Here is a 56,079-nt window from a genome sequence, read left to right on the forward strand (position 1 = left end):
GCCGACCGGGATGGTCAGCGAATAGCCCTTGATCGGATAGATCGGCAGGCTGATGCCGATCTTCCTTGCCAGCACCGGACTGTAGCTGCCGAGCGCAAGCACATAGGCGTCGCCCTTGAATGGCCCTTTGTCGGTGAGGACCTGGGCGATGCCGTCGCCTGATGTTTCAATGCCGGTTATCGTCGTTTCCGTGTGGATGGCACCGCCTCGGGCGACGATCTTTGCCGCCAGCGCCCTGGTGAACTTCGCCGGGTCGCCGGTTTCGTCAGTCGGGCAATAGATACCTCCGGCAATGCTGCCCCTGGCGGAGGCCAGCGACGGATCGAGCGCGACGATCCCTTCGCGGTCGAGCACCTCGATCTCTTGCCCGTCCGACTGCAGCAGCTTCATGTGCTCGACCCCCTTGTCGAGCGCCTGCTGGCTGCGGTGGAAATAGACGATGCCTCGGTCATTGCGGTCATAGTCGATCGCCTCGCTAGCGACGACCTCTCGGAGGACGGTTTGCGAGTAGGCGGCAAGACGATGCTTGAGCAGCGTGTTGCGCCGCGCCTTGGCGGCGGTGCATTGCATGAGAAACAACCAGGACCACGTGTAGAGCCTGGGATCGGCCGAGAGCTTGAAACGCAGCGCCTGATCCCTCAGCACCAGCGATTTCAAAAGGATCATCGGCGCGCTGGGCGACGACCAGACGAAGGAATGACCCGGCGCGATCATGCCGGCATTGCCCCAACTGGTTTCGGCGGCGACTTGCGCGTTGCGTTCGATGAGCGCGACTTCGTGGCCGTCCTGTTGCAGTTGATAGGCCGTCGTCACCCCGACGACGCCGCCACCCAGCACGATTATGCGCATGACGCCTCCGGAGATCGCAAAGTCCAGTACACTTTAGAATGTAATTTGAAATTGCAAAGTCCGTACTTGAAGCTTGGAGGTTCGAGTTCTCTTCTGGGCACCATTCGTCCCGATTGCCAACGGGATCAGCAAGCCGTCACCCGGCGCCTGCCGGCGATCTTTATTTCGCGGAAAGCCCTGCCGCAGCGAGGACATCGGAAGCCGGTGTCACATGTGCGTGCGGCTTGCAATAGCTGGGCATGATGGCCCGGTAGCCGAGCCAGCGGGCTAGCGGCGCCAGGATAGCCAGTGCCAGCCGCTGGATGGCGGGCGGCGGCTGGGTGAAGACGATGACGTCGGCAAACTCTCTCGCGATCACCGCCGCCTGAAGCGGGAAGGGTCTTCCCTTCCGGTCCACCTGGCCATCATTGGCGAGGCCGAACAGCATGCCGATCAGCAGCTCGAAGCGATCCGGATCGAAGTGCTCCGCGCCTTTTGCCCGCCCGACCTCGACCAGCACGTGCGCTTCGTCTGTATTGCTGCCGTTCCACCAGTCGTGCGCAACCCCCGCTTCGACAGTGGCGAATTGGCCGGGTCCGAGCGACAGGGTCCGGCCTGCGATGCGGGCATCGAGTCGCCCCCTGAGGACCGTGAACTTCTCGACGATGAAAGGGTGGAAGTGTTCGCCCACCACCGCGGCTCCCGGTCGGGCCATCAGATGGGCAATGCCGGGGCCCTGGCCGCGATCCTCGGTGCCGCGCAGGATCACCGCATATTCCCCGGTCACCTTGTTTTCGTAGACGTCCCCGCACCGCGACATGAGATCAGCTCGTAGTGTCAGAGGCAGAATACCTCTGCCGGCAGGGTTGTGACGGCGGTCACATTAACATGGAAGCCAGCCCGGCGTCGAAGGTCAGCCGCTCAGGTCGCCAGCGCCTGGTCGAGATCGGCGATCAGATCATCGCCGTCCTCGATGCCGGCCGACAGCCGCACCAGCGAATCGGAAATGCCGATGACGCCGCGCTTTTCGGCCGGAATCGAGCCATGCGTCATCAGCGCCGGATGCTCGATCAGGCTTTCGACGCCGCCCAGGCTCTCGGCCAGCGTGAACAGCTGCGTGCGCTCGAGGAAGCGTTTGGTGCCGGCGAGGTCACGGTCGAGCTCGACAGAGATCATGCCGCCGAAGGCATACATCTGCCTTCTGGCTATGACGTGCTGGGGATGGCTTTCAAGACCGGGATAGATGACGCGGCGCACGTCGGGGCGGCGTTCGAGCCACTCAGCGATCTTCATGCCGTTCGAGGAATGCCGCTCCATCCTCAGCGCCAGTGTCTTGATGCCGCGCAGCGCCAAAAAACTGTCAAACGGGCCGGAAATGGCGCCGATGGCATTCTGCAGGAACTTCAGCCGGTCAGCCAGATCCTTGTTGTCGCCGACCACCGCGACGCCGCCGACCATGTCCGAATGACCATTGAGGTATTTCGTCGTCGAGTGGACGACGATGTCGATGCCGAGTTCCAGCGGCCGCTGCAGATAGGGGCTGCAGAAGGTATTGTCGGCGACCGAGATCAGCCCTTTTCGCTTTGCCAGCGTTGCGACCGCTTCGAGATCGACGACCCGCAGCAGCGGGTTGGTCGGCGTCTCGACCCAGAGCAGCCTGGTTTCCGGGCGGATTGCTGCTTCGACGGCGGCAAGATCGGTGAAATCGGCAAAGCTGACCTGGAGGTTGGCGGAGCGCTTGCGCACCCGTTCCAGCAGCCGGAAAGTGCCGCCATAGATGTCGTCGGTGGCGACGATATGCGCACCCGAATCGAGCAGCTCGAACACGGTGGCGATCGCCGCCAGTCCCGAGGCGAACGCGAAGGCGGCCGAGCCGCTTTCGAGATCGGCGACCGCGCGCTCGAAGGCAAAGCGGGTCGGGTTCTGGCTGCGGGCGTATTCGAAGCCCTTGTGCACGCCCGGGCTCTGCTGGCCATAGGTCGAGGTGGCGTAGATCGGCACCATCACCGCGCCGGTCGTCGGGTCGTGACTCTGGCCGCCATGGATGGTGCGCGTCGAAAAGGCCAGCCGGTTCCTGCCCGACGGCGTTGTGTCTGCGGTCATCGTGCGCGCCTCAGATGATTGATCAGGTCGATCCTGGTTATCAGGCCGATGAACTCGTCGCCATCGAAGATGATGGCGACTTCGTTGCGATCGAAGACCGGCAGCAACGCGTCGAGCGTCTGGCTGGCCTGCAGCGTGTGCAGCTCGGATGTCATAGCCGTGCGGACCGGGGCGCTGAAGCGGTCCCAGCGGCCGTCATAGGGGCCGTCGACCTTGGCGAGGATATCGCTTTCGTCGATGATGCCGACCAACTTGCCGTCGTCCAGCACCGGCAGCTGCGAGACGTCGGAGCGGCGCATGCGGCCATAGGCGTTGAGCAGGCTCTCCTCCGAGCCGACATACACCGTGTCGCCGGTGCGATGCGAGCGCATCACCAGATCGCGCAAATCGCCATGCTGCTCCCGCTCGGCAAGGCCCTGCTCGGCCAGCCAGAAATCGTCGAACACTTTTGACAGATATTTGTTGCCGCTGTCGCAGACGAAGGTGACGACCCGTTTCGGCACGGTCTGATCGCGGCAATAGCGAAGTGCCGCCGACAGGAGCGTGCCGGACGACGAGCCGGCGAGGATGCCCTCTTTGGCAAGCAGGTCGCGGACGGCCAGCATGCTCTGCTTGTCGGGGATGGAATAGGCTTTCTTGACCAGCGACAGATCGGCATTCGGCGGGACGAAATCCTCGCCGATGCCTTCCACGGTCCAGCTTCCGGCCTCCTGCATCTTGCCGGTTTTGATCAACGGCGCCAGCACCGAGCCGACCGGATCGGCCAGCACCATCTCGGTCTTCGGCGATTTTTTCGAAAAGAAGCGGCCAAGCCCGGTCAGCGTGCCGCCCGAGCCGACGCCGACGACCACCGCATCAACATCACCTTCGAGCTGCGAATAGATCTCCGGGCCGGTGGTGGTTTCGTGGGCCAGCGGATTGGCCGGATTGGCGAACTGGTTGGCGTAGAAGGCGCCGGGCAGCTCGGCGGCGATCTTTTCGGCCATGTCCTGGTAATATTCGGGATGGCCCTTGCCGACGTCGGAACGCGTCATGCGCACTTCCGCGCCGAGCGCACGCAAATGCTGGATCTTCTCGCGCGACATCTTGTCCGGCACGACGAGGATGATGCGATAACCCTTGGGGATGCCGACCTGGGCGAGGCCGAGGCCCGTATTGCCGGCGGTCGCCTCGACGATGGTGCCGCCGGGCCTGAGCTTGCCCTCTCTTTCGGCGGCGGCGATCATTGATAGTGCAATGCGATCCTTGATCGAGCCGCCGGGATTCTGGCTTTCGAGCTTGACGAACAGCCGGCACTTGCCGGTGTCGAATTTGGTCAGCTCGACGACGGGCGTCTGCCCGATCAGGTCGAGAACCGACGAATAGGGCGGACGCAGGCGGGACGATGCACTGTCCTGTGCGGCGATCTTGTGCACGCTCATGCTGATGCTCCATGGTTAGAAGTGAGCAACCGCCTGTGGGTCGGCGGACAGCCCATCGTCTTTTCCAGCCGTTTGCAGTCTGAAAGAAGATAGATCGTGCCAATCAATCGGCCAGACGAGGAATGCAATTCCAGCCTTCCGCTGCCGGTGGTCTCAGCCCAACGACTTCTGCAGTGATCCTTCCCACCCGGCCAGGGGGGTGCTGTCCCGCCGGCATCAACAGGTTCTGCCTTCACCCCAGCAGTTGTTTGCTCAGCCGAGCGCACTGGACGCGGATGTCGGGGATGGCGTCGATCTCGAAGAAGGTGCCCCGCGTCAGCGGCCCGACCGCCAGGATCTTGGCTGACACGGTGCCGTCGCTGGCGATGACCTCGCAATTCGCGGTCACGTCGAGGCCGAGGCGCAGCGGATCCGGCCGCGCCAGCCCGCGGTCGACCAGCGACCTCACCACGCTGTTCGATGTGGTCGAGATATCCCTGGCGATGCCGGTGCAATCGTAGATGCGGGCGACGTCGAACGTCTCGAGTTGCTGGGTGTGGCGGGACTGGACCTGCACTGAAAATCCGCCACCCGGCGTGATGTCGACGACGCGCCCGGCGACAAGACGGATGCGTCCCGACTGGACCGCTTCGGTGACGCCGGCGTAGACCTCAGGCGCCATGCGGTGGCGGTGGATGTCCCACCATGCCTTGGTGTGTTCGACGAAGCGGCGCTTGGCCGAGGAGGGCCAGTTCTGCCAGATCTTCTGGTTGAACGGCCGCAACCCGTCGACCACATCGCGCCAGTCGATGCCGGCCTTCTGGTTTTCCCTGATCAGGTCGCGGAACCATCCGACAAAATAGGAAAGCTGGGTGCCGAGCGGAATGTCGGCGACGTCGAGCTTGATCGGGTTGCCCTTGCGGTGCGGCGAAGGCAGCAGGCCGCGCCGCGACACCGCGACGATCTCGCCGCGATGGCCGCGCTGCTCAAGTGACAGGAAAGCGTCGACCATGCTCAAGCCGGTGCCCAGCACCAGGACGCGGCTGTCCTCGGCAAGCGCAGTGTCGGCCTCCGAGCCCATCCTTATCGCGTGGCCCTGGCCGGCGCCCGGCTCCTCGTCGTGGCCGGTCGCGAGCGCGGCAAGATGGGCGACGACGCTGGTGCCGTTGGCCAGCGCCACCTCGACCCCGGATGCGGTCGGCGAGATTGACAGGCTCTCCTCGCGGATCAGGCGAAGGCGGCCCGTCTGCTGTTCACGCGCTTCGAGATCGTCCAGCAATTCCTTCAGGTAGCGGGCATAGAGGCTGCGCGGCGCATAGACCGGCGCCTGCTCCGGGGTCACCAGGCCGCGTTCAAGCAGCCAGCGCGAGAAGTTGCCGGGATCGTCGGCATAGGCGCTCATGCCGGCCGCGCTGACGTTCAGCACATGCGCCGACAACAGCGTGGAATAGGCGATGCCCTGTCCGAAATGCGGACGCTTTTCGATGAGCGTGACGCGAAGATCGGGATTGGGCGATTTCAAGAGATGCGCGGCCAGGACGACGCCGCTGGCGCCGCCGCCGACAATGATGATCGATGAAGTTGCGCGCCCAGTCACACGCGCACCTGTTGCCCGGGCGCCTGCCGGCTCGGGAGTCGTCGGTTCAGGAGTTGTTGGTTCAGGCCTGGATTTTCAGCGCGACCGAAAGATCGTCGTCGCCGGCGATATCGCGCATCTCGGCGAGGCTGCGCTGATCCAGCACCTCGGCGATCGCTTGCCGAACCTCCAGCATCACATGTCTGACTTGGCATGTCGCCTCGTTGCAATCTTCGCAGCGCTGATATTGGGTGCGGCTGGCGCAGGGAATCGGGGCAAGCGGCCCGTCGAGCACGCGTACGACGTGGCCGACCTTGATTTCATCTGCCGGGCGCGCCAGCCGGTAACCACCTTCCTTGCCCTTGCGGCTCTGGACGAAACCAGCGTTGCGCAATTCGCCGAGGATGGCATCGAGAAACTTCTTCGGAATGTTGTTTCCGGTAGCGATGTCGTTGACGAAGGCGAGCTGTCCAACCGGCAATTGCGCGAGATGTACGAGCGCCTTGAGGCCGTACTTGCCCTTTTTCGTGAGCATGAAACGAACGTTTCTCTGTTATGCGACGGCGCAGCGCCGTCAGTTGCGAAACGCTGGCGTGCCTCCCCGCCGCGTCCAAGCTTCCATGACACATAAATTCTAGTGACATGATATACAAGCCGAAACGTTGAATTTGCCCGAAACGTTGAATTTGCTTGGCTTTCAAGCTGTTCTGGCCAGGCTTTGTGCCCTTGAGGGCACAAAAATGCATCCTGACGGCGGCAGTACGGCGAATGAAACGGAGGCACTTCTCCCGAGGACACGGTCGGTGGTCATGGCTTGCGCCGACTTCGAAGGCCGATGCAGGCCGCGGGCGATCGCCGCGATATGCTCGCTCATCGTCTCCTCCTACTCCTCAATGTCGATAAGAATACTGTACTTAACCGCGAACACGTTGAACACGCTTTCAATTTCTCGGCTTTTTGCAGCATGATTTTGCCGAGCTGCCGCCAGAGCAGGAATTCTTGTTCGCTGCGGGCTTTGCATCGACGAGCCGTCCGAGAAGCTATGCGCCGCCGGGCAATGTAGCCGCAAGCAGCCGCCTATCCGCCTCGGCGGCATCTCATCGGTGGTTTTTTCTAACAAGCCCGCCTTGGTTGGAAGGATTTAACTCTACAAGAGCGATAGAATTAGATGACTATAGTGGGGCAATCGGTTTTCTTTTTTCATGGAGCCCTTCATGTCCACCATTACGCGACGCATCGTTCTCCTGTCGTCGGCAGCACTTGCAGGCGCCGCCTTCCTCGACCCCTCCCATGCCGACGGCCTCAAGATCACCATCGGCTACCAGACGGTGGTCGAGCCCTCGAAAGTGCCGCAGGCAGACGGCGTCTACGAGAGCGCAACCAAGGCGGCTATAGACTGGCGGAAATTCGAATCCGGCGCCGATGTGATCGCCGCGGTGGCTTCCGGTTCGGTCGACATCGGTTATGTCGGATCGAGCCCGCTGGCGGCGGCAGCCAGCCGCGAGCTTCCCATCCAGACCATCTTCGTTGTCGGCCTGATCGGCGAATCCGAAGCGCTTGTCGCCCGCAACGGCGCCGGCATCGAGAAAATAGCCGACCTCGCCGGCAAAAAGGTGGCCGTGCCCTTCGTCTCGACGACACACTACAGCCTGCTCGCCGCGCTGAAGCATGAAGGCGTCGATCCGAAGTCGGTCGGAATCCTCAATCTGCGGCCGCCGGAAATCGCAGCGGCTTTCGCGCGCGGCGACATCGACGCTGCCTATGTCTGGGATCCGGCGCTCGGCCAGATCAAGAATTCGGGCAAGGTCGTGCTAGACTCCTCGCAGGTCGCCGCATGGGGCGCGCCAACCTTCGACGCCTGGATCGTGCGGACCGATTTCGCCGAAAAGAACCCCGAGGCGGTGCGCGATTTCGTCAAGGTGACAGGCGCTGCCTATGCCGAGTTCCTGGCCAAGCCAGATGCCTGGTCGGTGTCGTCACCACAAGCGGCAAAGATCGCCAAGATCACCGGCGCCAAGCTGGAGGACGTGCCGCAACTGCTCAAGGGCTATGTCTTCCCGACGCTGGAGGAAGAGGCCTCGGACAAGTTCCTCGGCGGCGGCACTGTCAAGGCGATCGAGGCGGCATCCGCCTTCCTGAAGGAGCAGGGCAAGATCGACGCCGTGCTGCCGGATTACTCGAAATACGTATCGTCGAAATACGTTAGCGAAGCTCTCGCTTCGAACTGAGCGCATGACCCCGGAACCGTTTCCGGTTCCGGAAAGGATCATGCGCAGACTCAAAGTGTTAGACGCGCGGTTCTTCTTCTCTGACGCCGGGTGCTGCCCGCCCCGGAACCGCTACCGCATCGGCCCGAAAATCGAATTCGATTTTCGGAAAGCACGATGCGGAGATCCAAAGTGTTAGAGCGTACTTTGTGCATCCAATTGGACGCACGTCGCTCTAACGAGGAGCGGTTTCGGGCAGGCAGATGTTCACAGAACTTCTGCGGGGTCCCATGACGCATCTCGTGCTTGATAAAGTCTCGGTTCACTATGACGGCCAGGCGGCGCCGGCCGTCGAACGCGTATCGATCGATGTCGCCAAGGGTGATTTCGTAGTCCTGGTCGGCCGCTCCGGATGCGGCAAGACCTCGCTGCTCAACGTCGCGGCGGGCCTGGTCGAGCCGGTGCATGGCGGCGCCACGATCGGCGGCAGGCCGATCACCGCGCCGAGCTCGGACCGGGCCGTGGTGTTCCAGAACGATGCGCTGTTTCCGTGGCTGGCGGCGCGCGAGAACGTCGCCTTTGCGCTTCGGTTGCGCGGCGTGCGACTGGGCGAGCGGGCGCACCGCGCCGATGCGCTGCTGGCGCTGGTCAAGCTTGACGGCGCCGGCGACAAGCGCATCTGGGAACTTTCCGGAGGCATGCGCCAGCGTGTCGGCCTGGCGCGGGCAATGGCCGCCGAACCTGAGTTTCTGCTGCTCGACGAGCCGCTGGGCGCGCTCGATGCGCTGACCCGCGAGCGTATGCAGACAACGCTGCTCGACCTGTGGACGGCAAGCCATGTCGGCGTGCTGATGGTCACGCACGGCATCGAGGAAGCCTTGGTGCTGGCCACCCGCATCGTCGTCCTGGCTCCCGGTCCCGGGCGCGTCGTGCGGACTTTCGAAACCGGCTTCAGCCGGCGCTACGCAGCCGGTGAAGCCATTCGCAGCATCAAGGCCGACCCTGCCTTTGCGGCGGCCCGCGGCGAGCTAACCGACGCTATCTTCGAAGGAGAGGCAGCGTGACTGTTACCTCCTACAGCGAGCGCCCACACGCCAAGTCCGACGGGGTCGACGCCTTGTCGGTGCCATGGTCGCGGCCGCGTCCGAAACGCAGCGGGGTTTCGGCACGCATGGTCAGCGCCGTCACCCTTCTGGTGGTGCTGGCGGCATGGACGCTGTCGGCCCACCTGCAACTGGTGTCGTCAGTATTCCTGCCCTCGCCCGTGGCCGTCTGGAACAAATTCGTCGTCGTTACCCGCGACGGCTTTGTCGACGCGACGCTGATCCAGCATATCGCCGCCAGCCTATGGCGGGTGTTCGCGGCCTTGATCGCGGCCGTTGTCGTCGGCGTTCCGGTCGGGCTGGCCATCGGCATCAGCACTGTCGGCCGCGGCATCTTCGATCCGCTGCTGGAATTCATGCGGCCGATCCCGCCGCTCGCCTACCTGCCACTGGTCATCATCTGGTTCGGTATCGGCGAACCGTCCAAGATCCTGGTGATTGCCATCGCCATGCTGGCGCCGGTGGCGCTGTCGACCGCATCGGGTGTTCGCGGCGTCTCGCAGGAGCGCATCAACGCGGCCCGCTCGCTTGGCGCCACGCGGATGCAGCTTGTGCGGCATGTGATGCTGCCCAGCGCGCTGCCCTCGATCCTGACCGGCCTGCGCATCGCACTCGGCGCCGGCTGGTCGACGCTAGTCGCTGCCGAGCTGGTAGCGGCGACGCGCGGGCTTGGCTTCATGATCCAGTCGGCCGCCCAGTTCCTTGTCACCGACGTGGTGGTGATGGGGATCCTGGTGATCGCGGTGATCGCCTTCGTGCTGGAATTCATCATCCGCAGAATCGAGCACGGGCTCGTTCCGTGGGCGGGAAAGGAATGAACTGCAACCGGGGAGAGATGACGATGAGCCATTCCATCGCTGTATTGTTCACGCATTTCGGCAACTGGCTTCGCCTCATCCGGGCCAAGGACAGACAGCTGCCCGAAAACGAGACCGGGTCGCCTACGCCTGTCCGCCTCGATGCCGAGCGCAACCGCCTGCCGCCGCGTGACGAAAGTTTCTATTGGGCCTGGCAATACTGGTCGCAATGATCGGGGCGGAACCGTTTGTCCGTGCCTAACCCTCTTCTACTGGCCAACGCCGTCAGATGCGCGAACGGTTCGCCCAGGCCAGTCCTGCCAGGCCGACCAGCATGGTGACGATGCCGATATAGAGCCATTGCGACTGGCCGGTCATGAAGCTTCCCTGGACAATGCCGAGGCCTTGCAGCGACCACAGCGCGCCGAGGCCGAGCACAATCAACGCCAGCAGATTTTTGATTAGTCTCATCGGCGGAATTCCCTTCCCAAGTCGATCGTCAACTGCGCCATGGCGGCGATGAGAGAGCGGAAGGAAGCGATCCAGTCACGCCCATCTCTACTTGGATATTAACGTCCGATCTTGTCAAAGCCATCCCGGATATCGGCGCGAAGATCATCAAAACCACGCCGTCGTGTCACGGAAGACCTCTGACAAACTGTTTCCTGCCGACTCCAAACGTGTGCTGCCGCCACGGAACCGCCAGATCAATGCCGCATTTCGCGCCATATTCGCCCCTTAACGGCTGGGGTCTGTTCAAAAAACGGAGCCACCCCTCAAATATGAAGAGACCCAACCAGACCGCGCTTGTCGCGGTGACGGTTGCGGCTGGCCTGATGGTCGGCGCATCCATCTCCCCAGCTGCGGCCCAATGCGGTCGCGCGTCATGGTACGCACTGCACTCCAGGACCGCTTCCGGCGAACGCATGAACCCGTCCGCATTGACCGCTGCGCACCGCAGCTTGCCTTTTGGTACAAAGCTCAAAGTGACCAACCGCAACAACGGCCGCAGCGTCGTCGTGCGCATCAACGATCGCGGCCCGTTCATCAGGGGGCGCGTGCTCGACCTCTCGAGGGGTGCCGCCAGCCAGCTCGGTTTCATCGGCTCGGGCCATACCGCCGTGTGCATGGCGCGCGTCTGACCTTTGTGGTGTCCGGCTGCGGCCGGACACGTTCCTGCTCCTCCCTAGCGCATGTCCTTTGCGCGCCCGATTGGACGCGCGGCGCTCTGCCTTCGCGGTCGCACATTGAGCCGGCTGTCGCCGTTCGAGGCGGATTTTCAATATCTTGGACGAAAGGATAAGCATTAATCACGCGACGTGACGTATTGCATCGCAGCAATTTGTTGTTAACTTCGCCGCGAGACATTCAAGGCTCGGCGCTGCTCGTCGTCCCTTTGGTCCCAGGCAGCAGCAGCGGGGTTCTTGATGTTCTACCAGCTCTATGAAATGAACCATGCTGCCCTGCAGCCCGCCCGCCTCTATGCCGATGCGGTGCGGTTACTTTATACGAATCCACTCAACCCGTTTTCGCATACGTCCTTGGGCCGCTCGGTCGCGGCAGCCGCCGAATTGTTCGAGCGCACCACGCGCCGCTACAGCAAGCCGCATTTCAGCCTGACAAAGACCGTGGTCGACTGGAAAAGCGTCGACGTCACCGAAAAGACCGTCTGGTCGCGGCCCTTCTGCAACCTGATCCGTTTCGAGCGGGCGGTTCCCGCCGGGCGCCGGCCGGATCCGAAGCTGTTGATCGTGGCGCCGATGTCCGGCCACTATGCAACACTGCTGCGCGGCACGGTCGAAGCGATGCTGCCGCATGCCGACGTGCACATAAGCGACTGGGTCGATGCCCGCATGGTGCCGCTTGCGGACGGTAGCTTCGACCTCGACGACTATATCGACTACATCGTCGACATGCTGCATGCGCTAGGGCCCGACACCCATGTCATGGCGGTCTGCCAGCCCTCGGTGCCGGTGCTGGCGGCGGTGGCGCTGATGGAAGCAAAGGGCGACCCCTTCGTTCCCTCGACCATGACGCTGATGGGCGGGCCAATCGATACGCGGCGCAATCCGACGGCGGTCAACCTTCTGGCCGAGGAAAAGGGCATCGACTGGTTCCGCGACAACGTCATCATGCAGGCGCCCTGGCCGGTTCCCGGTTTCGGCCGCGACGTCTACCCCGGCTTCCTGCAGCTTTCGGGCTTCATGAGCATGAACCTCGACCGCCACATCATCGCCCACAAGGACTTCTTCATGCACCTGGTGAAGCATGATGGCGACAATGCCGAGAAGCACCGCGACTTCTACGACGAATACCTGGCGGTGATGGATCTGACGGCGGAGTTCTATCTGCAGACCGTCGATACCGTGTTTGTCCGCCATGCCCTGCCGAAGGGCGAGATGATGCATCGCGGCGCGGCCATCGATCCTGCGGCGATCCGCAATGTCGCCCTTTTCACCATCGAGGGCGAGAACGACGATATTTCCGGCCTTGGCCAGACCCAGGGGGCGCACGACCTATGCGTCAACATCCCTGCCGACAGGCATGCTCACTATGTGCAGCCGGCGGTCGGCCACTACGGCGTCTTCAACGGCTCGCGGTTCCGCTCCGAAATCGTGCCGCGCATCGTCGACTTCATCACCAGCTACGGCCGCCAGAACCGCGTTGCGGCGAAGCCCAAGCTGGTCCGCCCCGCCAAAACCTGACGCGAAGCCAGGTAAAGGCGGAGTCGAGAGATAGCGGCCTCCGCGCGCCGGCGCCTGATCGGTCCTGATAAAATCTGGATGGAGTTTATCTTTCTGTTTTACCACGATCTTTTCCGGAAAACCGGTTACCATTTTTCGCTGACGCGGTCCCTCGGTTCGGGATCATGGTCCAGTCGGCCTGTTGCACAATGGCCGCTGTAAGGGCGGTGCAGGTAACCATGCCATCAATCTGATTGTCGCCATAATTGACACGGAGTGTAAATCGCCCTTAACCTTTCATTAACAAACGGGGCGAACGGGGGACAATGACTTCCTCACCGATGGCACGGACCCTGCGTGCGTGCGCAGTAGCAGGGCTGGTGATTTCTGGATACTGGGCGGCGCCGGCTTCGGCGGCCGGGGCGATGATGATCGGCGGCGCTACCTCGCAACCGATCGGACACTATGATTTCTGCAGGGGCAATCCGGCCGAATGCTCGATCCGCTCCAGCAACCTTGCTCCCGCCACCATGACCGATGCGCTGATGCGCAAGCTGATCAACGTCACCGCCAGTGTCAACGCCGCCGTCAAGCCGGTGAGCGACTACGAAATCTATGGCAGGGACGAAGTCTGGGCCTATCCCGACAAGGGCGTCGGCGACTGCGAGGACTATGTTCTGGAAAAGCGCCGTGAGCTTTACCGCATGGGGATGTCGCTTGCCGATCTGCTGATGACTGTGGTGCGCAAGCCGGACGGCGAGGGCCATGCGGTGCTGACGGTGCGCACCGACAAGGGCGACTACGTCCTCGACAATCTGACCAACAAGGTGCGGCTGTGGGACGCGACCGGCTATCGCTTCCTCAAGCGCCAGGCGATCGACAATACCGGCCGCTGGGTTTCGATACGCGGTGGCCAACAGGTTCTGGTCGGCTCGGTCCAGTAAATTTTTTCAGGCGAACAGATTCACTTCCGCTGGCCAAGCGCGGTGCGGATCGATGCGGTGATGCGGCGAAGCTCGGCATCGTCCAGCTTCTCGATGTTTTCGGCCAGAAGATTGGCAAGTTCGGTGGCGGCGGGGCTGAGGCCAGACGTATCGATCTTGACGCGCGGATGAGAGGTCTCGGCCAGGCGCGCGAGTTCCTCGGCATCGTCCCATATGACGTTGAAATAACCGATGATCTTCTGGATCAGCGTCCAGGTCGGCGCGCCCCGGCGGCCATGCTCCAGCGCCGACAGATAGGCGGCGCTGACGCCGATCGCCTCGGCCATCGCCTTCTGGCTGACGCCGCGCTCGCTGCGCAGCGCGCGAAGCTTTTCGCCAAATGGGGTCACGCGCTTGTCCTCATCACGGGCATGTCCTCATTGGCGCGGCCGCCGCAAGCGGACGTAAAGCGCGCCGGAGCCGCCGTGGTTGCGGGCAGCATGGTCATGGCTGGAGACCAGCGGCCGGAAAGCCGGCGTCGACAGCCAGGCCGGCACGGCGCGTCGCAACACGCCGTCGCCACCCGACGAAGAGCCCTTGCCGGTGATGACCAGCACATAGCGGATGCCGCCGGCATGCGCCCGGTGCAGGAATGAAAACAAAAGCGAATAGGCCTGGTCCTGGGTCAAGCCGTGCAGGTCGACGCGACCTTCGATCGGCAGCCGGCCCTTCGACAGCTTCTCCAGCGTCGGCTCGTCGAGCGCATGGGAAACATGCTGTGCCTTTGGCTTCGCGACACCGGCTGCTGCGCCGGCGGCCTGTGCCGGCGGCGGCGCTGACTTGGCAGTGTCGTCGATCTCTGGGCCGAGATTCGGAATCTCGACCGCGGTTCTGCCCTTCAACGGCTTGGCGGTGCGCGCAACCAAGTTCCACAGCACCCGGTCGTCCTCACTCAGCCTGTCGATGCGACGGGTCATCGGTCCGCCTCCCTGAAAAGGGAGCGCGGGATCAGCGCATAAAAATCGGCAGCGTTGCGGACGACACCGGCGATCTCGCCGGCGGCATCGCCCGAGCCGGTGAACAGGTCGCCGCGGGCCGGCCCGGTGATGGCCGAGCCGGTGTCCTGCGCAATCATCAGGCGCCGGAACGGCTTTTGGTCAAAGGCAGTCAGCGACGGCGCGTCGATATAGAAGGGCGTGCCGAATGTGTGGAGCAGGCGGTCGACAGCGATCGAGCGGCCCGGCGTCAGCGGGACCTTGGCGGCGGCGATCGGGCCAAGTGCTGCGTCATCGACCGCCGCTTCTCGAAAGAAAATATAGGAGCGGTTGCGCCAGAGGATCTCGTCGATGCGATCCGGATGCGCCTTGAACCAGGCGCGGATCGACTGCATCGTCACTTTCTCCAACGGGATTTCGCCTGTTGCACTCAGGATCTTGCCGGGCCCGGTGAAACGCTGACCGGACTTCGCGGCATAGGTGACGCGGCAAAGCCGGCCGTCGGTCATGTTCAGCCGCGCCGCGCCCTGCACATGGATGAAAAAGGCGTCGACCTTGTCGGCGAGCCAGGCGATCTCCAGGCCCTTGCCGGCAAGCGCGCCGCGCTCGATCTCGCCGCGGTCGAAATATTCGACCGGCCCGTTCGGCGTATCACGGGCGAAGGCGAGATAGGGGTCCATGCCAAACGGCCGGTTGGCATCGTCGATGTCGATGAGATCGGCCGGGCGAGACAGCAGCGGCACCGCAAATCGTGCTGTCCGGACCGGCGAAGCCTCGACCACCGGCTCGTAGAAGCCGGTGACAAGACCGTGCCCGCCGTCTTCGGCGCCGATGCGGGCCGGGGTAAAATGGCGCTCGAAGAAGCCGCGCGCTTCATACCGATTCGAAAGCGGGGGCCGATTCGAAAGCGAAGACCGATCCGGAAACGAAACGGCGCGCGCTTCCGCATAGGCTTCGGCAAAAGCATTGAAGTCGACACCGAGCGCGCCGGAGCGATACGGCCTGGCCAGGACATGAAAGGCCGAACGGCGAAAGGCGACGAAGGCCGCCAGGTGATCGTCCTCATCCCAACCGGGCAGCTCGCCAAAGGATTTTTCGCTGAATGACTGAGATAGCGACACGAAGCGCCAGCCGCCGTTTAAAGCGCATCGCGTTTGAAGAGATTCATGCGACGCGCTTTGAGTCCTTGTTTTCACGCATGTCGTTGTCCCAAAACCGCTGCGCACTTTTAGGCGACATGCATCGGTTTCAGTCTTCTTCTTCGGTGGCGACAAGCTTCCAGTTCGGATCGCGCGAGCGCGTGTCGCGGGCAAAGGTCCAGACATCCTTGACCTCGGCGACGGTCTCGGGATCGCCGTCGATGACAGCGCCGGCCTTGTCGCGGGTCGCCGAAATCAGCTCGCTGACGATGCGCAGCGTGATGTGGGCCTCGCCGCCCTTCATCTCGGCGGAAACGATGTCGGCCTTGTTGATGCCGACGAAGGAGGACTGGATCTTTTCCGATTTCGCCTCGCGGTCGCCAATTGCAGCGACGAATCCGTCATAGACCTCGCGCGACAACAGGTTCTTCAGCGTCTTGCGGTCGCCATCGGCATAGGCCATGACGATCATCTCATAGGCCATCTTGGCGCCGTCGACGAAGGTCTTCGGATCGAATGCCGGGTCGTTGTCCTTGATCGTCCGCAGGCCCTTGTTGAGATCGCTGTCAGGCTTGGCAAAGGCATCGATTGCCGCGTAGGTGTCGCCGGCAGCGTCTCCCGGCATCCGCTTGCGCGGCAGCGAGACCACATTCTCGGATTTCTGGGCAGCGTCTTCGCGCGTCCGGCCCGCCGTATAAGGGTCAAAGGGCGGGCGTTCGCTTCCCGTGCGGCGACCGAGCACATTGCGCAGCTGGAAAAAGATCACAACCGCCGCAATCAAAAAGAAAATTGTGCCGAAGTCGAAGAAACCCATATCTTCCGCCAATCGATCCCTGTCCCGGCCGGACCGCCGCCAGCAGAGGCCGCGATCGCATAGCGTTAAACATCCAAAGCATATAGAACGCCAGGCGCAATCATTCAAATCAAAGGCAGGCATACCTATCTAACAGCCTCAGTGCCAGCGGCGATTGCTCGCCGGCCGGCAAAACCTGGAAACGATCGGTCAAGATTTGCGCATTTCGTTCCTTCCCCTGTTCCTCGTCGCGCTTCCGCTGCTGGAAATCGCTGGCCTCGTCATTGTCGGCCGCCAGGTCGGCGCCTTGGCGACGGTCGGCCTGGTGCTGGCTTCGAGCATCGCCGGCAGCCTGCTGCTCAGGCACCAGGGTTTCGGCGTCATGGCACGCGTGCGCGCCGAAATGGACGCCGGACGCGATCCAAGCCGCCAGCTCGCGCATGGCGCCATGATGGTGCTGGCGGCGATCCTGCTGATCATCCCCGGTTTCATCACCGATATCCTGGCCATTCTGCTGTTGCTGCCGCCGGTCCGCGATCTCGCCTGGCGGACGCTGAAAGGCCGCATCGTGCTGGCGACCGATTTCAGTGCCGGCGGTTTTCGCGCCCGCCAGCGCGGCAAGACCATCGATCTCGACGACGGCGACTATTCGCGCGCCGACGACTATTCGCGCGGACCGGATCACAATTCTCCCTGGCGCCGCCTCAAGGACGAGTAGTCCTTTACCGGGGCGGCCGACCATGATAGCGAACCCCCGGTTTCAATCCGGTAGCAATGCTGCCTAGGCAAAAGGACAAGGCTCATGGCCAGCAAAGATGACGCGCCGGTCGGCGCCGGCAACGGCAACGGCAACGGAGCGCAACCCTCGCTCAACGTGCTCGCCCAATATGTGAAGGATCTGTCCTTCGAAAGCCCTGGCGCGCCGAATTCGCTGCGCGGCCGCGACAAGGCTCCGGGCATCGCCATCAACGTCAATGTCAACGCCAACCCGCTTTCCGACAAGCAGTTCGACGTCAACCTGACGCTGAACGCCAAGGCTTCCTTCGACCAGGAAGTGCTGTTCAATGTCGAGCTGGTCTATGGCGGCGTGTTCAACGTCAGCGGTTTTCCGCAGGAACACATGCTGCCGATCCTGTTCATCGAATGCCCGCGGCTGCTGTTCCCGTTCGCCAGGCAGATCATTGCCGAGGCGACGCGCAATGGCGGCTTCCCGCCCTTGATGCTCGACCCGATCGATTTCGCGCAGATGTTCCAGCAGAAGCTTGCCGAGGATCAGGCCGCCGCCAAGGTCAAGGTGAGCTAGGCGCTGTCTACAAAGCGGTTGGATTCGAGATGCCTCCTAGGGGAGGCTGGATCGAGTCGCGCCCCGGCTAGCAAGCCATCGGAACGGTGCACGAGGAGCGGCATTTCGGGCATCCCGAGGTAAGAGCTTCCCTTCAGGCTCAATGGAACGAAGAGCGGCGGACATCGCGCCGGCCGGGATAGGCCCGTGAGGCGCCGGATTCGACTATCGGGCCGTGTTCAGGGCCACAGCGGCGCGAATGAGCGCCGTCAACGCCTTCTCATCAATCCTGTCGCCCTCATGGAAATCGATGGCACGCCTGGTGTTGCCTTCGAGGCTGGAGTTGAAGAGGCCTGAAGGGTCCTCCAACGAGGCGCCCTTGGCGAAGGTCATCTTGACGACGCTCTTGTACGTCTCACCGGTGCAGATCATTCCGGCGTGCTCCCACACCGGAACCCCTCTCCACTTCCACTCCTCGACCACTTCGGGGTCGGCTTGCTTGATCAATGCGCGGAGCCGAGAGAGCAGCTCGCCCCGCCAGTCGCCCAACTCCCTGATCCTGCCGTCTATCATCTGAGATGGAGACTTTCCTTCCTGGGGCGCGCTCTTGCTCATGATGTTCCCTCCTTTCCGTTCATCTTGTTTCTTGGGCTGAACACGGGAGACTGGTTGAAGATCCCTGCCCGCGCTACGGGACCCAGCCGGGCAGCTCCGATGCCTGCCTGATCCAACTCGCCACGAGCTCCTCGTCGAGCTGGTCGTGCTCATGTATGTCGAGATAACGCACTTCCTTATGTTTGGACTCGCCGGGAGGAGGAGGACGCAACGACGTGCCGCGGAAGAAAGCCAATTTGACGTACTTCGTGAAGCAATGAAAGTTGAGGAACCAGCCCCGGCCCTCGATGCCATAGAAGGGCGAGTTCCATTTGACTGCCTTGCGCACGTCGGGGACGGTGCGCTCGATGAGCGCGTCGAGGCGGCGCCCGACGTCGCTTTTCCAGCCCGGCATGGTCGCGATGTAAGCCTGCACGGGAGCGTCGCCGTCGGCCTTCGCGATCTGGGGGTTGCCGCCCGCAAGGAGGGCCGGCTTCGCAGCGGCCCGCTTGGCGGCGGCCATCTTTGCATCCTTCGCCGACTTCCTGGACGTCTTGTCGGCCATTGTGTTCATCTCCTATGCGTCGGTGCTTCGCTCGCTGCCCCACCTGGCGGCATATGGCAGCACGAACATATAGAGGCCAGTAAACAGCAACAGGAAGAGCGGAAGCAGTGGCGAGTAGACCACCCAGGCGGGAGGCTCACCCAGTCCCATGGCGACGAAATTGGCGATGACGGTCACCGTAAAGGCAATGGACAGCCAACGGTGGATCTGCCGAACCCACTTGTTCCAGTTCAATGGGACCTCCCTTGGAGACGAGCCTCATCGGATCGGGCGAGCCTGTTGGCGGCGCTCGTGCTGTTGAACATGCACCCTACCAGCGCGCCAGCTGGGTGATTTGAATGAGATTGCCGCAGGTGTCGTTCAGCTGGGCGATGGTCGAGCCGGTTACTTCGGTCGGCGGCATGGAGAACTCGGCGCCGCGCGCCTTGATGCGCTCGCAGTCGCCCTTGACGTCGTCGGTAAAGAACATGACCGCGGGCTGGCCCTGCTGGAATATGGCTTGCTGGTAGGCCTTGGCCGCGGGATTGTCGTTGAGCGCGAGTTGCAGCTCGGTTCCGTCCGGCTCGTCGGGCGAGGCCACGGTCAGCCAGCGAAACGGCCCATTGCTGAAATCGGCCTTCTTGGTAAAGCCCAGCACTTCGGTGTAGAAGCGCAGAGCCTTTTCCTGATCGTCCACGTAGACGCTGGTCAACTTGATCTTCATTGGTATTCCTCCGTTGTCACGTTCGGGGTGTGCCGCTCTGTGAACTGGCCCGGCTTGTGCCGGCGGACTTCAATCTGTCCGCGCCAGGACCTGCTCCAGCTTTGCGAAGAACTGCTGCCACCCTGCCTTGGCGCCTCCGAAGGCCTGCTTCTGATCCGGCCGGAAGCCCGACTGCTCCATGCGCAGGTGGGTCCCCGTGCTCGTTGGTGTGAGCGTAAAGTTCACCACACTCTTCAGATTGTAGGCCGCATCGTCGTGCGCAAAATTCCAAGCATAGGACAGCGCTCTGTTCGGCTCGACGGCGAGGACCTCGCAGTCCAACACGCCGCCCCAGTCTCCGCGAAGATTGAAACTGTGGCCCACGACAGGCTTGAAGTCGTTCTTCATGAGCCACTCCTCGATTAAGTGTGGTTGCGTGAGCGCGCGCCAGATCTTTTCGGGTGGATAAGCGATCTCCCGTTCGACAACGACGGAGCGCGTTTCGGTCGACGTTTCGTTCACTGGTCCATCCTTTTGAGCAGGTCTTCGAGGTCGTCGAACCGGCTCTGCCAGAACCCGGCCATCTGGCTTGTCCAGTCGATCAGCGGGGCAAGCGCGCCGAGCTGAGCGCTATAATGGGTTTGTCGTCCTTCATGGCGGTCGCGTACCAGCCCGGCCAGCCTGAGAACGCCAAGATGCTTTGACACGGCCGGTTGCGAGACCCCGGACTGAGCTGTCAGGGCCCCGACCGTCTGCTCTCCTTCGCGGCACAGTCGTTCGAAGAGAGCCCGCCGGGTCGGATCGGCGAGCGTTCTGAAGAGCACATCGTGAGCGTTCGGCATTTGGGATCGATAACCTGATGGCTATGATTGACGTATAACCACAGGGATATATGAGCGTCAAGCGGCAACGTGGAGCGGCACAGTGATCCTCGTCACAGGAGCCACCGGCCATGGGGGCGCGCCGCCATCGTCCATGCCTTCGTCATTCTAGGGTCTCCGCGACGTCGCTTCGCTCCTGCTCCGCCCTGGGACTACGAAGGCGGGATGTTAGTTTGCGGCGACGCGCAGCCACAGCGCCTTTTCACCAAGCGTGCCGACCAGGCCGGCGTGTGCGGCGCGTTCGGCGTCGGTCAGGCGAGGTGGCAAGGGGATCGGCCGGACGCCGATCGAAATGTCGATGTCGTCGACATCTGCCCTGCCGGCAGAAGGTGACGCGACGCTGTCGAGGATGAGCGCCGCCTGCTTGCCGCCGATAAGCTCGATATAGACCTCGGCCAGCAATTCCGAATCGAGCAAAGCGCCGTGCTTGGTGCGGTGGCCATTGTCGATGCCGTAACGTCGGCACAGAGCATCCAGCGAATTGGGGCCCATCGGATGCTTGCGCCGCGCCAGTGCAAGCGTGTCGACGACACGCCCGGGATCAATGGCCGGATGGCCAAGCCGGCCGAATTCGAGATTGAGGAAACCGATATCGAAGCCGGCATTGTGGGCGACAAGCTTGGCACCGTCGATGAAGGCGAGAAATTCGTCGGCGATTTCCACGAAAGTCGGCTTGCCAACCAGGTCGGCGGCGCTGATGCCGTGCACGGCCTGCGCTTCCGGGTGAATCGGACGTCCTTGTGGATTGATGAATTTGTGGAAGCTGCGGCCGGTCGGAAAGCGGTTGACCAGCTCGACGCCGCCAAGCTCGATGACGCGGTCGTCGCGTGTATCGAGGCCGGTGGTTTCCGTATCGAAGATGATTTCGCGCATCGAATCAGTCCACTCTGAAAGAGCAGAATCATGCTCCGGCGCAAAATGGCAATGGGAAATGCTGACCACAGCTGACGGCAATCGTCAGCAGCCTGGCTTGCCGAACTTATCTCCGGACAATTCGGCAACGATCTTGTTGACCGCCGCACGTGCGGCATCAAAGCCTTGTCCGGTGTCGATGACGAAATCGGCACGCCGGCGCTTTTCGGCGTCGGGAACCTGCCGGGCCAGGATCGATGCCAGTTTTTCCTCCGTCATGCCCGGCCGCGCCAGCACGCGGGCGCGCTGGGCATCGGCCGGCGCGGTGACGACCACGACCTTGTCGACACGGTCCCGGCCGCCGGTTTCGAACAGCAGCGGGATGTCGAGAACCACAAGCGGCGCGGCGGCAGCACGGTTACGTGCGAGAAAGGCGTCGGCGTCGGCGCGGACAAGCGGATGGATGATCGCTTCCAGCCTTTTCAGTGCGGCTGCATCGCCAATCACCCGCTCGGTTAGCTTTGTGCGATCGACCGAACCGGACCTGGTAGTGCCGGGAAAGGCCGCCTCAATCAGGGGAGCAGCCTTGCCGGCATAGAGACGATGTACGGTCTCGTCGGAATCATGGACGGGCACGCCAGCCTCGGCAAACATCTTCGCCGTGGTCGACTTGCCCATGCCGATCGATCCGGTGAGGCCGAGCACGATCATTGTCTTGTGCCGATATCGGCAACGATCAGCTGCCGCAGCTCATGAGTGACTTCCGGCCTGGTGCCGAACCAGCGCTCGAAGCCAGGCACCGCCTGATGCAGCAACATGCCGAGCCCGTCGACCGCCTTCAGGCCGCGTGCCCTGGCTGCCGCCAGCAGCGGCGTCTGCAGCGGCACATAGACGATATCGGTGACGATGGCATGGTCCGGCAACCCGGCCGGTTCGGCGGACAGGCCTTCATTGCCGTGCATGCCGAGCGCGGTGGTGTTGACCAGCAGGCCGGCGTCGGCAAGCAGTTCACCGGTCGCAGCCACGCCATGGGCCGAAACGCCGGCACCGAAGCGGCGGCACAGTTCCTCTGCCCGGGCAAGCGTCCGGTTGACGATGCGGATGTCACCAACACCGCGCTGCTTCAATGCGTGGATGACCGCGCGCGACGCACCACCGGCGCCAAGCACCACGGCCGGCCCGTTTGCCGCCCAGCCCGGCGCATGGTCGTCCAGATTGGCGGCAAAGCCGTGACCGTCGGTGTTGCCACCGCACAATTCGCCGTCCTCGAACCACAACGTGTTAACGGCACCGATCTGTTCGACCGCCTCGTCGTGGCGGGCGACCAGCGCAAAGGCGGCCTCCTTGTGCGGAATGGTGACGTTGCCGCCCCGATAGCCATTCACCTCGAGCTTTTTCAGGAATGCGGCAAAATCTTCCGGCGTGACATCGATGGCCTGGTAGCTGCCGTCGATGCCGTATTTCGCCAGCCAATAGCCGTGGATCTTTGGCGACCGCGAATGCGCGATCGGGTGGCCGGTGACGAAGGCTTTTTTCGATGCCTCAGCCATCGATGGCTCCGAGGCTGCGGAGTTCGGCCAGCACCGGCAAAAGCGGCAGGCCGACAATGGTAAAATAGTCGCCCTCTATTCTTTCGAACAACTGGATACCCTCGCCTTCGATCTGGTAGGCGCCGACGCTGGACAATGCCTTGGCACCGACACGCGCCAGATGGCGGCCGATGAAGGCCGGATCGAGCTTGCGCATGGTCAGGCTGGCCACGCCGACATGCCGCCACAGAACCGCGCCGTCTCGGGCCAGAACGACGGCGCTGTTGAGCTGGTGGGTCTTTCCCGACAGCGTCAGCAGGTGACGGCGCGCGCCTTCCATATCGGCAGGCTTGTGGAAGACCTCGTCGCCGAGCGACAGCGTCTGGTCGCAGCCGAGCACGAGGGCGCCGGGCTTTCGTTCGCTGACCTCGGTGGCCTTGGCTTCGGCGAGGATCAGGGCGACATCCTCCGGCGACACGCCGCTGTCCTGCAACGGTGCCTCGAGCGCGCGTTCATCGACCGCGGCAGGAACCGCCTCGACCGCGACGCCGGCATTGACAAGCAGCGTCTTGCGGAACGGACTGCCCGAGGCAAGGATGATTTTTTCGGCCATGATTTTCGCGCCTTGATTTTGGCACACGCCCAGGGCGTGTCGAGATTCAGGTCAGGCCGAGCCGAGAATGGTGGGTTCCGAGAACCGGAACGGAGCGGACATTTGGGTCCGTGAGTACCGGAAGCGCAGGGAACCGCCGTTCGCAGGCCGGCATCACCTGAATATCAACACGCCCTAGCGTGTCTTGCCGCGCAGGGCAACGATCGCCGCCGCCGTTTCCTCGATCGAACGGCGGCTGACATCGATCATCGGCCAGCCGTGCCGGGTGCAGATCTGACGGGCATAGGCAAGCTCTTCGGCGATCGCGGCGCGGTCGACATAGTCGGTCGGCTCATAGGCGCTGGTGTTGCCGAGGATGCGGTTCTGGCGGACCTGCGAGATGCGTTCGGCGGTGGCGACCAGGCCGACGATCAACGGCCTCCTGGCGTTGACCAGGCTTTCCGGCACCGGCACGCCGAGCACGATCGGGATGTTGGCGGTCTTGATGCCACGGTTGGCGAGATAGATGCTCGTCGGCGTCTTCGAGGTGCGCGAGATGCCGATAAGCACGATGTCGGCATCGTCCATGTTGGCCGGCAGCTGGCCGTCATCATGCTCCATGGTGAAGTTGAGCGCATCGATGCGGCGAAAATATTCGGCGTCGAGAACATGCTGGGCGCCGACGCGGCGGCCGGCCGGCGTGCCGAGATAGGACTGGAACACGGTCAGCACCGGCTCCAGCACGGAGACGCAAGGCAGGCCCATGGCAGCGCAGCGCTCGTCGATGCCGCGGGCGAGCTTCTGGTCGACGACGGTGTAGAGAATGATGCCCGGCTCCTCCTCGATGTCCTCGAACACTTTCGTCACCTGCTTTTCAGTGCGGATGAGCGGATAGATATGCTCGATGGCGCGTGCATCCTTGTACTGCGCTGAGGCGGCGCGGCCGGCAGCCAGCAGCGTTTCGCCGGTGGCGTCGGAAATCAGGTGAAGGTGAAAGAAGCTCTGGGGTTTGTTCACAGGGTTCCGTTCCAGGCTGTGGGCCGATGTGGATAAGGCCGGAGGGAGAAATCCGCCAGCCGGGCGGACTGTATCAGATGCCAGTTTGTCCACAATTCGATGTGCTGTCAGCTTCGTCGGGCGGCTGGGGACAAATCCGGGGACGGGTATTTCCACCCTTGCCCCATCCACAGGGCGGTTTTCATTGCACCGGCGGCAAGCCATTGACTCCTGTCGGAAATTCTCGACTTTCCACAGAGCCCTCCAATCCCGGCTGAGAAGCACGCGACAATATGCTGGCTGGCCTTTGTCAGGGCAAAGCTGGACAGGTGACAACCACCAGTACCAACAGACTCTTAGAATCAGAAGATTCTTTAGAAATAGATATTTGATTATAGAGAAGGCCGGAGAGGCGAGCGCTGAATGCCTGAAAATCGCATCATGCTGGACGTGTTGAGAGGCAGGGCAACGTTTCCGCCGCCGCTCTGGATGATGCGCCAGGCCGGCCGCTATCTGCCGGAATATCGGGAGACGCGCAGGCGAGCCGGATCGTTCCTCGATCTTTGCTACGATCCCGACCTTGCCGTGGAAGTGACGCTGCAGCCGATCGAGCGCTTTGGCTTTGACGCATCGATCCTGTTTTCCGATATCCTTGTCGTGCCGCATGCGCTTGGCCGTGAAGTCCGCTTCGAGGAAGGACGCGGGCCAGTGCTGACGCCGATCACGGCTGCCGAAATAGCGGCTCTCGAGGTCGAAACGTTTCACGTGAATCTCGAACCGGTCTACGAGACGGTGAGGCGATTGCGGAGAAAACTGCCTGATGAAACGACGCTGATCGGTTTCTGCGGCGCGCCGTGGACGGTGGCCACCTACATGATCGCCGGACATGGCACGCCGGACCAGGCGCCGGCGCGGCTCTTTGCCTATCGCGAGCCGGCAGCTTTTTCGCGATTGCTTGAAGTGCTCGCCGATCACTCCGCGGCCTATCTCATCGGCCAGATCGAGGCCGGCGCCGATGTGGTGCAGATTTTCGATTCCTGGTCCGGCGTACTCGACGAGGCGTCTTTCGATTTGTTCTGCGTTCGCCCGGTGGCGGAGATCGTCAAAAAGGTGAGGGCCGTTCATCCGGATGTTCCAATCATCAGCTTTCCGAAGGGCGCCGGTGCCCACTACCAGAGCTATCGCCAGAAGACCGGCGTGACGGGGCTCGGGCTAGACTGGACCGTGCCGCTGACGATGGCGAAGGAACTGCAGCGCAGCGGGGCCGTGCAGGGCAATCTCGATCCGTTGCGGCTGGTCGCAGGCGGCAAGGCACTTGCCGACGGCGTCGGGGCTATCCTGAAGGCGCTGGGCGATGGGCCGCTGATCTTCAATCTCGGCCACGGCATCACGCCGGAGACGCCGGTCGCGCATGTCCAGGCGATGGTGAAAATGGTGCGGAGCGCGTCGCGCTGATGGCTGGGACAGACAATACCGACGGTGGAGCCATCGCAATGCGGCGGGCGGCGATCTCCATCGTCATTTTCTTCGTCCTGGCCGGGCTTCTGTTCCTGTTCGGGCCGGACGATTTCTATCCGTGGGCAAAGGCCATCCATGTGATAGCCGTCATCTCGTGGATGGCTGGCATGCTCTATCTGCCGCGGCTGCTGGTCTATCATGCCGACGCGGAGAGGGGGTCCGTCCAGTCGGAAACCTTCAAGGTGATGGAGCGACGCCTGTTGCGGGGCATCATCAACCCGGCCATGGTCATCACTTGGGTATTCGGCCTCTGGCTCGCCTGGAAAGGCTTTGGTTTTCAGGGCGGCTGGCTGCATGCCAAGATCGCGGCGGTGCTTTGCCTCTCCGCAGTTCATGGCTATTTGGCCGGGGCCGTGCGCAAGTTTTCCGAAGACCGCAACGAAAAAGCGGCAAGGCACTGGCGGATCGTCAACGAGATCCCCACATTGTTGATGATCGTCATCGTCGTCCTGGTCATCGTCAAGCCTTTCTGAGGCCCCGATGACCCGCAAAAGGCGGCTTGCTCTTTCGATAGACCGACGATAAAAGACGGATCTTCCTTTCCGTCATGCGCCGCCCCCATTCATCGCTTCGGCCGCGCCCGGCATTTGTCGCATCCCGCCGATATTTTTCCCAAAGCTGATTCAGAGCCCGCCTATGATGCAAGAAATGAAACTCACCGAGTTCAAGAACAAGAAACCACCAGAGCTGATCGCCTATGCCGAATCGCTCGAGGTCGAGAACGCCAGCGTCATGCGCAAGCAGGAGCTGATGTTCGCGATCCTGAAGAGGCTGGCGACACAGGACATCGAGATCATCGGTGACGGCGTGGTAGAAGTGCTGCAGGACGGTTTCGGCTTCCTGCGCTCGGCCAATGCCAACTATTTGCCCGGCCCGGACGATATCTATATTTCGCCTTCGCAGATCCGGCGGTTTTCGCTGAAGACCGGCGACACCGTCGAAGGCCCGATCCGCAGCCCGAAAGAGGGCGAGCGCTATTTCGCGCTGCTCAAAGTCAACACAATCAATTTCGACGACCCGGAAAAGATCCGCCACAAGATCCATTTCGACAATCTGACGCCGCTTTACCCGACGTCGCGGCTGAAGATGGAGATGGAGGTTCCGACCTCGAAGGACATCTCGGCCCGCGTCATCGACCTGGTGGCGCCGCTCGGCAAGGGCCAGCGCGCCCTAATCGTGGCGCAGCCGCGTACCGGCAAGACGGTGCTGCTGCAGAACATCGCCCATTCGATCACCACCAATCATCCGGAATGCTACCTGATCGTGCTTTTGATCGACGAGCGGCCGGAGGAAGTTACCGACATGCAGCGCTCGGTGAAGGGCGAGGTCGTGTCGTCGACCTTCGACGAGCCGGCGGTGCGCCACGTTCAGGTCGCCGAAATGGTGATCGAGAAGGCGAAGCGTCTGGTCGAGCACGGGCGCGACGTCGTCATCCTGCTGGATTCGATCACGCGCCTCGGCCGTGCCTACAACACCGTGGTGCCGTCATCCGGCAAGGTGCTGACCGGCGGTGTCGACGCCAATGCGCTGCAGCGGCCGAAGCGCTTCTTCGGTGCCGCCCGCAACATCGAGGAAGGCGGCTCGCTGACCATCATCGCCACCGCGCTGATCGATACCGGCAGCCGCATGGACGAGGTCATCTTCGAAGAGTTCAAGGGCACCGGCAATTCGGAAATCGTGCTCGACCGCAAGGTGGCGGACAAGCGCATCTATCCGGCCATGGACATCTTGAAGTCCGGCACCCGCAAGGAAGATCTGCTGGTGCCTCGCCAGGACCTGCAGAAGATCTTCGTGCTGCGCCGCATCCTGGCGCCGATGGGAACGACGGACGCCATCGAGTTCCTTATCGACAAACTCAAGCAGACCAAGACCAACGCCGATTTCTTCGATTCGATGAATACGTAAGGCGGGCTGGGGCGGGCCCGGAAGTAACCATCGGCGCTGCCCCTCATCCGCCTGCCGGCACCTTCTCCCCGTTCACGGGGAGAAGCCCGCTGGCGCCGCAGCCTCGGCATTGATCCTGCAAAGCAGGTAGTTGGCGAAATCTTCAGCGAAAGCGTCTTTACGGGGACAAATGCCCGGCAGGGCAATGAGGGCAGCGCCAACGCTAATCTAAGACCTGAAACGGATTGCCTGTCCGTCTACTGCCGCCGCAGAACCCGCTCGAGCTCTTCGGGGCTGGTTATCACCGGCAGGCAGACCTGCCCGGTGCAAAGCCATGCGCCGGGCTTGTCGGTTGGCGGCAAAACGCCGCCTGGCAACATCGGCAGGTTTGTTGCCGAGCCGACCGGCACGACATTATCGATCCGGCGCGGGTCAGGGTTTCGATTCGCTACCGGAACAAGCACTGGGTCTTCCGGTTTGTCCACGACCACCAGCTTCAATGGCTCGATCGCCAAGGCACAGGCGTTGATGATGCCCGCTTGGCCATAGGCCTGGTGTGCCGCCCTTCCGGCGGCGTGTTCGGCAACTTTCCAGGCCTTTTCCTGCAGATCGAGATTGCCGGCAAGAGAAGCCAGCCGAACCATGGCCCCGATGATCTGGCCAGTGGCTGAGGGAATGGCCTCGTCGACGTCGCCCCGGATGCGGATCGGCACGTCGCTGCAGTCCGACGCGGTCAGATAGTAGCCGGTGTTTTCGCTATCCTGATGCCACCGGTCGAGCTGTGCGATGAATTGGCCGGCCAGTTCGGCGTAGCGCGACATGCCGGTTGCCTCGAACAGCGAGATCGCAGCGTTGGCCATGGCGGCATAGTCGCTCGACAGTGCAGGAAACAGCCTCTTTTCGCCCAGGATCGAATGCGGCAAGCGATTGTCGCGACCGGCCGTGGCAATGAAAGCAAAGGCTTGTTCGGCCGCCTCGATCCAGTCGATCCGTTTCAGGGCGCGCCCGGCCTCGGCAAGTGCTGCGATCATCAGGCCGTTCCAGTCGGTGAGGGTTTTGTCATCACGTGCCGGTCTTACGCGCTGCTCTCTTGCCGCCAGCAATTTTTCTTTCAACGGGACCAGCCGATCCCGATCGGCAACGCTTTGCCTTTGCTGCTCACCGGTCTGATGGAGGATGGGCTTGCCTTCCCAGCCCGGCGGGGTGGAAAGCGTTAAGTATTTGAAAAACAGAGAGGATTCGTCGCCAAGAACGGCCTCGATCTCATCCTTGCTCCAGGTGTAGAAGAGGCCCTCCTCGCCGTCGCTGTCGGCGTCGAGGCTCGCAGCGAATGCCTCTCCATCGACGCGCATCTCACGCAAAAGCCAGTCGATCGTGTCTTCGATTCGTATCCGGAACAAATCGTTGCCGGTTGTCGAATAGGCCCAGTTGCACAGCCGGATGAGCTGGGCGTTGTCGTAGAGCATCTTTTCGAAATGCGGCACCAGCCATTCGGCATCAGTCGAATAGCGGCTGAGACCGCCGCCAACGTGGTCATAGATTCCGCCACGCAGCATTTGCTCGAGGCTGAGCAGAACGGCATCGCGGTGCGATGTGGCGCCGTCGCGCAGCCACGACAACCAGAGCGTCTGCATGAACGGCGCATTGGGGAATTTTGGCGCACCGCGCAGGCCGCCCAACTCCCTGTCGATCATGCCATCGATGCCGTTGGCGAGGTTTGCCAGCGCATCGCGGTCGAGCGCAGCCTTGCCATGGGTGCCCGCCAGCCGCGCCTCGACATGTGTGGTCAAACCGTCGGCGCTCTGGCCGAGGCTTTGTCTCTTCTCCCGCCAGGCCTTGTCGACCGCCTCCAGCACCTGGACGAAACCGGGGCGGCCGTAGCGGGCCTCGTGCGGAAAATAGGTGCCGCCCCAGAAAGGCTTGCCGTCCGGCGTCAGGAACATGGTCAGCGGCCAGCCGCCCTGCTCGCCCATCGAGGACAACGCCGCCATGTAGATCTGGTCGATGTCCGGGCGCTCTTCGCGATCGACCTTGATATTGACGAAGAGACGGTTCATGACGGCGGCGACATCGTGGTTTTCGAAGCTCTCGTGTGCCATGACATGGCACCAGTGACAGGCGGCGTAGCCGACCGAGAGCAGGATCGGACGCTGCAGCGTCTGTGCTTCGGCCAGGGCGGCAGGCGACCACGCACGCCAGTGCACCGGATTGCCGCTATGCTGCTGCAAATAGGGGCTGGCTTCTTCGGCAAGCAAATTGCGCGGAGGCAAGGTCACGGTAAGCGGCTCCGTTAAAACGAGATAGAACAGGCGAAGCTAGAGCATTCGGCAGAGCGGGCAATGCTATTCAGTGAATCCATCGTTGCGCTTTCCAGCGGGCGCCTGCCGGCCGGCGTTGCCGTTATCCGCATTTCGGGCCGCCAAAGTCGATTCGTGGTCGAAACGATCGCCGGTTCGACGGTCCCGGACCGCGTCGCGACCTGTCGCAAGTTCAGGGCGCCGGACGGATCGGTGCTCGACAGCGGCCTGGTCGTCTTCTTTGCCGGCCCCGCCAGCTTTACCGGCGAGGATGTCGCCGAGTTCCATGTCCATGGCGGGCGGGCCGTGGTGGCGAAGATGCTGGAAACGATTGCCGACTTTGACGGCGTCAGGCATGCGGAGCCGGGCGAATTCACCCGCCGCGCCTTCCTCAACGGCAAGGTCGATCTGGTCGAGACCGAGGCGCTGGCGGACCTGGTCAATGCCGAGACGGAAGCGCAGCGGCGCTTTGCGATACGGAACGCCGAAGGCGTGCAGAGCGAACTCTATCTAGGCTGGCGCCGGCGGCTTATCCATGCGCGGGCGATGATCGAGGCAGAGATCGATTTTGCCGACGAGGACGACGTGCCCGGTTCCGTCGCAGACACGGTCTGGGCGGACGTGCGGGCGATGATCGGCGAGATCGAGCGCCATGTCGATGGGTTCCGCGCGGCCGAAATCATCCGCGACGGGTTCGAGGTCGTCATCCTCGGGGCGCCGAATGCCGGGAAGTCGAGCCTGTTCAACGCGCTGGCGCGACGCGATGCTGCAATCGTCACGGATGAACCCGGCACAACCAGGGATCTGCTCGAAGTGGTGCTGGATCTCAAGGGGTTGCGGGTAAGAGTGGTGGACACCGCCGGCCTGCGCGAGGGACCCGGGAAGGTGGAGGCGATCGGCATCGAGAAGGCCCGAACGAAAGCACACAGCGCCGACCTGTTGCTGCTGTTGGAGGATATGCTGGATCCGGCCGCGGTCGGCGCGATGCCGGCCGACATCCCGGCTTTGAGGATCGGGACCAAGTTCGATCTGCTGCAAGGCAAGCCGCAAGCAGCCTCGCTTGCAGCGCGGTACGATTTTGTGATCTCGACCAGGGACGGAACGGGCCTGGCAGAGCTGCTGGAAGAGATCGGCCGGCGCGCCACCGGTCAGATCGGCCAGGTCGGCGATATCCTGCCGTCGCGGCTTCGGCACGTCGAGATCCTCAATGAGACGAGAGGTTTCCTGCTTGCCGCAGCCAAGCAAGACGAGAGAGGGCAGGAATTGCGGGCGGAGGAACTGCGCTTGGCTGCAGACCGGCTCGGCCGAATCGTCGGCGCCGTCGGCGTCGAGGATATGCTGGACGTCATCTTCTCGCAGTTCTGCATCGGGAAATGACTCACGTGAAACATTGCGGGGCAGGGTCGGCCTGCGGTGATTCACGTGAAACATGATGTGCTGGTGTCGGAAATTATTGTTTCACGTGAAACCAATCGTCGGACAGTCGCTTCAGTTCTCGCTCTCCGGGCGTTGGAGGGGCAGCGCCGATATCGATAGGCGGTCACCTCCACAAGAGGTCGACATCAATAGTATTAACGGGGCGACTATCCTGCCACGTGTCCCTGTTCTTGACAGCGGATGCTGACGGGCACATGTGTCGGCGGATTGAACTTGGGATAACAGAATGACCGATCGTTATGATGTGGTTGTGGTGGGCGGCGGCCATGCCGGCTGCGAGGCTGCCAGCGCTGCCGCGCGCGCCGGCGCCAGGACGGCGCTGGTGACGCTGCGCTTCGACACGATCGGCGTGATGTCGTGCAATCCGGCGATCGGCGGTCTCGGCAAGGGGCATCTGGTTCGCGAGATCGACGCCATGGACGGGCTGATGGGCCGCGTCGCCGATGCGGCCGGCATCCAGTTCCGCCTGCTAAACCGCCGCAAGGGCCCCGCAGTCCGTGGCCCGCGTGCGCAAGCCGACCGCAAGCTGTACCGGCAGGCGATGCAGGCTGCGATTCGCAAGCAGGCTGACCTGGATGTGATCGAAGGCGAGGTGCTGGATCTCGAGATCGACAGCGGGCGTGTGACGGCGGTGCTGCTGGCTGGTGACCGAAGGCTTGCCTGCGGCGCCGTGGTGCTGACCACCGGAACCTTCCTGCGCGGGCTGATCCATATCGGCGAGAAGAAAATCGTCGCCGGCCGCATGAACGAGCAGGCCAGTCTCGGCCTGTCGGCCACCATGGCGCGGGCCGGCTTCAAGCTTGGCCGGCTGAAGACCGGCACACCGCCGCGGCTGGATGGCCGCACCATCGACTGGGCGTCGCTGGAGAGCCAGGCGGGGGACGAGGATCCGGTGCCGTTCTCGCTGCTGACCGATCGCGTTGAGAACCCGCAGATCAACTGCGGCATTACGCGCACCACTGGTGCCACGCACGAGCTGATCCGCGCCAATCTCGGTCGGTCCGCCATGTATTCTGGGTCGATCGAAGGCATCGGGCCGCGTTACTGCCCGTCGATCGAGGACAAGATCGTCAAGTTCGGCGACCGCGAGGGCCACCAGATCTTCCTGGAGCCGGAAGGCCTCGACGACGACACCGTGTACCCGAACGGCATTTCGACCTCGCTGCCAGAGGACGTGCAGCTCGCCATGCTGAAGACCATTCCGGGGCTGGAGCATGCAACCATGCTGCAGCCTGGCTATGCCATCGAATATGATCACGTCGATCCACGCGAGCTTGAGCCGACGCTGGAAACCAAGCGGATCGGCGGGCTTTTCCTTGCCGGGCAGATCAACGGCACAACCGGTTACGAAGAGGCGGGCGCGCAAGGGCTGCTCGCCGGCCTCAACGCTGCGCGCAAGGCCTCGGCAAGCGAGCAGATCGTGCTCAGCCGCACCGAGGCCTATATCGGTGTGATGGTCGACGATCTGACCAGCCGCGGCATCAGCGAGCCCTACCGCATGTTCACCTCACGCGCCGAGTTCCGGCTGTCGCTGCGCGCCGACAATGCCGATGAGCGGCTGACGCCGCTGGCCATGAAGCTGGAGGTCGCATCGCCACAGCGAATGCAACGGTTCAACAATGTCATGCAAGACCTTGAGAAGGCGCGGGTGCTGGCGCTTGGCACCACCACGACGCCCAACCAGGCTGCGCGTCATGGGCTTGAGGTCAACCGGGACGGCGTGCGCCGCTCTGCTTACGAATTACTGGCCTATCCGGGCGTCGACATTGCGTGGCTCGCCCGAATCGAGCCGGAGTTCGCGGCAATCGACGCCAGGACAGCCGAACGCCTCGAAACGGAAGCGAAATATTCGGTTTATCTCGATCGGCAGCAGGCGGATGCCGCGCAGATGAGGGTTGAAGAGAGCCGCTTGATTCCCGAATCGCTCGACTTTGCCAACGTTCCCGGCCTGTCCAACGAGCTGAAGCAAAAGATGCTGGCGCGCCAGCCGCGCTCCATCGCGGACGCACAGCGCATGGAAGGCATGACGCCGGCGGCGCTTGCCATCATCGTCGCGCATGTCCGCAACGCCGAGGCCGCTGCGCAAAGGGCTGTTGCGTGAGCGCTGCCTCGTGGGCGAGCCTGCAGGAGGCGGCCGGTCCGGTTTCACGTGAAACATTTGATCGCCTGGTCGAGTTCGAGCGGGTTTTCCAGAAATGGAACCGCCGGATAAACCTTGCGGCGCAATCGACGCTGGACGATGTCTGGCGCCGTCATATCCTGGACAGCGCCCAGCTTGCGCGAATCAAGCCGGACGCCAGGCGTTGGGTCGACCTCGGCTCCGGTGGCGGTTTTCCCGGCCTGATTCTCGCCTTCCTGCTTGCCGAACGCGATGGCGCCAGCATCGATCTGGTTGAAAGCAACCGGAAAAAGGCATCGTTCCTGCAGGCGGTCGTCGGGCAATTCGGATTACCGGCGCGCATCATTGCGCGGCGCATCGACGACAGCTATCCGCTTGTTTCGGCGCCGCAAATCGTCACCGCCAGAGCGCTTGCCTCGCTTCCGGCCCTGCTTGAGCTGTCGGCGCCGTGGCTGACCAACGGGGCTCGCGGCCTGTTTCATAAAGGCCGGGATTACCGCGCCGAGGTGGAAGAAAGCGCTCACCGATGGACCTTCGATCTGGTAGAACATTCGAGCATGACCGACCCGCATGGGGTCATCCTCGAACTGTCTGACCTGCGCCCGGCGACCTCGGAATGAACTTCTGGCATAGACCCATGATGAAGACTGGACCTCGAATCATCACCGTAGCCAATCAGAAGGGCGGTGTTGGCAAGACGACGACCGCCATCAATCTGGCCACGGCGCTGGCGGCCATTGGCGAGCGGGTGCTGATCGTCGACCTCGATCCGCAAGGCAATGCCAGTACCGGTCTGGGCATCGACCGGCGCGACCGCACCGTTTCGTCCTATGATGTGCTGACCGGCGAGCTCGACCTGGAAGCGGCGGCGATCCCGACGGCGGTGCCCGGCCTGTCGATCGTGCCATCGACGCTCGATCTGCTCGGCATCGAGATGGAAATCGCCTCGGCGCCGGACCGGGTTCTGCGGCTGCGCAACGCCTTGCGCGCCTCGGCCGAGCGGTCGGCCGAGTTCGGCTATGTGCTGATCGATTGCCCGCCGTCGCTCAATCTGTTGACGCTGAACTCGATGGCCGCGGCCGATTCGGTGCTGGTGCCGCTGCAATGCGAGTTCTTTGCCCTCGAGGGCTTGAGCCAGCTGCTGGAGACCGTCGAGCAGGTGCGCCGCTCCATCAATCCCGAGCTGACCATCCAGGGCATCGTGCTGACCATGTTCGACGGGCGCAACAACCTCGCCAACCAGGTGGTGCAGGATGTGCGGGCGCATATGGGCGACAAGGTTTATGAGACCGTCATTCCGCGCAATGTCCGCGTGTCCGAGGCGCCGTCCTACGGCAAGCCGGCGATCCTCTATGACCTCAAATGCTCAGGCAGCCAGGCCTATCTTCAGCTTGCCTCCGAAGTGATCCGCCGCGAGCGCAAGCTGCGCGCCGCTTGATGCAGTCGCCCAAAAGTGGAATCGGTTTTGGGACAACGACATGCATGATGACAAGAAGCCGATTCGATACCGAAACGATCTGGACAGACGATGAGTGAAGACCTTTCAAGAAAAAGACTGGGACGGGGACTGGCGGCGCTGATCGGCGAAATCGATCGTCCAGCCGCGCCGGAAAAGCAGAGCCTGACTGCGGACGGCAAGGTGCCGATCGAATTCCTCAGCCCGAACCCGAAAAACCCGCGTCGGCATTTTGGCGACGCCGACCTTACCGACCTGGCGCAGTCGATCCGCGAACATGGCGTGGTGCAGCCGGTGGTGGCGCGGCCGTCGCCGAAACTGCCCGGCCGCTACGAGATCATTGCCGGCGAACGGCGCTGGCGCGCGGCGCAGCGCGCCGGGCTGACCGAGATCCCGATCATTGTGCGCGATGTCAACGATCGCACGGCGCTGGAACTGGCGATCATCGAGAACGTCCAGCGCACCGACCTCAACCCGGTCGAGGAAGCGCTCGGCTACCAGCAACTGATCGACGAGCATGGCTATACCCAGGCCGATCTCGGCCAGGTGATCGGCAAGAGCCGCAGCCATGTCGCCAATACGCTGAGGCTGTTGAAGCTGCCCGACGTCATTCGCGACATGCTGGTCGACGGCGCGCTGTCGGCCGGCCACGCCCGCACATTGGTCACGGCCGAGGATCCGGCCGGCCTCGCCAAACGCATCGTCGAGGACGGGCTTTCGGTGCGCCAGGCCGAGGCGCTGGCACAGATGCCGGCCGGCCGTACTGCAAAGACTGCACGGCCACCGGCGAGCCCGCCAGAAAAAGACGCCGACACGCTGGCGTTGGAAAAACTGATGACCGACACGATCGGTATGATTGTCACGATCGAGCACAAGGAGCGCGGCGGCGTGCTCCGCGTCGCCTATCGGACGCTGGACCAGCTCGACGAGCTCTGCCGCCGGTTGAAGCAAGAGCGGTAGGCCCGGCTCGACACATTAGTCGGCAAACTAAAGTCGCCTACGAACTTCCGGGCGGGCCTAAAGACAATCGTTTCACGTGTAAGCCATTCATGGTCACTTGTTCTAGCTGGCGCTGCCCCTCACCTGCCTGCCGATATCTTCTCCCCGTCCAGTGACGGGGAGAAGGGCGCTCTCATCGACGGTTTCGCCAATCACCGGTGTTGCAAGGAGGGCGCTGCGGGCAAAGCTGCCAATCTCCTCCCTCGTGGGGGAGATGCCCGGCAGGGCAGAGGGGGGCGCGAAGGAACGCAAGCCTCGTTCACCCGCGACCCACCGTGAATCGTGCTTGAGGGCGCAATTGCGATCGATTGGGGGGCCGGGGGCGCGAGGGAATGCCGACCACGACCAGCCGGAAGCATGCCGAAGGTGTCATCGCGATCGACTGAGAAGTTGGAGGGACAGCGCGCCGGACATCTCCGCCACAAGGGGGGAGATTGGCAATTCTCCTACCTCTGCGCCAGCCGATTGCTCTCTACCGCAATGCCGAGCAGCGCTTGCCGTGCCAGCGCGACAGATAGGTCCGGCCTTCGCCGGGTCTGCAGGACCGCCGCCTGCAACCTGGACAAGGCGCGGCCGAGCGCCTCGACATTCCAGCGTTCGAGCGCCTTTTCCACCAGCTTTCGCCGCGAGAAAAAAACTGGCGGGCGAGCTGCGGCAACGACCGCCGCGGCGTTGCGGCCGCCGGCCTCCATCAAGCCGCGCAGGGCCTGGATCGTTTGCAATTGGCGCATTGCGGCCGACAGCACCAGGAAGGGCTGGCCGCCGGACTGACAATGGCGGGTGAAGGCGGCGTCGAAGTCGCTGATCCTGCCTTCGAGCAGGGCGTCGACGGCAGCGTCGAAGGACAGGCCGGAAACGTCGCCCGATGTCGCCTTGACGTCTTCCAGTCCGATTTCCTTCTGGCCGTTGGAATAGAGCACCAGCTTTTCAATCTCGCCGCGCGAAGCCAGCCGGTCGCCGCCGAGATTGCGGCGCAATGCCTGCCTGGCCTCTGGTGTCATCGACATGCCGGCCTTGCTCAGTTCGTCATCGATGACCGTGTCGATGTCCCTGGCCTCGTCGACGTAGCACGGCAGCGCCATGGCATTGTCGGCCGCCTCGACGACGGCCCGCAGTCCAACGCCCTTCTTCAGGTCGCCGGCCTCGATGAGAATGATCGCATCCCGCGCGGGCTCGGCGGTCAGCGCCTTGACGTCGTCGGCAAGCGCCTTCTGGCCGCTGGCATTGCGCACCCACAGCAGGCGCCGGTCCGAGAACATCGGCACGGTCCGCGCCTCGTCGAGCAGGCGGCCCTCGTCGCGGTCGACTTCCGAACCGTCCAGCCTGACCACCGAGAACGGATCGTCGAGCGGCAGGCCGGTCTTCGCAACGAAGGCCCGCGCCCGCTCGGCGACCAGCCCGCGATCGGGACCATAAAGCAGCACGATCGAGATGCGCGGGTCCGGCCGCGCCAGCCACGAATCGACCTCATAAGCTTTCTTCTGTGCCATTTCTGCTGGTTAGCATGATGCGGGCGCCGGGTGAACGGGCGCATGCAAACTGCCAGGCTGACGCACAAGCAACCACCTGGACCAGAGCGCGGCGATCCCGTTGCGCACCCGTCTCCGGCTTGGCCTGACCTGGATCTCAACACGCCGGCGCGAATTGCCTTATCTGGCGGAAAACCTGGCGTAGTCTTGTCCCAAATTGCGCAGCGCGGCAGAAGTTAGACAGGAAATTTCGAGCGCTTGTCTGCATTTTACCCAGCGGCGAAGGCGAGGCTGACACCGTCCGGGGGCATTTCAATCTGAAGTGCGACCCACGAATTGGCACTGGTCTGGCGGCGCAGATGTGCAAATATCCTACGGGCAACATTGGAGGATCAAGGTCATGGCCGATGCTGGAATGTTGCGCTTCCATGTTCCAGAACCGGAAGTGCGGCCGGGCGGCACTCCCGACTTCTCGAACGTTGCCATCCCCAAAGCCGGCTCGGTGCCGCGTCCCGAGATCGATGTCGATCCGCGTGACATTCGCGACATGGCGTTCTCGATCATCCGCGTCCTGAACCGCGCCGGCGAGGCCGTCGGACCCTGGGCCGGCCTGCTTTCCGACGACGAATTGCTGGAAGGGCTGCGCCACATGATGACGCTGCGCACCTTCGACGCGCGCATGCAGATGGCGCAGCGCCAGGGCAAGACCTCCTTCTACATGCAGCACCTCGGCGAAGAGGCGGTAAGCTGCGCCTTCCGCAAGGCGCTGGCGCCGGGAGACATGAACTTTCCAACTTATCGGCAGGCAGGACTGCTCATCGCCGACGGCTATCCGATGGTCACGATGATGAACCAGATCTATTCGAATGAGGCCGATCCGCTGCGGGGCAGGCAACTGCCGATCATGTATTCGTCGAAGGAGCATGGCTTCTTCTCGATCTCCGGCAATCTGGCGACGCAATATATCCAGGCCGTCGGCTGGGCGATGGCTTCGGCGATCAGCAACGATTCGAAGATCGCGGCGGCCTGGATCGGCGACGGTTCGACCGCGGAGTCCGATTTCCATTCGGCGCTGGTCTTCGCTTCGACCTACAAGGCGCCGGTCGTGCTCAACGTCGTCAACAACCAGTGGGCGATCTCGACCTTCCAGGGCATCGCGCGCGGCGGCGCCGGCACCTTCGCCGCCCGTGGTCTCGGATTCGGCATCCCGGCGCTTCGCGTCGACGGCAACGACTATCTTGCCGTCCATGCTGTCGCCAAATGGGCAGCCGAGCGTGCGCGCCGGAATCTCGGGCCGACGCTGATCGAATACGTCACCTACCGTGTCGGCGCACATTCGAGCTCCGACGATCCTTCCGCCTACCGGCCGAAAGCCGAATCCGACGCGTGGCCGCTCGGCGATCCGATCGTCAGGCTGAAGAACCATCTCATCCAGCGCAGCGTCTGGTCGGACGAACGCCATGCCCAGGCCGAAGCGGAAATCCTCGAAACGGTGATCGCGGCGCAGAGGGAGGCGGAGCGGCACGGCACACTGCACGCCGGCGGCAAACCCTCGACGCGCGACATGTTCGAAGGCGTCTATGCTGAAATGCCGCCGCATCTCAGGCGCCAGCGCCAGCAGGCGGGGGTCTGACCATGCCAAGACGGACCATGATCGAGGCGATCCGCGACGCCATGGACGTGTCGATGGCGCGCGACGAACGCGTTATCGTGTTCGGCGAGGATGTCGGCTTCTTCGGCGGCGTCTTCCGCTGCACGCAAGGCCTGCAGGCCAAATACGGCAAGAGCCGCTGCTTCGATGCCCCGATCAGCGAATCCGGCATCGTCGGCTCGGCCATCGGCATGGCCGCCTATGGCCTGAAGCCATGTGTCGAGGTGCAGTTTGCCGACTACGTCTATCCGGCTTACGACCAGATCGTCTCCGAGGCGGCGCGGCTGCGCTACCGTTCGAACGGCGATTTCACCTGCCCGATCGTGGTCAGGATGCCAACCGGCGGCGGCATCTTCGGCGGCCAGACCCACAGCCAGAGCCCGGAAGCGCTGTTCACCCACGTCTCCGGCCTGAAGGTCGTCGTGCCGTCCAACCCGCACGACGCCAAGGGGCTTTTGATCGCGGCGATAGAGGATCCTGATCCGGTGATCTTCCTGGAGCCGAAGCGGCTCTACAACGGCCCCTTCGACGGCCACCACGAGCAGCCGGTGACGCCGTGGTCGAAACATGAGCTCGGCGAGGTCGCCGATGGCCACTACACGATCGCGCTCGGCAAGGCGGTCATCCGCCGGCCGGGCGCGGCGGTGACCGTGCTTGCCTATGGCACGATGGTCTATGTCGCCCAGGCGGCTGCCGAGGAGACCGGCATCGATGCCGAGATCATTGATCTCAGGACGTTGTTGCCGCTCGATCTCGAGACGATCATTGCCTCGGTCAACAAGACCGGGCGCTGCGTGGTCGTGCACGAGGCGACGCTGACGTCCGGATTTGGCGCCGAGCTTTCGGCGCTGGTGCAGGAGCACTGCTTCTATCACCTGGAAGCGCCGGTGGCGCGGGTTGCCGGCTGGGACACGCCCTATCCGCACGCTCAGGAGTGGGATTATTTTCCCGGTCCGGCCCGGGTCGGCCGCGCCCTGCTTGAAACGATGGAGGCTTAGGTTCGAGATGGGCGAATATGTGATCAAGCTGCCCGATGTCGGCGAAGGCGTCGCCGAGGCCGAGCTCGTCGAATGGCAGGTCAAGGTCGGCGATCTTGTCCGCGAAGACACTGTGCTGGCCGCGGTGATGACCGACAAGGCGACGGTCGAAATCCCCTCGCCCGTCGATGGCGAGATCCTCTGGCTCGGCGCCGAAATCGGCGACACGGTAGCGATCGGCTCGCCAATCGTCCGTTTGAAGGTGGCTGGCGAAGGCAATGTCGGGCCGGAGACCGGCAAGGTAGAAAAGGCGGGGAAAGCCGAAGGACCGGCGGCTAAGCCGGCAGCCGCCAAGCCCGAGACTGCTCCCCCAGCTCCCGAAGCGTCGCCAAATGTCGCCGAGGCACCCGCGAAACCCGCGCCGCCTCCGGTCACGCCGAAGAATTCTGCGCGGCCCGACGTTTCCACTGCGCCACGCCCCGAAGGTGAAAAGCCGCTGGCCTCGCCCGCCGTCCGGCTCAGGGCAAAAGAGGCTGGGATCGATCTCAGGCAGGTCGTAGGCTCCGGCCCGGCCGGCCGCATCCGGCACGAGGATATCGACGCCTTTCTGGCGCGCGGGCCACAGCTCGCAAAAATATCCGGCCTTGCCCGCAACGAGGCGGTCGAGGACATCAAGGTCATCGGGCTCAGGCGCAAGATCGCCGAGAAGATGGCGCTGGCCAAGTCGCGCATCCCGCACATCACCTATGTCGAGGAGATCGACGTCACCGCGCTGGAGGAATTGCGCACCGCACTCAACAAGGAGAAGCGGGCCGGCGCAGAGCGGCCGAAGCTGACGCTGCTGCCGTTCCTGATGCGGGCGATGGTCAAGGCGATTGCCGACCAGCCCAATATCAACGCGCTGTTCGACGACGAGGCGGGCATCATCCACCAGCATGGCGGCGTCCATATCGGCATCGCCGCGCAAACGCCATCGGGCCTGGTGGTGCCGGTGGTCAAGCACGCCGAGGCGCGCGACGTCTGGGAGTGCGGCGCCGAGGTCAACCGGCTTGCCGAGGCGGCGAGATCTGGCACGGCGACGAGGGACGAGCTTTCGGGATCGACCATCACCATCACTTCGCTCGGCGCCATGGGCGGCGTGGCGACGACGCCGGTGATCAATCATCCGGAGGTGGCGATCGTCGGCGTCAACAAGATGATGGTGCGGCCGGTGTGGGACGGCACGCAATTCATCCCGCGCAAGATGATGAACCTGTCCTCCAGCTTCGACCATCGCGTCATCGACGGCTGGGATGCCGCCGTCTTCATCCAGCGCATCAAGACGCTGCTGGAAACTCCAGCGCTGATCTTTGTGGATTAGAGTGGGACGATCGAGATGATGGCGGGACAGCGCCCCCCTCTGCCTTGCCAGGCATCTCCCCCACTTGGGGGGAAATTGGACGTCACTTCGGCTTTCGCCAATCTCTACCATTGGAGGAGTTGGCGGAGCGGGGAAGCTGCCAATCTCCCCCGAGTGGGGGAGATGTCCGGCAGGACAGAGGGGGCGCGAAGGATCGCCACTGGGCGTTCTTTCCGAGCAGTATCGAGTGCGGCAATGAATTAGGGGCACGATATGAAGGAAATCTCCTGCAAGCTGCTCGTCATCGGCGCCGGTCCCGGTGGCTATGTCTGCGCCATCCGCGCCGGCCAGCTCGGCATCGACACGGTTATCGTCGAATTCGGCAAACCGGGCGGCACCTGCCTGAACGTCGGCTGCATCCCGTCCAAGGCGCTGATCCATGCGGCCGAGGAGTTCGAGAAGGTGTCGCATATGGCCTGCGGCCAGAGCCCGCTCGGCATCAGGACCGCGGCGCCATCGCTTGACCTCGCCACGGCTGTCGCCTGGAAGGACGGCATCGTTAGCCGGCTGAACAGCGGTGTTGCCGGCCTGCTCAAGAAGGTCGGGGTCAAGACCGTGCACGGCTGGGCGAAATTCCGCGACGGCAAGACCGTCGAGGTCGAGACCGAGACCGGGGTGCAGGTGATCCGTGCCGAGACGGTGGTGATCGCGACCGGGTCGGCGTCCGTCGAGCTGCCATCCGTGCCGTTCGGCGGGCCGGTGATCTCGTCCACCGAAGCACTGGCGCTGAGCGAAGTGCCGGAAAGGCTTGCCGTCGTCGGTGGCGGCTATATCGGGCTTGAGCTCGGCATCGCCTTTGCCAAGATGGGCGCCAGGGTGACCGTGGTCGAGGCCTTGCCGCGGGTGCTGGCGCAATATGATGCCGAGCTGACCCGGCCGGTGGTGAAGCGGCTCGCCGAGCTCGGCATCGAGGTGCTCGTGAACGCCAAGGCCAAGGGGCTGTCGACCAAGCGCGATGCGCTGCTGGTCGAAACGGCCACCGGCAAGAATGGCAAGATCGCTGCCGAGAAGATCCTGGTTACGGTCGGGCGCAGGCCGGTGATCGAAGGCTGGGGCCTCGAACAGATCGACCTCGACCGGGCGGGGAAATTCATCCGCATCGACGACCAGTGCCGCACATCGATGCGCGGCATCTTTGCCGTTGGCGACGTCACCGGCGAGCCGATGCTGGCGCACCGGGCGATGGCGCAAGGCGAAATGGTCGCCGAGATCGTCGCCGGCCACAAGCGCAGCTGGGACAAGCGCTCAATTCCCGCAATCTGCTTCACCGATCCGGAGCTGGTCACCGCCGGCCTGTCGCCGGAAGAGGCAAAAGGCCTCGGCGGCGAGATCAAGGTCGGGCTGTTTCCCTTTACCGCCAATGGCCGCGCCATGACCAAGCTTGGCGAGGACGGTTTTGTCCGAGTCGTTGCGCGCGCCGACAACCATCTGGTGCTCGGCATCCAGGCGGTCGGGCAGGGCGTGTCGGAGCTGTCGACAGCCTTCGGCCTAGCTCTGGAAATGGGCGCGAGGCTGGAGGATATCGCCGGCACCATCCACGCCCACCCGACTCAGGGCGAGGCGTTTCAGGAAGCGGCGCTGAAAGCGCTCGGCCACGCGCTGCATATTTGACATTGCGACGGTGCAGAAACCTTTGATGCCGGCAGGACAGCGCCCCCACTGTCCTGCCTGACATCTCCCCCAACGAGGGGGGAGATCGGCTATCACCGCCGGTTTCGTCAATTTTCCAAGTTTGCAGGAGTTGGCGAACGCCGAAGCTGCCAATCTCCCCCTCGTGGGGGAGATGCCCGGCAGGGCAGAGGGGGGCGCGAAGGATCGCCAACCCTTGGCTTAAAGCATTCCCGAAGCGTCAGCTCGCCAGCCGGCTCACCATTTCGTGCTGCGCATAGGCATGACCGAAGCGGTTGGCGAGGAAGGCGTCGAGCGCGATGTCTTCCTGCTTGATGAAGCCCTTTGCCGGCAAGGTTCCGTCGGCCAGCATGTCGAGCACGGCGCAGATGGCTGACGCGGTAGTGATCTGGATGGCGCTGCGCACGGTCTCGCCGACACGCTTGCTGTAGATCTTGTTGGCATAGGTCTCCTGCAACAAGCGGCCGTTCTTGCGGCCGCTGACAGTGACGAAGACGATGACCACGTCCTGCAGCGTTGCCGGCAAAGCGCTTTCAAAGATGTCCTTCAGCACGTCGCGGCGGTGGCGCAGGCCGAGGTCGTTGAGCAGCGCCTTCATGATCGCGGCGTGGCCGGGGTAGCGGATGGTGCGGTAGTTCAGCGTGCGCACCTTGCCCTTCAGCGTTTCGGCCAGCGTGCCGAGACCACCGGAAGTGTTGAACGCCTCGTAGGTGACGCCGTCGAGCGAGAATTCCTCGCGCTCCTCGAGCGGCGGCACCTCGACCAGCTCGCCTTCGACGATGGCCTCGCAGGGCTCGCAATATTCGTTGATGACGCCGTCCGTGCTCCAGGTCAAATTGTAGTTCAGCGCATTCGACGGGTATTGCGGCAGCGCGCCGACCCGCATGCGTACGCTTTCTAGCGTGTCGAAGCGGCTGGCGAGATCGTTGGCGACGATCGAGATGAAGCCCGGCGCCAGCCCGCATTGCGGAATGAAGGCGCTGTTGCCGGAGCGCGCCAGCTGCTTGACGCGCCTGGTGCTGACGACATCCTCGGTCAGGTCGAGATAGTGGACGCCGGCGCTGGCCGCCGCTTCGGCGATGCGCGTGGTCAGATGGAAGGGTGCTGCGCTGAGCACCGCGAACTTGCCGGCCAGGGCCGCCTCGAGGGTGCCGGCAGCCTCGATGTCGAGTTCGAGCGTGGCAACCGTCGCCGGCAGTTCGGCCGAGCTGAGCTGCGCCGCCGAGCGGTCGACGAGGGTGACTTGATAGTCGCCCGTAGCAGCAAGCATCTCGGCAATGGTCGAGCCGATCTTGCCGGCGCCGACTACAATGATTTTCTTCATGACCGGTTCCTCGCCCAAAGAGTTGATTGTGACGACAGAATCGCAGCTTGCCTGTCGAAAGGAAGTGTGGAATCTATCTGAACGAAGCCCATCTTTGATCAATATGCCGACGAGGTTCGTCGAAATGCTCAGCGATGCCGAACAAGCCCTACTCTCCCTGCTGCGCACCAACGCGCGCGCCTCGACGGCCGAACTGGCGCGGCGGCTCGGCGTATCGCGAACGACCGTGCAAAGCCGGATCGAGCGGCTGGAACAGCGCGGCATTATCACCGGCTACGGCGTCAGGCTGGCGCCGGATTACGAACAGGGACTGGTGCGGGCGCATGTCCTGCTCACCGTCACGCCCAAGCTTGCCGACAAGGTGGTGCGCAGCCTGCGGGATTTGGCGCCGGTGCGGACGCTGCATTCGGTAAGCGGCAATTTCGACATGATCGTCATCGTCGACGCACCGTCGATCAGGGATCTCGATACGCTGCTCGATGAGATCGGCGCCATGGACGGCGTCGAGCGGACGTCGTCGTCGATCATCCTGTCGACGCGGATCGATCGTTGATGGCCTGACGTTACGGGAACGAAGGCTTTCGGCCTCGGCGGGACAGCGCCCCCCTCTGCCTTGCCAGGGATCTCCCCCTCAAGGGGAGAGATTGGCAGCTTCTCGGAAAACGCTCGCTCGGCAACCTTGGAGATTGGCGAAATCCGAAGTGACGTCCAATCTCCCCTTGAGGGGGAGATCCCTGGCAAGGCAGAGGGGGGCGCGAAGGAATGCGACGCTTGTTTTTCTTCCCTCGAATCAGCCCCCGCGTTGCGCCCGGCGCCGCTCGGAACCGCTGTCCAACCACTCGAGATCGTCAGGCGAAAGCGAGATGTCGAGCGCTTGCAGACTGTCCTCAAGTTCGCCGAGGGTGCGCGGGCCAATCAGCGGAACGGACGGAAAGGGTTGCGCCAGGACATAGGCGAGCGCGACGTGGATTGGGCTCTTGCCCAGCCTGTCGGCAAGCTCGATGGCCCGGTCGCGGCGGCCGAAATTCCTGTCCGAGTACCAGACCCGGACAAGCTCTTCATTGTCGCGCTTGTCGCGCCCGGCGCGGTCGGTGAAGAAACCCCGCCCTTGGCTCGACCAGGCGAAATTCGGCATCTGCCGGGCAATCAGCCAGGCTTTCCATTCGTCGCTGGACGAGGTGACACAACCGGCCCAGATCGGGTCCAGCATCTCGGCCAGCGAAAAATTGTTCGATAGTGCGCCGGGCTTCTGCTTGCCGGTGCGCTCGGCATAGGCAATCGCCGCGTCCATGCGTTCCCTTGTCCAGTTCGAGCCGCCGAACGGGCCGCGAATACGGCCGGCCCTGGCCTCCTGGTCCATGGCATCGACGAATTCGTCGACCGGCACATCCGGATTGTCACGGTGCATGAAATAGATATCGACATAGTCGCTCTGCAGCCGGTCGAGCGACTGGGCGAGCTGCTTGCCGATCACGTCGGGATAGCAGAGCGGGGAGTGTGCGCCCTTGCCGATGACCACCGATTGCTCGCGCACGCCGCGGTTCTGCAGCCAATTGCCGAGTAGCGCCTCGGTGTAGCCGGCGCCGTAGACATAGCCGGTGTCGAACAGATTGCCGCCGGCCTCGAAAAAGCCGTCGAGCAGGATTGCGCCCGAGGAGAAGGTGCGGAAATCCTCAAAGCCGAGCGCCAGGCATGAGGCCGGTCGCCGCAAGCCCGGAATTTCGCGCTTGCGGATGGCGGTGCCGCCTGAACGCAACGGCCGGCCAGAGATCGTGTTGAAGCGTTTTGCCGGCTTCTCGATCTCGTATTCGAGCCCGACCGCGGCGCGCCATTTGTCGAGCACGCGCAGATTGCCGAGACTGTCGGCCCAGCCCATGCCCGGCCAGGCAAGCTCCTGTTTCCCCGCCAGGATCGCCTCACCCGCGGCGTCGACCTCGAATGCGTAAAGCCAGCGGTCCTCCTTGACCTCGATCACCTGGTTACCGTCCGGGCCGGGCCGGATGATGCGAATTTCGCCGGTGCCGCCTTCCTTGCCGCCAGCGTACCAGAAATCCGCGACCTCTATGCGGCCCTTGGTGCCAACGATGCGCAGCACATTGTCCTGCGCCAGCGAAATGCTGCACGAGACTTCGGCGACGATGCCATCCGGGAAATGCAGCAGCGCCGAAGCCCACTCGTCGACGCCGGACTGGCCGAGATGCGCCGCGCCGACCACCTTGTCCGGCTCGGCGAAAGGCTTTCCGACCGCCGCTCCGGCAATCAGCCGCGCCATCGAGACGGGATAGCCGCCGACATCCAAAATGCCGCCGCCGGCGAGATCGTTGGCATAGAGCCGGTGCTCCGGCATGAAGCCCGGCATGGCGAAGCCGAAGCTCGACTTGATCATCCTGATGTCGCCGATTGCGCCGGACTTGACCAGCTCGACCAGCTTCAGCGTTTGCGGATGCAGCCGGTACATGAAGGCTTCGCCTAAAAACGTGCCGGCCTTGCGCGCGGCATGGATCATCGCGTCGGCCTCGAAGGCGGTCAGCCCCATCGGCTTTTCGCAAAGCACGTGCTTTCCCGCCTCGGCCGCCTTGATCGCCCATTCGGCATGGGTTGGGTGCGGCGTCGAAATGTAGATCGCATCGCTCTCGGGATCGCTGAGCAATGCGTCGTAGCCGTCGAGGATGCGAGCCCCGGGGAAGTTCTCGGCGAGGCCGGCCTTGCCGGGATTGCGTGCGCCGATCGCGGCAAGCGTGCCGGTGCGCGAATGCGCCACGCCGCCGGCAAAGGCCTTGGCGATGTTGCCGGGCCCGAGAATGCCCCAGCGAATTTTTCTCGATTCGGAATTCATTTCAAATCTCCTTGAGGTCGCCGCCACGCACCGCGATCGGGCAAAGAAAGCTTGGCGCTGTTTTTTCGAGCATGATGCCGATAGCCGGGAACCGGTTCTCGGAGATCATCCTCTAGCGAATGCGTGCGCCGGTGGTGTCGAAGAGCAGCGACCGGCCGGCCTTGATCGACACCACCAAATGGTCGCCGTTCGCCCGATGCCGCGATGCCTCGCGCTCGATGATCAGTTCCTCTTGCCCGGTATTTGCCCCGATATTTGCCCCGGCATTGGCCCCTGCATTGGCATAGACATAGCTCACCGATCCGAGGTGCTCGGCGACATCGGCCTTGACGGCGATGTCGCAATCGCCCTGGCCGGCATCGAAGAAATGCTCAGGCCGGACGCCGAGGACGACATCGGTGCCGGCCGCTGGCGGCACGTCCGCAAGCGGCTTGCGCAGCCGGGCGCCGCCATGGTTGGCGAGCTCGACGATCGCCGCACCGCCGTCGGCCCCGACCACCTTGGCGGCCAAAAAATTCATCTTCGGCGAACCGACGAAACCGGCGACGAAGCGGTTGGCCGGGTCGTCGTAGAGATCGAGCGGCGCACCGATCTGCTCGATGTCGCCGCCGTTGAGCACGACGATCCTGTCGGCCAGTGTCATCGCTTCGGTCTGGTCGTGCGTCACATAGATCATGGTGACGCCGAGTTCCTTGTGGAGGCGCGATATCTCGACCCGCATCTGCACCCGGAGCTCGGCGTCGAGATTGCTGAGCGGCTCGTCGAACAGGAACACCTGCGGCTCGCGCACGATGGCGCGGCCGATGGCGACGCGCTGGCGCTGGCCGCCCGACAATTGCCTGGGGCGCCGCTTCATCAGCTCGGTGATGCGCAGGATTTCGGCCGCCCGCTTGACGCGCCGGTCGGTGTCGGCCTTGGCGTTGCCGGTCATCCTCAGGCCGAAGCTCAGATTCTGCTCGACCGTCATGTGCGGATAAAGCGCGTAGGACTGGAACACCATGGCGATGCCGCGGTCGGCCGGCTCGACATCGTTCACCAGCTTGCCGCCAATGGCGATCTCGCCGCCGCTGATGTCCTCGAGCCCGGCGATCATCCTCAGCAAGGTGGACTTACCGCAGCCGGAGGGGCCGACAAAGACAACGAATTCGCCGTCGTTGATGTCGATGTCAGCGCCGTGAACGACCTCGAAGACGCCGAAGCGCTTGACGACATTTTTGAGTGTGACTGCCGCCATGCTGATCCTATTTGATGGCGCCGGCGGCGATGCCGGCGACGAAATGACGCTGTAGAAGCACGAACACGACGAGCATCGGCGCCGTCAGCAAAACCGCGCCGGCCATGATGCCGCCCCACGACACCTTGGTGAGGCCGATCAGCGTGCCGAGTGCCACCGGCGCCGTCATCGAACCCGGCCGGCTGTTGATCAGCAGCGGCCAGAGATAGTTGTTCCAGGAGGCGAGGAACAGGATGATGGCGAGTGCCGCCAGCATCGGCCGCGCCAGTGGCAGCGCGACGAACAGGAATATCCGCCATTCCTTGACGCCCTCGACCCTGGCTGCATCGAACAGGTCGCCCGGCATCATCGAGAAGCTCTGCCGCATGAACAGCACGCCAAGCGAATTGAATAGCGGCGGCACGATCAGCGCCACCCAGGTGTTGGCGAGCTTGAAGTCGCGCGCCACCATGATGAATTGCGGGATCAATACGACCGCGTAGGGAAGCGTGATGGTGCCGAGGATGATGGCGACAACCATGCCCTTGCCGAAGAACTGGTAGCGGGCCAGCGCCCAGCCGGCCATCGAGGTGAGCAGCACCGACAGGAACGTATAGGTCACGGCCACCGAGACGGAGATGCCGATGGCGCCGACGAAGTTGGTGTCACGCTGCAGATTGTTGAAATTCGCGAGGAAATTGCCGTGCGGCAGCATTTCGATGCCGGGGCTGAAGATGCCGTTGTCGGGCATGGTCGAGAAAACCGCCATCATCCACAGTGGAAACAGCCAGATCAGCGCCAGCGGCGTCAGGAAAAGATGCAGCGCGATGCTGCGTCCCAATCTGGCTCGGGAATGCGAACGTCTGGCTGGGGGATGCGAGCTCATTTCGGTTCCCTCGTCAGCCAGATCTGCACCAGCGAGATTGCGATCGCCAGCCCGGCCATGGTGTAGGCGATGGCCGAGGCGTAGCCGAAATTGAGCGACCTGAAGCCCTGGCGATAAAGCAGCAGCCCGAGCGTTTCGGTGCCGCCGCCCGGCCCGCCGCGCTCGGTGATCAGGAACGGCTCGGTGAACAGCTGCATGGTGCCGATGATCGACAGCACGGCGCAGAACAGGATGATCGGCTTGAGCAGCGGCAGGGTGATGTAGAAGAACTGCTTGAGCTTGCTGACGCGGTCGAGCGTCGCCGCCTCATAGACGTCCTCGGGGATCGACTGCAGGCCGGCAAGCAGGATGATGGCGTTGTAGCCGGCCCAGCGCCAGGTCACCGCGATCATGATCACCGCCATCGCCGGGGTGACGTTGGAAAACCAGTCGACGCTGGGCAGGCCGACGCTGTTCAGCAGCTTGTTGATGATGCCGAAATTGAGGTTGAACATCAGCCGGAACACCGCCGAATAGGCAACCTCGCCGACCACCACCGGGGCGAAGAAGGCAAAGCGGAACAGGCCACGCGCCTTGAGCAGCGGCGAATTCAGAAGCACGGCCATAACGATCGCCAGCGAGATCATCACCGGCACCTGGATGACAAGGATAAGCAGCGTGTTCTTGAGCGCGTTGAAGAAGGCCGGGTCGCCGATCAGCCGGCCCCAGTTGAAGCCGGGCGCGAACCGCCACGGCACGGTGCGCGTCGCCTGGAAGGAGATCATGAAGGAATCGATGATCGGCCATACCCAGAAGATCGCAAAGATCAGCAGATAGGGCGCGAGGAAGCGATACGCCGTGGCATTCTGATGACGCATCGTTTCCTCCTTTCGCCTTGGCGAGTTCCCACGGTGTCGTCACCAGCGGGATCCCGGTTTTGTTGGTCGTTGTCTGCTGAAGCGCGCGGAATGGTCCGGGCAGCACGAGCGCCGCCCGGATCCGTCTCGGTTTAGATCACTCCTTGACCGGCAGGCCGGTCGCCGAGGCGATCTGGCTTGCGGCATCGTCGAGCGCCGCTTTGGCATCCGGATAGCCGCCGCCGAGATATTTGGTCTGCACCGCGCGGACGATGATTTCGGCGTCGCTCTGGAACGGCGTGCCGCGGCTGGGGACGATCTTGGGCAAGGTGCCGAGGATGTCCTTCCACACTGCCTGGCCGCCCCAGTAGGGCAACCCTTGCGAGACGTATGGATCGTCGAGCGCCGAGATCAGCGAAGGCACGAGGCCAAACTCCTTCAGCATCGTCACCTGGCCCTCATTGGTCTCGAGGGTGTACTTCAGGTAGGCGTAGGCGGCTTCCTTGTTCTTGCTCACCGAGGTGATGGCGAGCGACGAACCGCCGAGATTGGCGGCGCGCGGACCATCGGCGGTGAGACTGGGCATCAGGTAGACGCCCCACTTGCCGTTGCCGTCGGGCGACTCGGTGCGCACGGTGCCTTCATACCAGCCGCCATACATCTGCGTGGCGACCTTGCCGGCGGTGTTGTTGGTGATCTTGGTGCCCCAGTCCGCCGAGTCGATGATGCCGGCGTCCTTCATCTCCTTGATCTTGGTCATGGTGTCGACGCATTTGGGCTGATTGACCGTGATCGACTGCCCGTCGGCGGCAAAATAGGCGCAGCCCTGCTCGTTCGAGATCATGCGGAAGAATTCGGAGTCGCCGTTGAAGTCGGCATTGGTCATCGTCACGCCCGGATTGGCGGCCTGGATCTTCTTGCCGGCGGCAATGAAATCGTCCCAGGTCTTGATCGATGCGGGATCGACGCCGGCCTTCTCGTAGAAGTCACGGCGGTAGAACATCGCCACCGGGCCGGAATCCCACGGCATCGCATAGGCCTTGTCGGCCACTTCGAGCTCGGTGCGCTTGAAATCGGGGAATTTTGCCTGGTCCTCGGCGGCGTAGCCGAGCGTGTGAAGGTCGACGAAGCAATCCGGGAACTGGCTCCAGTAGTTCTCGGCCTCGCCGTTCTCGATCGTGACGATATCCGGCAATCCCTCGCCGCCGGCGGCACAACCGGCGATCGACTTGTCGTAGGTCGGCTGGTTGCCGAGATCCTGGACGGTGACCTTGATGTCGGGGAATTGCTTGTTGAAGCCGGCGACGGTCGCCTTCAGCGACGAAGCGGCGATGTTCCAGCTCCAGATCGTGATTTCGCCAGATTGCGCAAACGCCGGGCTGGAGCCCAGGGCAAGCGCGAGCGCGGCGCAGGTCAGTGTAGTGCGCATTGAAATCCTCCCATTTCATTTGCTCTCTCTTCGCGAGCGTGGCTAGACTAGGCTGTGGGGAAGGCTTGTCCGCGACAAAGGGAATAAAAAATTGGCGGAAAGTAAGATGCCGGAAAGGCCGTTCTACCAGCCTGGCGCCAGCAGCGTGGAAGGCCTGCCGCTGCTTTTGCAGACGTTTCACAATCACCCCCTGGTGATGCTCAAGCCGCATTGGCATGCCCAGGTCGAGGTCAATTTCATCATGTGCGGCGCCGTGCACTACCGCATGAACGACCACGCGATTTCACTGTCGGCAGGCGAGATGTGCCTGTTCTGGGGCGGCCTGCCGCACCAGATGGACGATGCGTCGGACGATGCCGTCTTTGCCGGCGCGCATCTGCCACTGGTGCACTTCTTCCGGCTCCACCTGCCCGCGGACATTCGCAACCGGCTGATGACAGGCGCGACATTGGTGACCGGCGCCACCGACCAGTCCGACAGCCACAATTTCGAGCGCTGGAACCGCTATGTCCGGTCAGGCGATCCGGCCAAAGCCGAGCATGCCGTGAACGAGCTTCTGCTGCGGCTGGAGCGGGTGCGGTTCGAGCCCTACCGGCTGGTACCCGAAACCCCGATCGGGCAGGACGCAGGCAGTCCCTTCGATCAGCAGTCCCTGCGCAATGTCGGGCGCATGTGCGACTTCATCGCGGAGAATTTCCTCTACGACATCGACTGCGTCGATATTGCGGCGGCGGCCGACATCCATCCCAAATACGCCATGAACACCTTCAAGAAATCGACCGGCATGACGCTCAACGAATATGTCAACCTGCTGCGGCTCAGCTACGCCCAGGCACTGCTGATGCATCAGGACGCCAACGTGCTGCGCGTCGCCATGGACAGCGGCTTCGGCTCGCTCAGCGCCTTCAACAAGTCGTTCCGCAAGCTGGCCGGCATGTCGCCCTCCGATTTTCGCAGGGGTGTGACGGGGGCTAGGTAGCGGTGATGGTCAGTCACCTGAAAGCGAAAAAGCCGCGGCGAACCGCGGCTTTTCGATGCTTGATTCCCTGGGAGGAAACTGGAGCGGGTGAAGCGATTCGAACGCTCGACCCCAACCTTGGCAAGCGAAAAATTACGCCGTTTCTGCATTTCACAGCAGTACGCTGGATACCGTCCGATTGCGCGCCAGAACGCGCTCTCTACTCGTTGCCTTTTTCAACTGGGAACAACTCCGATGGAGTCTGGGGAATTTCCGTGCACGCTAGAGACGGTAACCGCGCGGTGACCCGCAAGAAATTGGCGGGAGCGGTTTGCCTTGTTGTCGCTGCTCTTTCAGTCGATCTGCTAAAGCGCCGCGACAGACCGCCTAGTGTTTTAACGGTGCCGTTGCTTTCTCAATCGGAAAGGCGAATAGCCGTTCGTCCTCGACGCTGTTTAACAGGAAGAGATACGCAAGCGCGGTCGACATCCTCCGGTCCTTCCGAGGACCGCGAAAATAGGTGTCAAACTTCGCCCGCGCCAGCGAGTTAAATGAGAAGAACTCGTACACCCGTCGCTGCACGAGTTCTGCAATGTTCTGCACGTGCTCCATCTCCTGCGGGGTGTTCGATGTCGGCTTTCTGACCATGATTGCATATGGCTCGTAGGTCAGATCGCCGCCGCCGTTCTCATTCTCGACGACGCACCTGGCCCTGTGCTGCGCGTTCCAAGTCTGCAGCTTGCCCAAGATGATCTCGCGATCGCCAAGGTACACCATGCCGGCGCCCTCCGTTTTGCGCGGCTTACAGAACCAATCGATTAGTGTAGTGTGGTCTTTGAATGAGCAGAACCGATAGACGGTTCGACTCAACTGGCTGGCATCCCGTTTGGTTTCAAGATCGTCGCAGTTGTTCCCAAGGCGCTTGACGATCCAGTCTAAGGTACAGTCGCCTTTCCCCTTTTCGCGACAGACTTTGATCTGAGCAACGGTCTCGCTCCACATCTGTAGCGACTTCTCCAGCCCCTCCTTTCTAGGTCCGCTCGCCTCCTTCAATCGCAGGACGGAGGTTTCCTCTTCCGTGGCCATTTGCTCCACTTCTTTGAGTAGGCCGCTTTTGTACCATTCTTTGTACCATTCTATTTGCGTGCCCGAAGGCGGGAGCTCGGCAGTCCGGCGCGCCTCCTGAGCAATCTGGCGAGCGACGGAAGCCGTTTGGCACATGGTGGCCAGTTCGGGGCGCTCGGCGAGGGGAACAACCCTGAAGAAATCTATAACGCACAAATGCTCCAGAACCTTCTCGGCCGTCGTGCTCCCCACATAGCCGATATAGACTGAAGTGCCAGGGCCGGGGTTACGCCGCTGCAGATAGGAAATACCTGTGGCGAAGACGATAGGAGAGAACGTCCCCGATCTAGCACGTTCATCGTTCTCCGAGAACCGTATCGTGACAGGATCGCACAACACATCAATCTCTGCATTCCTCAGTTGCTTGAAGCGATTACCCGCCGTCACCTCCTTCTCAACCACCGAGTAGTCGCCGCCATCGAAGATCCAGTAGCAGAGATCGGCGAGGAACCCTCGGTAGATAGGTTGCTCGCCCTCCCTCTTCCCACCATCGGCGCTCACCTTGTAGGAGAAGGGTTCAACATCGGCCCGGAATCCGATCGTGACTTCCTCCTTGCTCGGCGTCTCCTGCGCCAGAGCGATAGGGCTGTGAGCGCATACCAACGCGAGCGCCGCCCCCAGGATCGCAGCCGTCCGAACTCCGCCGCCCCGTGTGATGCGCCGATGCAAAAAAGCGGGGCGAGGATTGCCGAAGACGACAGCGGCCAGGAAAGCTAGGATCGGCATCACGAAGAAGTCCAGCCCTCCATAGTACTGGAAGCACCCCTCGGTGAAAAGATCAGTGAGGAAGATCGCGTTGCTCGCGCACGGCCGGGCGCCGTACCAAAAAGCAAGATGCAATGCTTGGCAGGCCACAACTAAAAGTGCGCTACAGATTCCATAGACAATCGCCCCGCGGCTATAGCCTCTAGCGTCGGCCGCAATTAACGTCATCCAGACCAGCGGAATGGTTATCAATGCCATCGACGGAAAGAACCGTAGAAAAGGGGTCGAGCCGCTGACAAGAAGGGCCTGAAAGTGGCTTACGTCCCTGGCGATGAAAAACGCCCATAGTGCTGCGAAGCCGCTGAGGCATATAACCGATACGAAAATGGCCATCACGACAACCGCCAGGCGCTGCTCGGCATAAGCCGGCCAGTCTTGGCGCGCGAGGGCGATCCACTTCCGCTCGTCGTAGTAGTATTGACGCGCCGCGAAGGTTACCAGGAGCGGAAACCAGAAGATGGAGATGAGGAGGAGGGCAGACAACCCAGCGGTCGCAAGGACGACGGGAGGGTTGTCTGCCATCGCAAGTGGTGACAGCGAAGGATGGAGTCCCCTCCAAGTGAATACTGCATAGATCGGAATTGCGAGCAGAATGCAGACAAGAACCCCTAGCTCCGGACCGGTTCCGGCAAGATTTGGCGGATCGGCCCTCCGCAACAGCTCCCGAAGGCCAGCGTCCCGGATAAGGCCATCCTCGTTGGCAGAAGGACCTACGTAACTCGGATCGCGTTCGACGTAAATCGCCAGGATTGCCGTTAGCTCGTCCCGCAGTTCGTGCGCGCGCGCAAACGTTTCCGTAACGTACTTCTGCCTTCGTGCGACCTTCTCTTCGCCAGGCGAGACCTTTTCCCCAACGCGCCTCTCGAAACCGTCAAGGAGCTCGTCCGCCTGATTAGCGGTGATTTGCTCCATGTCACGCACTGCATCGGAAACCTCGGAGCCGGGCCAAGCGCCACGCTTTCCCCTTGCCCAAGCAACGAGGAGTTCCAACTGGGCAAGCAAGGTCAGACCTTTCTCGAGCTTAGCGGGATTCAGGCTCTGGCGGACCCAGGTTTTGTCCGTCTTGTCCCGGATGTCATTTAGCTTGTGCCTTAAATCGTCACGTAGGCTCTCGGCGGCAGTAAGATCGTCCGTGGCCGCAGCATCCAAAAGACTAACGAGGTTGCGGGTCGTCTCACGGATCCTCACCGGAATTCCAACTGTCCGATAGGCGCGTTGGAACAGCCAGCCCTCGGCAGCCCGAAGCTGAGGGATCAGCGGCCCGAGGCCGGCGAAGCCGAAAGCCAGCATAAGAGGCCATTGCGGGCTGTCGAACTGAAGCGAACTCGCGTCCACCTGTATTCCGACGAAA

55 protein-coding genes (2 of these 55 running past the window's edge) are annotated in these 56,079 nt (G+C 62.8%); 23 read left to right on the forward strand and 32 right to left on the reverse strand.

Going from position 1 to position 56,079, the window contains the following annotated elements; all coding sequences use genetic code 11:
* The 7 genes from EN859_RS23970 to EN859_RS24000 form a co-directional block, all read right to left on the reverse strand.
* Positions 1–849: the 5' portion of a D-amino acid dehydrogenase gene (locus EN859_RS23970; protein ID WP_127855189.1), read on the reverse strand. 393 nt of this gene lie to the left of the window's left edge; 849 of the gene's 1,242 nt are visible here — the first part of the coding sequence; the start codon lies at positions 847–849; the stop codon falls past the left edge of the window.
* 160 nt (positions 850–1,009) lie between these two features.
* Positions 1,010–1,597, reverse strand: coding sequence for a cupin domain-containing protein (locus tag EN859_RS23975; RefSeq protein ID WP_245525681.1), 588 nt, complete (start codon positions 1,595–1,597; stop codon positions 1,010–1,012).
* A 152-nt stretch (positions 1,598–1,749) separates the two neighbouring features.
* A complete protein-coding gene (locus EN859_RS23980; RefSeq protein ID WP_127855187.1) occupies positions 1,750–2,931 on the reverse strand; it encodes a cystathionine gamma-synthase in 1,182 nt (393 codons plus the stop codon).
* Positions 2,928–4,352: a pyridoxal-phosphate dependent enzyme gene (locus EN859_RS23985; RefSeq protein ID WP_127855186.1), complete on the reverse strand. Its 1,425-nt coding sequence runs from the start codon at positions 4,350–4,352 to the stop codon at positions 2,928–2,930. The genes EN859_RS23980 and EN859_RS23985 overlap by 4 nt, the downstream gene beginning before the upstream one ends.
* 232 nt (positions 4,353–4,584) lie before the next feature.
* Complete coding sequence (locus EN859_RS23990; RefSeq protein WP_127855185.1) at positions 4,585–5,928, reverse strand: FAD/NAD(P)-binding protein; 1,344 nt, start codon at positions 5,926–5,928, stop codon at positions 4,585–4,587.
* A 61-nt stretch (positions 5,929–5,989) separates the two neighbouring features.
* Positions 5,990–6,442 carry an Rrf2 family transcriptional regulator gene (locus tag EN859_RS23995; RefSeq protein ID WP_127855184.1) on the reverse strand — a complete coding sequence of 151 codons (453 nt, stop codon included), beginning with the start codon at positions 6,440–6,442 and terminating at the stop codon, positions 5,990–5,992.
* Positions 6,443–6,790: 348 nt separating this feature from the next.
* A complete protein-coding gene (locus EN859_RS24000; protein WP_127855183.1) occupies positions 6,791–7,027 on the reverse strand; it encodes a hypothetical protein in 237 nt (78 codons plus the stop codon).
* Between the two features lie 94 nt (positions 7,028–7,121).
* Here EN859_RS24000 and tauA point away from each other — a divergent pair, with 94 nt between their 5' ends.
* The 4 genes from tauA (at position 7,122) to EN859_RS24020 (ending at position 10,247) form a co-directional block, all read left to right on the forward strand.
* Positions 7,122–8,135: a taurine ABC transporter substrate-binding protein gene (gene tauA, locus EN859_RS24005; protein ID WP_127855182.1), complete on the forward strand. Its 1,014-nt coding sequence runs from the start codon at positions 7,122–7,124 to the stop codon at positions 8,133–8,135.
* A gap of 269 nt (positions 8,136–8,404) precedes the next feature.
* Positions 8,405–9,178, forward strand: coding sequence for a taurine ABC transporter ATP-binding protein (locus EN859_RS24010; RefSeq protein ID WP_127855245.1), 774 nt, complete (start codon positions 8,405–8,407; stop codon positions 9,176–9,178).
* Positions 9,175–10,035: an ABC transporter permease subunit gene (locus tag EN859_RS24015; RefSeq protein ID WP_127855181.1), complete on the forward strand. Its 861-nt coding sequence runs from the start codon at positions 9,175–9,177 to the stop codon at positions 10,033–10,035. The genes EN859_RS24010 and EN859_RS24015 overlap by 4 nt, the downstream gene beginning before the upstream one ends.
* A 23-nt stretch (positions 10,036–10,058) precedes the next feature.
* Entirely contained in the window at positions 10,059–10,247 is a 189-nt protein-coding gene (locus tag EN859_RS24020; protein WP_127855180.1) for a hypothetical protein, read from the forward strand.
* Positions 10,248–10,299: 52 nt separating this feature from the next.
* Here the strand turns inward: EN859_RS24020 and EN859_RS38295 are convergent, their stop codons facing one another.
* On the reverse strand, positions 10,300–10,485 hold the full coding sequence (locus tag EN859_RS38295) for a hypothetical protein (protein WP_189502199.1): 186 nt from the start codon (positions 10,483–10,485) through the stop codon (positions 10,300–10,302).
* A 311-nt stretch (positions 10,486–10,796) separates the two neighbouring features.
* On the opposite strand from EN859_RS38295, the gene EN859_RS24030 reads away from it, so the two are divergent.
* The 3 genes from EN859_RS24030 (at position 10,797) to EN859_RS24040 (ending at position 13,642) form a co-directional block, all read left to right on the forward strand.
* Positions 10,797–11,156 (forward strand): septal ring lytic transglycosylase RlpA family protein, encoded by a 360-nt coding sequence (locus EN859_RS24030; RefSeq protein ID WP_127855179.1) that lies wholly within the window; start codon positions 10,797–10,799, stop codon positions 11,154–11,156.
* A 285-nt stretch (positions 11,157–11,441) separates the two neighbouring features.
* On the forward strand, positions 11,442–12,719 hold the full coding sequence (locus EN859_RS24035) for a polyhydroxyalkanoate depolymerase (RefSeq protein WP_127855178.1): 1,278 nt from the start codon (positions 11,442–11,444) through the stop codon (positions 12,717–12,719).
* Between the two features lie 305 nt (positions 12,720–13,024).
* The gene (locus EN859_RS24040) at positions 13,025–13,642 is read left to right on the forward strand and encodes a transglutaminase-like cysteine peptidase (RefSeq protein WP_127855177.1); all 618 of its coding nucleotides are present in this window, start codon (positions 13,025–13,027) and stop codon (positions 13,640–13,642) included.
* A 20-nt stretch (positions 13,643–13,662) separates the two neighbouring features.
* Here EN859_RS24040 and EN859_RS24045 read toward each other — a convergent pair whose 3' ends face one another.
* The 4 genes from EN859_RS24045 to EN859_RS24060 all read right to left on the reverse strand — a co-directional run bounded on the left by EN859_RS24045 (position 13,663) and on the right by EN859_RS24060 (position 16,569).
* The gene (locus tag EN859_RS24045; protein WP_127855176.1) at positions 13,663–14,031 is read right to left on the reverse strand and encodes a helix-turn-helix transcriptional regulator; all 369 of its coding nucleotides are present in this window, start codon (positions 14,029–14,031) and stop codon (positions 13,663–13,665) included.
* Positions 14,032–14,058: 27 nt separating this feature from the next.
* The gene (locus EN859_RS24050) at positions 14,059–14,598 is read right to left on the reverse strand and encodes a Smr/MutS family protein (RefSeq protein WP_127855175.1); all 540 of its coding nucleotides are present in this window, start codon (positions 14,596–14,598) and stop codon (positions 14,059–14,061) included.
* Positions 14,595–15,737 (reverse strand): murein transglycosylase A, encoded by a 1,143-nt coding sequence (locus EN859_RS24055; RefSeq protein ID WP_127855174.1) that lies wholly within the window; start codon positions 15,735–15,737, stop codon positions 14,595–14,597. The genes EN859_RS24050 and EN859_RS24055 overlap by 4 nt, the downstream gene beginning before the upstream one ends.
* 127 nt (positions 15,738–15,864) lie before the next feature.
* Positions 15,865–16,569, reverse strand: a complete 705-nt coding sequence (locus EN859_RS24060) for a Tim44/TimA family putative adaptor protein (RefSeq protein ID WP_127855173.1) — start codon at positions 16,567–16,569, stop codon at positions 15,865–15,867.
* A 196-nt stretch (positions 16,570–16,765) separates the two neighbouring features.
* Between EN859_RS24060 and EN859_RS24065 the strand changes: the two genes are divergently transcribed.
* Both EN859_RS24065 and secB read left to right on the forward strand, forming a co-directional pair.
* The gene (locus EN859_RS24065; protein WP_127855172.1) at positions 16,766–17,266 is read left to right on the forward strand and encodes an FxsA family protein; all 501 of its coding nucleotides are present in this window, start codon (positions 16,766–16,768) and stop codon (positions 17,264–17,266) included.
* An 84-nt stretch (positions 17,267–17,350) separates the two neighbouring features.
* Positions 17,351–17,851: a protein-export chaperone SecB gene (gene secB / locus EN859_RS24070; protein WP_127855171.1), complete on the forward strand. Its 501-nt coding sequence runs from the start codon at positions 17,351–17,353 to the stop codon at positions 17,849–17,851.
* Between the two features lie 204 nt (positions 17,852–18,055).
* Here the strand turns inward: secB and EN859_RS24075 are convergent, their stop codons facing one another.
* From EN859_RS24075 to EN859_RS24125, 11 genes are all read right to left on the reverse strand, one after another.
* Positions 18,056–18,445: a DUF1801 domain-containing protein gene (locus EN859_RS24075; RefSeq protein ID WP_127855170.1), complete on the reverse strand. Its 390-nt coding sequence runs from the start codon at positions 18,443–18,445 to the stop codon at positions 18,056–18,058.
* Positions 18,446–18,518: 73 nt separating this feature from the next.
* The gene (locus EN859_RS24080; protein ID WP_127855169.1) at positions 18,519–18,989 is read right to left on the reverse strand and encodes a DUF1801 domain-containing protein; all 471 of its coding nucleotides are present in this window, start codon (positions 18,987–18,989) and stop codon (positions 18,519–18,521) included.
* A gap of 12 nt (positions 18,990–19,001) precedes the next feature.
* Positions 19,002–19,223 carry a hypothetical protein gene (locus tag EN859_RS24085; RefSeq protein WP_127855168.1) on the reverse strand — a complete coding sequence of 74 codons (222 nt, stop codon included), beginning with the start codon at positions 19,221–19,223 and terminating at the stop codon, positions 19,002–19,004.
* 76 nt (positions 19,224–19,299) lie between these two features.
* Complete coding sequence (locus tag EN859_RS24090; protein ID WP_127855167.1) at positions 19,300–19,692, reverse strand: VOC family protein; 393 nt, start codon at positions 19,690–19,692, stop codon at positions 19,300–19,302.
* A 69-nt stretch (positions 19,693–19,761) separates the two neighbouring features.
* Entirely contained in the window at positions 19,762–20,193 is a 432-nt protein-coding gene (locus EN859_RS24095; RefSeq protein WP_127855166.1) for an SRPBCC domain-containing protein, read from the reverse strand.
* Complete coding sequence (locus tag EN859_RS24100; protein WP_127855165.1) at positions 20,190–20,513, reverse strand: metalloregulator ArsR/SmtB family transcription factor; 324 nt, start codon at positions 20,511–20,513, stop codon at positions 20,190–20,192. Before EN859_RS24100 ends, EN859_RS24095 begins: the two co-directional genes overlap by 4 nt.
* A 207-nt stretch (positions 20,514–20,720) precedes the next feature.
* Positions 20,721–21,425: a DNA polymerase III subunit epsilon gene (gene dnaQ, locus EN859_RS24105; protein WP_127855164.1), complete on the reverse strand. Its 705-nt coding sequence runs from the start codon at positions 21,423–21,425 to the stop codon at positions 20,721–20,723.
* Positions 21,426–21,509: 84 nt separating this feature from the next.
* Positions 21,510–22,115, reverse strand: coding sequence for a dephospho-CoA kinase (gene coaE, locus EN859_RS24110; protein WP_127855163.1), 606 nt, complete (start codon positions 22,113–22,115; stop codon positions 21,510–21,512).
* A complete protein-coding gene (locus EN859_RS24115) occupies positions 22,112–22,954 on the reverse strand; it encodes a shikimate dehydrogenase (RefSeq protein WP_127855162.1) in 843 nt (280 codons plus the stop codon). Before EN859_RS24115 ends, coaE begins: the two co-directional genes overlap by 4 nt.
* Positions 22,947–23,546 (reverse strand): Maf-like protein, encoded by a 600-nt coding sequence (locus tag EN859_RS24120; RefSeq protein WP_127855161.1) that lies wholly within the window; start codon positions 23,544–23,546, stop codon positions 22,947–22,949. Before EN859_RS24120 ends, EN859_RS24115 begins: the two co-directional genes overlap by 8 nt.
* A gap of 174 nt (positions 23,547–23,720) precedes the next feature.
* The gene (locus tag EN859_RS24125) at positions 23,721–24,542 is read right to left on the reverse strand and encodes a pyruvate, water dikinase regulatory protein (RefSeq protein WP_127855160.1); all 822 of its coding nucleotides are present in this window, start codon (positions 24,540–24,542) and stop codon (positions 23,721–23,723) included.
* Between the two features lie 402 nt (positions 24,543–24,944).
* Here EN859_RS24125 and hemE point away from each other — a divergent pair, with 402 nt between their 5' ends.
* The 3 genes from hemE (at position 24,945) to rho (ending at position 27,944) form a co-directional block, all read left to right on the forward strand.
* Positions 24,945–25,976 carry a uroporphyrinogen decarboxylase gene (gene hemE / locus EN859_RS24130; protein WP_127855159.1) on the forward strand — a complete coding sequence of 344 codons (1,032 nt, stop codon included), beginning with the start codon at positions 24,945–24,947 and terminating at the stop codon, positions 25,974–25,976.
* Positions 25,976–26,512, forward strand: coding sequence for a protoporphyrinogen oxidase HemJ (hemJ, locus tag EN859_RS24135; protein ID WP_127855158.1), 537 nt, complete (start codon positions 25,976–25,978; stop codon positions 26,510–26,512). The genes hemE and hemJ overlap by 1 nt, the downstream gene beginning before the upstream one ends.
* 166 nt (positions 26,513–26,678) lie before the next feature.
* Complete coding sequence (gene rho, locus EN859_RS24140; RefSeq protein ID WP_023675925.1) at positions 26,679–27,944, forward strand: transcription termination factor Rho; 1,266 nt, start codon at positions 26,679–26,681, stop codon at positions 27,942–27,944.
* 236 nt (positions 27,945–28,180) lie between these two features.
* On the opposite strand, the gene EN859_RS24145 is transcribed toward rho, so the two are convergent.
* Complete coding sequence (locus tag EN859_RS24145; RefSeq protein ID WP_127855157.1) at positions 28,181–30,199, reverse strand: thioredoxin domain-containing protein; 2,019 nt, start codon at positions 30,197–30,199, stop codon at positions 28,181–28,183.
* Between the two features lie 63 nt (positions 30,200–30,262).
* Between EN859_RS24145 and mnmE the strand changes: the two genes are divergently transcribed.
* From mnmE to EN859_RS24170, 5 genes are all read left to right on the forward strand, one after another.
* Positions 30,263–31,597 carry a tRNA uridine-5-carboxymethylaminomethyl(34) synthesis GTPase MnmE gene (gene mnmE, locus EN859_RS24150; protein WP_127855156.1) on the forward strand — a complete coding sequence of 445 codons (1,335 nt, stop codon included), beginning with the start codon at positions 30,263–30,265 and terminating at the stop codon, positions 31,595–31,597.
* Positions 31,598–31,883: 286 nt separating this feature from the next.
* Positions 31,884–33,758: a tRNA uridine-5-carboxymethylaminomethyl(34) synthesis enzyme MnmG gene (gene mnmG, locus EN859_RS24155; protein WP_127855155.1), complete on the forward strand. Its 1,875-nt coding sequence runs from the start codon at positions 31,884–31,886 to the stop codon at positions 33,756–33,758.
* Positions 33,755–34,396, forward strand: a complete 642-nt coding sequence (rsmG, locus tag EN859_RS24160; RefSeq protein ID WP_127855154.1) for a 16S rRNA (guanine(527)-N(7))-methyltransferase RsmG — start codon at positions 33,755–33,757, stop codon at positions 34,394–34,396. Before mnmG ends, rsmG begins: the two co-directional genes overlap by 4 nt.
* Before the next feature lie 17 nt (positions 34,397–34,413).
* Positions 34,414–35,214, forward strand: coding sequence for a ParA family protein (locus EN859_RS24165; RefSeq protein WP_127855153.1), 801 nt, complete (start codon positions 34,414–34,416; stop codon positions 35,212–35,214).
* A 90-nt stretch (positions 35,215–35,304) separates the two neighbouring features.
* Positions 35,305–36,192, forward strand: coding sequence for a ParB/RepB/Spo0J family partition protein (locus EN859_RS24170; RefSeq protein ID WP_127855152.1), 888 nt, complete (start codon positions 35,305–35,307; stop codon positions 36,190–36,192).
* 485 nt (positions 36,193–36,677) lie between these two features.
* Here EN859_RS24170 and holA read toward each other — a convergent pair whose 3' ends face one another.
* Positions 36,678–37,721 (reverse strand): DNA polymerase III subunit delta, encoded by a 1,044-nt coding sequence (holA, locus tag EN859_RS24175; RefSeq protein ID WP_127855151.1) that lies wholly within the window; start codon positions 37,719–37,721, stop codon positions 36,678–36,680.
* Between the two features lie 379 nt (positions 37,722–38,100).
* Between holA and EN859_RS24180 the strand changes: the two genes are divergently transcribed.
* From EN859_RS24180 to lpdA, 4 genes are all read left to right on the forward strand, one after another.
* Entirely contained in the window at positions 38,101–39,333 is a 1,233-nt protein-coding gene (locus EN859_RS24180; protein WP_127855150.1) for a 3-methyl-2-oxobutanoate dehydrogenase (2-methylpropanoyl-transferring) subunit alpha, read from the forward strand.
* A 2-nt stretch (positions 39,334–39,335) separates the two neighbouring features.
* A complete protein-coding gene (locus tag EN859_RS24185; RefSeq protein ID WP_127855149.1) occupies positions 39,336–40,349 on the forward strand; it encodes an alpha-ketoacid dehydrogenase subunit beta in 1,014 nt (337 codons plus the stop codon).
* 7 nt (positions 40,350–40,356) lie between these two features.
* A complete protein-coding gene (locus EN859_RS24190; protein ID WP_127855148.1) occupies positions 40,357–41,688 on the forward strand; it encodes a dihydrolipoamide acetyltransferase family protein in 1,332 nt (443 codons plus the stop codon).
* Between the two features lie 252 nt (positions 41,689–41,940).
* Complete coding sequence (gene lpdA, locus EN859_RS24200; RefSeq protein WP_127855146.1) at positions 41,941–43,338, forward strand: dihydrolipoyl dehydrogenase; 1,398 nt, start codon at positions 41,941–41,943, stop codon at positions 43,336–43,338.
* Positions 43,339–43,576: 238 nt separating this feature from the next.
* On the opposite strand, the gene EN859_RS24205 is transcribed toward lpdA, so the two are convergent.
* On the reverse strand, positions 43,577–44,680 hold the full coding sequence (locus tag EN859_RS24205; protein ID WP_127855145.1) for a saccharopine dehydrogenase family protein: 1,104 nt from the start codon (positions 44,678–44,680) through the stop codon (positions 43,577–43,579).
* Positions 44,681–44,804: 124 nt separating this feature from the next.
* Here EN859_RS24205 and EN859_RS24210 point away from each other — a divergent pair, with 124 nt between their 5' ends.
* Positions 44,805–45,233: an Lrp/AsnC family transcriptional regulator gene (locus tag EN859_RS24210; RefSeq protein ID WP_127855144.1), complete on the forward strand. Its 429-nt coding sequence runs from the start codon at positions 44,805–44,807 to the stop codon at positions 45,231–45,233.
* Between the two features lie 237 nt (positions 45,234–45,470).
* Here the strand turns inward: EN859_RS24210 and EN859_RS24220 are convergent, their stop codons facing one another.
* From EN859_RS24220 to EN859_RS24240, 5 genes are all read right to left on the reverse strand, one after another.
* Entirely contained in the window at positions 45,471–47,516 is a 2,046-nt protein-coding gene (locus tag EN859_RS24220; RefSeq protein WP_127855143.1) for an aldo/keto reductase, read from the reverse strand.
* A gap of 112 nt (positions 47,517–47,628) precedes the next feature.
* The gene (ugpC, locus tag EN859_RS24225) at positions 47,629–48,750 is read right to left on the reverse strand and encodes a sn-glycerol-3-phosphate ABC transporter ATP-binding protein UgpC (RefSeq protein WP_127855142.1); all 1,122 of its coding nucleotides are present in this window, start codon (positions 48,748–48,750) and stop codon (positions 47,629–47,631) included.
* A 7-nt stretch (positions 48,751–48,757) separates the two neighbouring features.
* Positions 48,758–49,615 carry a carbohydrate ABC transporter permease gene (locus EN859_RS24230; protein WP_127855141.1) on the reverse strand — a complete coding sequence of 286 codons (858 nt, stop codon included), beginning with the start codon at positions 49,613–49,615 and terminating at the stop codon, positions 48,758–48,760.
* Complete coding sequence (locus EN859_RS24235; protein WP_127855140.1) at positions 49,612–50,472, reverse strand: sugar ABC transporter permease; 861 nt, start codon at positions 50,470–50,472, stop codon at positions 49,612–49,614. Before EN859_RS24235 ends, EN859_RS24230 begins: the two co-directional genes overlap by 4 nt.
* A gap of 136 nt (positions 50,473–50,608) precedes the next feature.
* Complete coding sequence (locus EN859_RS24240) at positions 50,609–51,880, reverse strand: ABC transporter substrate-binding protein (RefSeq protein WP_127855139.1); 1,272 nt, start codon at positions 51,878–51,880, stop codon at positions 50,609–50,611.
* A gap of 106 nt (positions 51,881–51,986) precedes the next feature.
* On the opposite strand from EN859_RS24240, the gene EN859_RS24245 reads away from it, so the two are divergent.
* Positions 51,987–52,859 carry a helix-turn-helix domain-containing protein gene (locus tag EN859_RS24245; protein WP_127855138.1) on the forward strand — a complete coding sequence of 291 codons (873 nt, stop codon included), beginning with the start codon at positions 51,987–51,989 and terminating at the stop codon, positions 52,857–52,859.
* 366 nt (positions 52,860–53,225) lie between these two features.
* Here EN859_RS24245 and EN859_RS24250 read toward each other — a convergent pair whose 3' ends face one another.
* On the reverse strand, positions 53,226–56,079 hold the 3' portion of the coding sequence (locus tag EN859_RS24250) for a transporter substrate-binding domain-containing protein (RefSeq protein WP_127855137.1). Its footprint extends 356 nt past the window's final position; 2,854 of the gene's 3,210 nt are visible here — the last part of the coding sequence; its start codon lies beyond the right edge, outside the window — the gene reads right to left on this strand; it ends in the stop codon at positions 53,226–53,228.

Origin of the sequence: Mesorhizobium sp. M00.F.Ca.ET.216.01.1.1 (genome assembly GCF_004010325.2) — a bacterium.
GTDB lineage: Bacteria > Pseudomonadota > Alphaproteobacteria > Rhizobiales > Rhizobiaceae > Mesorhizobium.

Excerpts from the sequence above, each read along its gene's own strand:
- EN859_RS23980 (WP_127855187.1), bottom strand. The coding sequence starts at position 2,931 with ATGACCGCAGACACAACGCCGTCGGGCAGGAACCGGCTGGCCTTTTCG.
- EN859_RS23985 (WP_127855186.1), bottom strand. The coding sequence starts at position 4,352 with ATGAGCGTGCACAAGATCGCCGCACAGGACAGTGCATCGTCCCGCCTG.
- EN859_RS23995 (WP_127855184.1), bottom strand. The coding sequence starts at position 6,442 with ATGCTCACGAAAAAGGGCAAGTACGGCCTCAAGGCGCTCGTACATCTC.
- tauA (WP_127855182.1), top strand. The coding sequence starts at position 7,122 with ATGTCCACCATTACGCGACGCATCGTTCTCCTGTCGTCGGCAGCACTT.
- EN859_RS24010 (WP_127855245.1), top strand. The coding sequence starts at position 8,405 with ATGACGCATCTCGTGCTTGATAAAGTCTCGGTTCACTATGACGGCCAG.
- EN859_RS24020 (WP_127855180.1), top strand. The coding sequence starts at position 10,059 with ATGAGCCATTCCATCGCTGTATTGTTCACGCATTTCGGCAACTGGCTT.
- EN859_RS38295 (WP_189502199.1), bottom strand. The coding sequence starts at position 10,485 with ATGAGACTAATCAAAAATCTGCTGGCGTTGATTGTGCTCGGCCTCGGC.
- EN859_RS24030 (WP_127855179.1), top strand. The coding sequence starts at position 10,797 with ATGAAGAGACCCAACCAGACCGCGCTTGTCGCGGTGACGGTTGCGGCT.
- EN859_RS24035 (WP_127855178.1), top strand. The coding sequence starts at position 11,442 with ATGTTCTACCAGCTCTATGAAATGAACCATGCTGCCCTGCAGCCCGCC.
- EN859_RS24040 (WP_127855177.1), top strand. The coding sequence starts at position 13,025 with ATGACTTCCTCACCGATGGCACGGACCCTGCGTGCGTGCGCAGTAGCA.
- EN859_RS24050 (WP_127855175.1), bottom strand. The coding sequence starts at position 14,598 with ATGACCCGTCGCATCGACAGGCTGAGTGAGGACGACCGGGTGCTGTGG.
- EN859_RS24060 (WP_127855173.1), bottom strand. The coding sequence starts at position 16,569 with ATGGGTTTCTTCGACTTCGGCACAATTTTCTTTTTGATTGCGGCGGTT.
- secB (WP_127855171.1), top strand. The coding sequence starts at position 17,351 with ATGGCCAGCAAAGATGACGCGCCGGTCGGCGCCGGCAACGGCAACGGC.
- EN859_RS24075 (WP_127855170.1), bottom strand. The coding sequence starts at position 18,445 with ATGAGCAAGAGCGCGCCCCAGGAAGGAAAGTCTCCATCTCAGATGATA.
- EN859_RS24080 (WP_127855169.1), bottom strand. The coding sequence starts at position 18,989 with ATGGCCGACAAGACGTCCAGGAAGTCGGCGAAGGATGCAAAGATGGCC.
- EN859_RS24090 (WP_127855167.1), bottom strand. The coding sequence starts at position 19,692 with ATGAAGATCAAGTTGACCAGCGTCTACGTGGACGATCAGGAAAAGGCT.
- EN859_RS24100 (WP_127855165.1), bottom strand. The coding sequence starts at position 20,513 with ATGCCGAACGCTCACGATGTGCTCTTCAGAACGCTCGCCGATCCGACC.
- dnaQ (WP_127855164.1), bottom strand. The coding sequence starts at position 21,425 with ATGCGCGAAATCATCTTCGATACGGAAACCACCGGCCTCGATACACGC.
- coaE (WP_127855163.1), bottom strand. The coding sequence starts at position 22,115 with ATGATCGTGCTCGGCCTCACCGGATCGATCGGCATGGGCAAGTCGACC.
- EN859_RS24115 (WP_127855162.1), bottom strand. The coding sequence starts at position 22,954 with ATGGCTGAGGCATCGAAAAAAGCCTTCGTCACCGGCCACCCGATCGCG.
- EN859_RS24120 (WP_127855161.1), bottom strand. The coding sequence starts at position 23,546 with ATGGCCGAAAAAATCATCCTTGCCTCGGGCAGTCCGTTCCGCAAGACG.
- hemE (WP_127855159.1), top strand. The coding sequence starts at position 24,945 with ATGCCTGAAAATCGCATCATGCTGGACGTGTTGAGAGGCAGGGCAACG.
- hemJ (WP_127855158.1), top strand. The coding sequence starts at position 25,976 with ATGGCTGGGACAGACAATACCGACGGTGGAGCCATCGCAATGCGGCGG.
- rho (WP_023675925.1), top strand. The coding sequence starts at position 26,679 with ATGCAAGAAATGAAACTCACCGAGTTCAAGAACAAGAAACCACCAGAG.
- mnmE (WP_127855156.1), top strand. The coding sequence starts at position 30,263 with ATGCTATTCAGTGAATCCATCGTTGCGCTTTCCAGCGGGCGCCTGCCG.
- mnmG (WP_127855155.1), top strand. The coding sequence starts at position 31,884 with ATGACCGATCGTTATGATGTGGTTGTGGTGGGCGGCGGCCATGCCGGC.
- EN859_RS24165 (WP_127855153.1), top strand. The coding sequence starts at position 34,414 with ATGATGAAGACTGGACCTCGAATCATCACCGTAGCCAATCAGAAGGGC.
- EN859_RS24170 (WP_127855152.1), top strand. The coding sequence starts at position 35,305 with ATGAGTGAAGACCTTTCAAGAAAAAGACTGGGACGGGGACTGGCGGCG.
- holA (WP_127855151.1), bottom strand. The coding sequence starts at position 37,721 with ATGGCACAGAAGAAAGCTTATGAGGTCGATTCGTGGCTGGCGCGGCCG.
- EN859_RS24180 (WP_127855150.1), top strand. The coding sequence starts at position 38,101 with ATGGCCGATGCTGGAATGTTGCGCTTCCATGTTCCAGAACCGGAAGTG.
- EN859_RS24185 (WP_127855149.1), top strand. The coding sequence starts at position 39,336 with ATGCCAAGACGGACCATGATCGAGGCGATCCGCGACGCCATGGACGTG.
- EN859_RS24190 (WP_127855148.1), top strand. The coding sequence starts at position 40,357 with ATGGGCGAATATGTGATCAAGCTGCCCGATGTCGGCGAAGGCGTCGCC.
- lpdA (WP_127855146.1), top strand. The coding sequence starts at position 41,941 with ATGAAGGAAATCTCCTGCAAGCTGCTCGTCATCGGCGCCGGTCCCGGT.
- EN859_RS24205 (WP_127855145.1), bottom strand. The coding sequence starts at position 44,680 with ATGAAGAAAATCATTGTAGTCGGCGCCGGCAAGATCGGCTCGACCATT.
- EN859_RS24210 (WP_127855144.1), top strand. The coding sequence starts at position 44,805 with ATGCTCAGCGATGCCGAACAAGCCCTACTCTCCCTGCTGCGCACCAAC.
- EN859_RS24220 (WP_127855143.1), bottom strand. The coding sequence starts at position 47,516 with ATGAATTCCGAATCGAGAAAAATTCGCTGGGGCATTCTCGGGCCCGGC.
- ugpC (WP_127855142.1), bottom strand. The coding sequence starts at position 48,750 with ATGGCGGCAGTCACACTCAAAAATGTCGTCAAGCGCTTCGGCGTCTTC.
- EN859_RS24230 (WP_127855141.1), bottom strand. The coding sequence starts at position 49,615 with ATGAGCTCGCATCCCCCAGCCAGACGTTCGCATTCCCGAGCCAGATTG.
- EN859_RS24235 (WP_127855140.1), bottom strand. The coding sequence starts at position 50,472 with ATGCGTCATCAGAATGCCACGGCGTATCGCTTCCTCGCGCCCTATCTG.
- EN859_RS24240 (WP_127855139.1), bottom strand. The coding sequence starts at position 51,880 with ATGCGCACTACACTGACCTGCGCCGCGCTCGCGCTTGCCCTGGGCTCC.
- EN859_RS24245 (WP_127855138.1), top strand. The coding sequence starts at position 51,987 with ATGCCGGAAAGGCCGTTCTACCAGCCTGGCGCCAGCAGCGTGGAAGGC.